Here is a 56,599-nt window from a genome sequence, read left to right as displayed (position 1 = left end):
ACCCTGTCGCACTATGAAACGCCGCTGGCGTTGTACCAGCGCTACGGCGGCTGGCACAACCGTAAACTGGTGGAGTATTTCGTCCGCTATTGCGACACGGTGTTTCGCCGTTACCGGCACAAGGTGAAGTACTGGATGACGTTCAACGAACTGAACAACATGAACCGCATCCCGTTCGCCACCGGCGCGGTGCAGCCGGGGACGGAGGAACGGTTGGCGGTGATTTATCAGGCCAGCCATCACATGTTTGTCGCCAACGCGCTGGCTAACCAGCTGTGTCACCAGCTAATTCCGGACGCCCGCATCGGCTGCATGTTGTCGCTGAGCACCGTTTATCCGCACAGTTGCCGCCCGGATGACGTGTTCGAAACGATGCAGATGCGGCGTCGCTCGCTGTTTTACGCCGATGTGATGATGCGCGGTCGCTACCCGGCTTACAGTCAGCGGATGTGGCGCGAACATGGCATTGAACTGGCGATGGAAGCGGGCGATCTGGCGTTGCTGGCGGCGCATCCGTCCGACTACCTCGGGTTCAGCTATTACCGTAGCGCCACCTATCAGGCCGGTATGCCGGTGCTGGCGGATACCGGCGGGGTGATCGGCAAGGAAAATCCGTATCTGCAAAGCACCGACTGGGGCTGGCCGATTGACGCCAAAGGTTTGCGGCTGGTGTGTAACGAACTGGCGGATCGCTATGAAAAGCCGCTGTTTATTGTCGAAAACGGCTTCGGCGGGGTGGATGTGCCGGACGCCAGCGGCGTCATCAACGATGACGACCGCATTCGCTATGGGCAACAGCATCTGCACGAGGTGGCGCAGGCGATTGCCGATGGCTGCGACATCATGGGGTACACCTGGTGGGGACCGATTGATATCGTCAGCGCCGGCACCGGCGAGATGAAAAAGCGCTACGGTTTTATCTACGTGGATAAAGACAATGACGGCCACGGCACGCTGGCGCGCCGTAAGAAAAAGAGCTTTGACTGGTACCGGCAGGTGATCGCCAGTAACGGCGAAGTGCTGTAACCCCCTTCCCCTGGGCGGGCCGCACCCGCCCGATCTTTCCCCGCCGCAGCCTGATGATTTTCGGCCGTTTTTTTACTCCCTATTGCCGCTGATTCCGGCGGTGTTTTCATCGCTAATGTTGGTGCGGTTTATGGTATGGTGAACCCGTTGATGGGGGGCCGCGCCGCGGTGCGCGCGCTATCCCGACGTCGCGGTTATGCCGGCGGCGAAAGTGAACAATCGATGGGAGCGAGCGACCATGAACCATCGGCGGTATGTGGGTCCAAACCGGACTGGGTTACTGTTTACACATAGGGAGGTGGGATGATTTATACCTTTTTACGCTGGGTGCTGAAGCATCTGTACCGCATTCAGATCACGGGTGATGAAAGCAGTTTCCGGCAGTCAAAGATATTGATTACCCCAAACCACGTTTCATTCCTTGATGGCATGTTGATGGCGCTGTTTCTGCCGGTGCAAAGCAAACCGGTGTTCGCCGTCTATTCCAGCATCACCGACCGCTGGTTCATGCGCTGGCTGAAACCGTATATTGATTTTTTGCCGCTGGACCCGACCAAACCGCTGGCGATTAAACAGTTGATCCGGTTGGTGGAGCTGGGTCGCCCGGTGGTGGTGTTCCCGGAGGGGCGTATCTCCGTCACCGGTTCGCTGATGAAGATTTACAGCGGCGCGGCGTTTGTGGCCGCCCGCGCTGGCGCAACGGTGGTGCCGGTGCGTATCGAAGGACCGGAGTTCACCCATTTCGGCCGTCTGGGCGGCGTGTTGCGTCGCCGTCTGTTTCCACAGATTTCCCTCCATTTTTTACCGCCGGCCCAGCTGCCGATGCCGGTGGCGTCTTCGGCGCGCGAACGCCGCGAGCTGGCGGGAGAAGCGTTGCACCGCATCATGATGGACGCACGCATGGCGGTGCGCCCGCACCATACGTTATATGAAGCCTTTCTGGCTGCCTGCGCCCGTTACGGCTACCACTCGCCGTGCATTGAAGACATCAACCTGAAGGAAGACAGCTACCACGGATTGCTGAAAAAATCGCTCGGGGTGTCGCGCATTCTGCAGCGCTTTACCGGCGAGCGCGAACATGTCGGGTTGCTGCTGCCCAACGCCACCGTCACCGCCGCCGCGATTCTCGGCGCGTCGCTCGGCAGCCGGGTGCCGGCAATGCTCAACTACACTTCCGGGGCGAAAGGGATTCAGAGCGCGATGACCGCGGCGCGGATTAAAACCATCGTCACCTCGCGGCAGTTTCTGGAGAAAGGCAAGTTGACCTACCTGCCGCAGCAGGTGAAAGAGGCTAACTGGGTCTATCTGGAAGATTTGAAGGATACCGTTACGCTGCCGGACAAACTGTGGATCCTGTTCCACCTGCTGTTCCCGACGCGCGCCATGCGCCCGCAACAGTCGGACGACGCGGCGATCATCCTGTTTACCTCCGGCTCGGAAGGCAACCCGAAAGGGGTGGTGCATACCCACAACAGCCTGACGGCCAACGTGGAGCAGATCCGCACCGTGGCCGATTTCACGCCGCGCGACCGTTTTATGTCGGCGCTGCCGCTGTTCCACGCCTTCGGGCTGACGGTGGGGCTGCTGACGCCGCTGATGACCGGCGCGCGGGTGTTCCTCTATCCGAGTCCGTTGCATTACCGCATCGTGCCGGAGCTGGTGTATGACCGCAACTGCACGGTGCTGTTCGGCACCTCCACCTTCCTCGGGCACTATGCGCGCTTCGCCCATCCGTACGATTTCGCCCGCCTGCGCTACGTGGTGGCCGGGGCGGAAAAACTGTCCGAACGGGTGCGGACCGTATGGCAGGACAAATTCGGCATCCGCATTCTGGAAGGCTACGGCGTGACCGAGTGCGCGCCGGTGGTGGCGATCAACGTGCCGATGGCTTGCAAACTGCATTCCGTCGGTCGGCTGTTGCCGGGCATCGAGTCGCGGTTGATTCCGGTGCCGGGCATCCATCATGGCGGCCGTCTGCAACTGCGCGGGCCGAACGTGATGAAAGGCTATCTGCGGGTGGAAAACCCCGGCGAGCTGGAGTTGCCCGCGGCGGAAAACGAGCTGGGGTAGCGTGAATCGAACTGGTACGACACCGGCGACATCGTCGATCTGGATGAACAGGGCTTCTGCACCATCGTCGGCCGCGTTAAGCGCTTTGCCAAGCTGGCCGGGGAAATGGTATCGCTGGAGAGCGTGGAGCAACTGGCGAATCAGGTATCGCCGCAGGCGCAGCACGCCGCCAGCGCCCGTAGCGACAGCAGCAAAGGGGAGGCGCTGGTGCTGTTTACCACCGATGCCGGTCTTACCCGCGACAGCTTGCTGACGCAGGCGCGCCAGAGCGGCATGCCGGAACTGGCGGTGCCGCGCGATATCCGTTACCTGAAAGAGCTGCCGTTGCTGGGCAGCGGCAAACCGGACTTCGTCACGCTGCGCCAACTGGCGGAACAGCCCGCTGGTGAGGCGGCGGAGGAGGCCGGGGAACAACCGGAGCATGATGCATGAGTAATCAGATTTCTCCCTCGTCATCGCTGTTTTCCCGCGGCATGAACGCGGTGATGGTGGCGCAGTTTTTCTCCGCCTTCGGCGATAACGCGCTGCTGTTCGCTACGCTGGCGCTGGTGAAATCGTTGGCTTACCCCGACTGGAGCCAGCCTTTCCTGCAGATGGGGTTTGTCGCCGCCTATATCGTGCTGGCGCCGTTTGTCGGCCAGTTCGCCGACAGTTTCGCCAAAGGGCGGGTGATGATGTTCGCCAACGCCCTGAAGCTGGCCGGCGCGTTGCTGATCTGCCTGGGCGGCAATCCGTTTCTGGGTTACACGCTGGTGGGGCTGGGCGCGGCGGCCTATTCCCCGGCCAAGTACGGCATTTTGGGCGAAATCACCCGCGGCGATCAGCTGGTGAAAGCCAACGGCCTGATGGAAGCGTCCACCATCGCCGCCATTCTCACCGGATCGGTGGTGGGCGGCGTGCTGGCCGACTGGCAGATCTACGGCGCGCTGGCGGTGTGTGCGCTGGCTTATGGCATCGCGCTGGCCGCCAACCTGCTGATTCCGAAACTGGCGGCGGCGCGCCCCGGCGCGTCCTGGCGCCCGGCGCGCATGACCCGCTCGTTCTTTGACGCCTGCCGCGTGCTGTGGCGCAACGGCGAAACCCGTTTTTCGCTGGTCGGCACCGGCATGTTCTGGGGCGCGGGCGTGACGCTGCGTTTCCTGCTGGTGCTGTGGGTGCCGCTGGCGCTGGGCATCAACGACAATTCGACGCCGACGCTGCTCAACGCCATGGTGGCGGTGGGGATTGTGGTCGGCGCGGCGGCGGCCGGTAAGCTGGTCACGCTGAAAACCGTGCGACGCTGCCTGCCCGCCGGGGTATTGATCGGCGTGATGGTGGTGGTGTTCACCCTGCAACACAGCCTGATTAGCGCTTACGCCTGCCTGCTGGTGCTGGGGGCGCTGGGCGGCTTCTTCATCGTACCGCTCAATGCGCTGTTGCAGGAACGCGGCCGGGAAAGCGTGGGGGCGGGCAACGCCATTGCGGTGCAGAACCTGGGCGAAAACGGCGCCATGTTGTTGATGCTGGCGCTCTACTCGCTGGCGGTGAAGGTCGGCGTGCCGGTACTGGCGATCGGCGTCGGCTTCGGCGTGCTGTTTGCGCTGGCCATTGCCGGCTTGTGGGTATGGGTGCAGGTCACCCAGTGGCGGCGTCGGCCTGAACCGGCGGCAACGACCCATTCGGCTGACGGCGAATAAGGAGCGGCGATGAGTCTGATTTGGCATGACTGGGGCGTGAAAGACCTGAACCCTTATGCGCTATACGACATTTTGCGCCTGCGCAGTCAGGTCTTTGTGGTGGAGCAGCAGTGCGCCTATCAGGACCCGGACGGTCTGGATCTGGTGGACGGCAACCGCCATGTGACCGCCTGGCAAAACGGCAGGTTGATCGCCTGCGCGCGATTGCTGGCGCCCCATGACGGGCAGGACGCCGTAACCATCGGCCGGGTGGTCGTCGCGCCCGACGCGCGCGGTCAGCAGTTGGGGCATCAGTTGTTGATGCATTCACAGGCCGCCTGTGCCCGACACTGGCCGGGGCGGGCGCAGTACTTGTCCGCGCAGGCGCACCTGCAGCATTTTTATCAACAGTTTGGTTTTGCCGTCTGTGGCGACGGTTACGACGAGGATGGGATTCCCCACGTGCCGATGCGCACGGCGGGGTAATGACGGTTCTGTAAAGGTGACCCGCCTGCCTGCGCGGCAGGCGGGGCGCCGATCAACTGGCGGTATGGGAAATGGAACTGCCGAGTTTCTGAACGTCCTGACCGAATCCGCGAGCGGTGTTGCAGCCGGTCAATGCGGTCGCCATAAATAGCGTGGCAACCAGTAGGGTGATCGTTTTCATGGTGGTTTACCTTTTATAGCGTATAACGGGGCAAATCCCGCCTTCACTTTGTCATAATCCCGTGCCGGAATTCAACGTGTCGTCAGTCGGTTAAGCCGGATTTTTGTGCTGCGACCGTGTCTCTTAGCTACTCATTCTTCCGCCAGAAACAGCTCCAGCAACGAGTTGAGAAACAGCTTGCCGTGTTCGGTCACCTGCCAGTGCTGCCCGGTTTCGGTCAGGTAGCCTTGCGCCAGCGCCGCGTCGATGTACGGACGGATGGCGTTTTCCGGCAGTCCGGTGTAGGCGGTGAAATCAGCGCGCGGCGCTGGTTCCAGCAACCGGAAACGGTTCATGAAGAACTCGAACGGCCGGTCGGCCATCGCCACCTCGCTGCGTTGCTGCAGGTAATTGCCCTGCATGTAGCCGCGTGGATGGCGGGTTTTCACCGTGCGCACAATACGGCCGTCGGCGAAGGTGATTTTGCCGTGAGCGCCGCAGCCGATGCCCAGATAATCGCCGAAACGCCAGTAATTGAGGTTGTGCTGGCACTGGTAACCCGGTTTGGCGTAGGCCGAGGTTTCATACTGCTGATACCCGGCGTCGCTCAACAAACGGTGACCCTGCTCGAAAATGTCCCACAGCGCATCGTCGTCCGGCAGCACCGGTGGGCGCGAACCGAACAGGGTGTTGGGCTCAATGGTTAACTGATACCAGGACAAGTGCGGCGGATTGAGCGCGATGGCCTGACGCAGATCGTCCAGCGCGTCGTCCAGCGATTGCTCCGGCAGCCCGTGCATCAGGTCGAGATTAAAACTGCGCAGCCCCAGACCGGCGGCCAGCCGGGCGGCGCGTTTGGCCTCTTGTGGACCGTGGATGCGGCCCAGCCGCGTCAGTTTATCCGGGCTGAAACTCTGCACGCCGATGGAAATCCGGTTGATGCCTGCCCGCTGGTAGCCGCTGAAGCGGTCGGCTTCCACCGTGCCGGGATTGGCTTCCATAGTGATTTCCGCCTCGGCCGGCAAGGACAGCCTTGAGCGCACGCCATCCAGCAACTGTTGCATCGCGTCGGCGCTGAGCAGGCTCGGCGTGCCGCCGCCGATAAAGATACTGTGCAGAGGGCGTCCGCCCGCCAGCGGCAGGTCGGCATCCAGATCCGCCAGCAGGTGCGCCACGTAGTCGTCGTGCGGCACCTCGCCTTTCAGCGCGTGGGAGTTGAAGTCGCAATAGGGGCACTTCTGCACGCACCAGGGAATGTGGATGTACAGGCTGAGCGGCGGCAGATTAAGCATGTCGCAGGGCATCCAGCAGCTGACGCAACGCCTGACCGCGGTGGGAGAGGGCGTTTTTCTCTTCGCGGCTCAGCTCGGCGGCGGTTTTGCCGATTGACGGCACAAAAAACACCGGGTCGTAGCCGAAGCCGCCTTCGCCGACCGGCGCGCGGGCGATGACGCCCTGCCAGCTGCCGTGGCACACCAGCGGCGTCGGGTCGTCGGCGTGGCGCAGATACACCAGCACGCAGTGGAAGCTGGCCCGACGCTGCTCGTCCGGTACGTTGTCCAGCGCCGCCAGCAGTTTGTCGAGATTCTGCCGATCGCTGGCGTCTTCCCCGGCGTAGCGGGCGGAGTAAATCCCCGGCGCGCCGCCCAGCGCGTCCACCGCCAGGCCTGAATCGTCGGCGATGGCTGGCAGACCGGTTTCACGCGCGGCGTGGCGCGCTTTCAGAATGGCGTTTTCGATAAAGGTTAAACCGGTTTCCTCGGCGGATTCGACCCCCAGCGTGGTTTGCGCTACCACGTCGAGGCCGAAATCCGCCAGCAGACCGGCGAGTTCACGCACTTTACCGGCGTTGCCGGTGGCTAAAACCACGTTTTGCATCTGTTGTTCCTGCAATCTGTTCAGGGTATTTGTTCAGGGAATCACTTCCGTTCAGGGAATCACTTCTGTTCAGAGAATAACTTCAGGAGATGAGTTCCGCGACATCGGCCGGGATGGCTTGCGGGTTGACGATTCTAATCTGTTTGTGACGCCCAAGCTCGCCCTTTTCGATGGTCACCATGCCTTTGGCGACGCGAAACTGTTTGGCAAGAAATTTGATGAGGTGAGCGTTGGCCTGACCGTCCACCGGCGGCGCGGTGATGGCGACTTTAAGCTCGTCGCCATGCAGCCCGACAATCTGATCCCGGCTGGCTTTCGGCTGAATATACAGCCGAATCACCAGCCCGTCTTCGCAACGACTGACGGCACTCACAACAGGAACCACAGCCCCGGGAAAAAATCCATGCCGAGATAGTTCAACAGGTACAGCACCAGAATCACCACCATCGGCGAGAAATCCAGCCCACCGGCCGACGGCAGAATGCGGCGCACCGGCCCCATCAGCGGTTCAGTCAACTGATGCAGCATGTAGTCCACCGGGCTGCGGCCCTGGCTGATCCAGCTCATCAGCGAACGGATAATCACCACCCAGAACACCAGATAACCCGCAGATTTGACCAGCGCCAGCAGCCCCACCAGCAGGTTGATCGGGCTGAGCGACAGCGAGCCGACCTGAATCAGCAACAGTAACGGATACTTGAGCGTGGTGAGCAGAAACGCCAGCAGCAGCGAGGCGCTGTCGATCGGCCCCAGCGACGGGATGATGCGACGTAGCGGCCCGATGATCGGCTGGGTGAGCTTCACCACGAATTGCGCCAGCGGGTTGTAAAAATCACTGCGCGCCCACTGCATCCAGATGCGCAGCAATAACACCATCACGTACAGGTCAATCAGGGTCTTGACCAGAAAAGTCAGGGTCAGCATGAGACGGTTATTCCTTCATTAAAAATCATGTTTCAGACGGCAATCAGAACAGCGATTCCATTTCCTTCGCACGGTGTACGGCGGCTTGCATAGCATCGGCGACAATCTGGCCCAACTGGCGCTCGTTGAACACGCGCAGCGCTTCAGCGGTGGTGCCGCCTTTGGAGGTCACATTTTCCCGCAGTGTCGACAGCGGGATGTCCGGGCTGGCGTCCACCAGCGCCGCCGCGCCGCTGGCTGCCTGCTGTACCAGCAACCGGGCGGTGTCGGCGTCGAAGCCCTGACGAATCGCTTCCTGCTGCATGGCTTCCATGAACAGGAAGAAATAAGCGGGAGCGCTGCCGGCGGCGGCAATCACGCCGTTAATCTGCGCTTCGTCGGCGACCCAGCACAGCTTACCGACGCTCTTCATCAGGTCGGCGGCAAACGCCCGATCGGCTTCGCCGACGTTCGCCGGCGCGTACAGCCCGCTCATGCCCTGGCCCACCAGCGATGGGGTGTTGGGCATGATGCGTACGATGTTGAGCGAATCGCCCAGTAACTGACGGAAACGGGCGACGCTGACGCCGGCGGCGATCGACAACACCAGTTTGCCGCTGAAATCCACCTGCTGCGCCAGCGTTTGGCAGACGTCCGCCATCAATTGCGGTTTGACCGCCAACACCACAACGTCGGCATCGCGGGCGCTGGCGATATTGTCGCTCAGGCTGGCAACGCCATAACGGGCGGCCAGTACGTCCCGGTTTGTGGCGGACGGCGCGCTGACGCTGACCTGGCTGGCCGGATAGCCGCCCGCCATCAGACCGGCGATGATCGCCTGCGCCATATTGCCCGCGCCGATAAAGGCTATTTTACGGTGTTCCATCAGATTCTCGCTGTTCTCATCTGTCCGTTAAGGTTAACTGGCCGGTGAACGGTAATCACGTGCGCCAAAAATCGCGGTGCCGATCCGCACCAGCGTGCTGCCGGCCTCAATGGCGGCGGCCATGTCGTCGGTCATGCCCATCGACAGGGTATCCAAAGTGCCATAATCCGCTTTTAGTTGCAGAAAAAGTTCGGTCATCTGGCGAAATACCGCCAATTGACGGTCATGATCCGTTTCCGGCGCGGGGATCGCCATCAGCCCGCGCAGCCGCAGGTTCGGCAACTGGGCCACGCTGGCCGCCAGTTCCGGCAGGTCGCCGGCCAGAATGCCGGATTTGCTCTCTTCCTGGCTGATATTGACCTGCAACAGCACGTTGAGCGGCGGCAGATGCGCCGGGCGCTGTTCGCTCAGGCGTTGGGCGATACGCAGCCGATCGATGGTGTGGCACCAGTCGAAGTGCTCCGCTACCGGGCGGCTCTTATTCGACTGCAACGGTCCGATAAAGTGCCATTCCAGCGCCGTATCCGGCTGATGTGTCTGAAAATGGCGAATCTTGTCGACCCCTTCCTGCACATAGTTTTCGCCAAATGCCCGCTGCCCGGCCGCAATGGCTTCTTCGATCGCGCTCACAGGTTTGGTTTTGCTGACGGCAAGCAGCGTAATTTCTTCTGGCGCGCGCCCGCAACGTTCCGCCGCCGCCGAGATTCTCTGCCGGACGTCCTGTAGATTTTGCTGGACTGTCGATGTAGTGACTGTCGATATCGTCATAATGGTTCAGGAGGCCAATCAATGGATGTGAGTGAATGGGTGCGGTCTAGTGTAAAACAGAATGTGTCCGATCTGCACCTGTGCAGCGGTCATCCGCCGGTTTGGCGTATCGACGGGCAACTGGTGGCGGATGTTGCGCAGCCGCCGTTGCACAACGACGAGCTGGAGCAGTGGTGCGGCAGCTGGCTGGAACCAGCCTGCGAGCAGCAACTGCGGCAAAGCGGACAGACCGACTGCGCGCTGACGCTGCCGGAGGGGCAGCGGTTACGGGCCAATCTGTTTATGCAGCGCCACGGCCTGTCGGCGGCGCTGCGCCTGATCCCGTCACATCAGCCGGATCTACAGGCGTTGGGCGCGCCGCCGGTGGTAGCGGAGCTGGCCGATCGCCCCGATGGTCTGATTCTGGTGACCGGCGCGACCGGCAGCGGTAAATCCACCACGCTGGCGGCGATGATCGCCTCGCTCAATCAACGCCGTGCGCGCCACATTATTACGCTGGAAGACCCGATTGAGTTCCTGCATGTCAGCCAACGCTGTCTGATTCAACAGCGGGAGATTGGCCGTCATAGCGATGCGTTCGCCAGTGCGCTGCGGGCGGCGCTGCGCGAAGACCCGGACGTGCTGCTGCTCGGCGAGTTGCGCGACAGCGAGACGATTCGGCTGGCGCTGACGGCGGCGGAAACCGGTCATCTGGTGCTGGCGACGCTGCATACCCGGCGGGCGGTGCAGTCGGTGGACCGGCTGGTGGATGTCTTTCCCGCCGAGGAGAAAGCGTTTGTTCGCACGCAACTGGCCGCCAGTTTGCAGGCGGTGGTGGCGCAGAAACTGTTGCCGGGCGCGCAAGGCGGGCGCGTGGCGCTGTTTGAAGTACTGCTCGCCACCCCGGCGGTCAGCAACCTGATCCGCGAAGGTAAAACCCACCAGTTGCCGAGCCTGCTGCAAACCGGCGGCCAGGTCGGCATGCAGACCTTTGAACAGAGTTACCAGCAGCGATGCCGGGAGGGGAGGCTGCGGCCTGAAATGAATGCCGGTTAATCTGGATGCCAGTGAAGGTCATGGTGTGTTGCCGGGGCGGCAATGTGCCTAAACAGATCGGGAGGGTTTCCTTTTGCTTTCAGCACAGGATTACTTCATGCCAGGTTGCATGTATAATAAACAGACCAACATGGGGAGGACGATATGGCTGTCAACCAAAAGCACCGGAATGAGCAGTATGTTATGCCTTCTCGCGAACAAATCATCCGTACTGTGGCGACATCGACAGCCATTGAAACCGGCCAGTCCTCCAGCATGATTGTCTCTTCACTGGACGAGCAGCGGGATAAGTTCGCTTACCTGAGTTTGGCTGTTCACCCACCCGTCAGTGCTTGATTAACCCAGTATGTCATCGGCTCATAATCCATTCCGACCCCGGCATGGATAGCACCAATATACTGGGTCTTATTCTGCTCCCAGGGTTGGTAGTCCAACGGGGGATAACCACCCTGAACGGCCATCACATCTGCCACCAACCTTGATATGCGCCCGTTTCCTTCGCGAAAAGGGTGAATCAGTATCAATTCTACGTGGACAACAGCAATGGCTTCGGCCAGCCGATCGCGCGCCATGCCAGTGCAAGGCGTGTATCGAGTGAGGCATTTATCATTGAATTGCGTAAGCAGGCTGGGGATTTGTGACGCACTGGCAAACAGGAATCCGCCTTTGCTGATATTGACGGATCTGTTTTGACCAGCCCAGTCATACAGGTTACCGAGCCAAAGCGCGTGCCATGCCCTGATCTGGTCGACACTCAGTTGCTGGTCGGCGGGAAAGTGGTCTTCAAAGACGAAATGATACAGTTTTTCCAGTAGGACTAATTCGGCGCCGTCAATGTCATCAGGGTTGGTAATACCGAGCCTGTTTTTCAACACCAGATCTTCCGAGCCTTGTGCGTACTGTCCTTCGCTGTTGAAAACATTATATCGTCCCATGATATCCTCCGGCCTTCAGTATCACACCGCACTATTATAGCGTTGAATGCATATATAGCGTTGAATGCATGCCCGTATCCTGTGCGGGCGCAGCGAAGAGCCTGTTTCAATAAGCTCTTCGTCACGCTCATTTGGTCACGCTTATTGTGGATGACGTTAATCAGGTTGGCGGTTTGGATACCGAATCAGCTCCGGTTCACGCTGCATGATGACCTTGCCGTGGCGTATCGACAGGCGCGCCTTGGCCTGACGCCGCACCGCTTCGTAGTCGTTTTCCGCATCCAGAATCAGCAGGTTGGCCGGGCGGCCGACGGCGAGGCCGTAGCCGTCGCCCAGATGCAGCGCTTTGGCGCTGTTGTCGGTCACGAAATCGAGACAACGCTGCAGATCCTGATACCCCATCATGTGGCAGATATGCAGCCCGGCGTCGAGAATGCGCAGAATGTTGCCATTGCCGAGCGGGTACCAGGGATCCTTGATCGAATCCTGCCCGAAGCAGACGTTCATGCCGGCACGGTCCAGCTCGGCTACCCGGGTGACGCCGCGACGTTTGGGAAAGGTGTCGAAGCGCCCTTGCAGGTGGATGCTTTCGGTTGGGCAGGAGACGAAGCTGATGCCCGAGCGGCGCAGCAGACGGAACAGTTTTGAGCAGTAGGCGTTGTCATAGGAACCCATCGCCACGGTGTGGCTGGCGGTGACGCGGGCACCCATGTTCCGCACCCGCGTTTCTTCCGCCAGCACTTCCAGAAAACGCGAGTTCGGATCGTCGGTTTCGTCGCAATGCACGTCCACCAGACAACCGGTGCGTTCCGCCAGATCCATCAGGAATTTCACCGAGCTGACGCCCTGTTCACGGGTGTTCTCAAAATGGGGAATACCGCCAACTACGTCGGCGCCCAGTGCGATGGCGCGTTCCATCAACTGGCGGCCTGCCGGGTACGACTCGATGCCTTCCTGCGGGAAGGCGACGATTTGCAGGTCGATCAGCTCCTTCGCTTCTTCTTTAACTTCCAGCATGGCTTCCAGCGCCGCCAGCGACGGGTCGGTGACATCGACGTGGGTACGCACATGCTGGATGCCGTGGTCGCGCAACATGCCGATGGCGGTATGCGCCCGGCGCTTGGTGTCTTCGTGAGTGATGGCGGCCTTGCGCTGGCTCCAGCGTTCAATGCCTTCAAACAGCGTGCCGCTCATGTTCCATTCCGGTTCGCCGGCGGTCAGGACGGCGTCAAGGTGAATATGCGGTTCCACCAGCGGCGGGATCGCCAGTTGCCCGGCGGCGTCGATGGTATCCGGCGTGGCGGGCAGCATGGCGGGCTGGGGGACCATCGCGGCAATCAGGCCGTCCTGCAGTTGCAGCGTGTGAAGCCCGGCCTGATGGCGCAGGGCGGCGTTGATAATCTTCATAATCACTCCTGTGAGGTTGTCTTGAACGACGGTATGGCGGTTCCCTGCGTCTGTGAACCAGACAGGCGCCAGACTAATAGCGCGACGGAAGCGTTGAGGCGAAACAGCGGATCGTTCAACGCGCCGCCCGACAGCTGTTCAATACGTTGCAGACGCTGATGCAGCGTATTGCGATGGATCGTCAGCCGCTCGGCGGCTTTGATCAGATTGCCGTTTTCCTGCAATACCGCATCCAGCGTTTCAATCAGCAAATGGGGCGATTTGCGGTTATTCTCCACCAGATTACCCAGCGCGTCGTGCATAAAGCGGGTAAGCAATGTCGGGTCGCTGACGGAAGTCAGCAATTGCAACACCCCCAGATCAGTGTAGTCGCACAGGCCTTTTTCCGGGCGCATGCTTTCTGCTGCGTTAAGCGCCTGCCGCGCTTCGCTCAGCCCGCGTCGATAGTGCTCGGCCGCACTGACCGGGCCGGAGAGCCCGCCAAACAGCGTCAGCGGCGCGATATCGGCGTTGATTGCCTGACGGAATGCGGTGAACTCCTGGTGTCCGCGGCGTAGCAGCGGGCTGTCGGCCGGCAGCGCCAGCAGGCAGAGGTCGCCCAGCATGACCGGCGGCAGGTATTCCGACATGAGTTCCTGTAGCTGTTGTTGCAACTGCTGGCGCGCCCCGTGCAGTTGCGCTTCCGGGCAGCCGGAATACGACGGGGAAAACAGCGACGGCATACCGGACAGACGCCATGCCGTTACCCGATGAGGCCTGTCCAGCGGCAACTGCAGCCAGGCGGCGCGCTGATGAAGGAGGGGCAGATCCGGATGATCGCTGGTCAGCAACTGGAGCAGAAAGTCGCTTCGCCATCTGTCCTGCTCACTTTCGGTATGATGATGAGGCAGGTTCCTGTGATGAAATACCGGCATGATGGTCCCTCTGGTTTTGCCCCGACATGGGGAACAGCAATCAATGTCCGTGGAATGACGTCCTTGGAGTTACAGCAAGGAGCGTGCCGGTTTTTCGGTTAGCGGCAGCCGGGCGGCGAGGGCGTGGCTCACTGTGCAGGTTGCATGGTTTGGCGCTGAAAACAGGCATACTGCGCCCGTTTGTTGTGCGTCATGCTGTGTTATGCACTGAAAGCGTGAATCTGCCGGGCTGGGAAAGGCTGAGCGTTCGGTTAGACGGGAAAGGCAGTGACCGATGGCCGGTCACTGCCGAAGCGGGGATGAGAATCAGCGCGCCTGCAGCAGCGCGGTGTGGTCTTCGATACGGAACATGGCCATCGCCTGCACCAACTGGCGAGACTGCTCTTCCAGCGATTGGGTGGTGTCGGCGGAAGCCTTGACCAGCGAGGCGTTTTGCTGGGCCACTTTGTCTATCTGGGTGAAGGCGATATTCACCTGTTCGATGCCGCGATGCTGTTCCTGAGAGGCGTAGGAGATCTCTTTCATCAGGCTGGTGATACGGTTGATCTCTTCCGCCACGTCGTCCATGGTGGTACCGGCTTTGGCAGCCAGGTCCAACCCTTCCGACACATGGGACTGAGAATCCAGGATCAGGGTGCGGATCTCTTTGGCCGCCTGAGCGCTGTGCTGCGCCAGACTCCGCACTTCGCCTGCCACCACCGCGAAGCCTTTACCTTGCTCGCCGGCGCGGGCCGCTTCCACCGCCGCGTTCAGGGCCAGAATATTGGTCTGGAAGGCAATGCCGTCGATAACGCCGAGAATATCGCTGATTCGTTTGGCGCTAGCGGCGATTTCACGCATTTTTTCCACCACGTAGTTAACGGATTCGTTGCCGCGATCGGTGGTGTCGGAAACCTGATTGGTCAACTGATGCGCCAGCTCGGCGTTGTCGGCGTTGCGTTTAACCGTCGCGCTCAGTTCTTCCAGGCTGGCGGCGGTCTGTTCCAGCGCCGCGACCGACTCTTCGGTCCGTTCCGCCAGATTGCGGTTGCCGCTGAACAACTCGCGGCTGCCTTGATCGATCTGATGACTGGCGTCACGCACCTGACTGACCGAATCCAGCAGCGCCAGCTGCATGCGCTCGATGGCGTCGCTCAGCCGGCCCAGTTCATTGTTGCCCCCCTGAGTAATGCGGCGGGTCAAATCGCCGGAGGCCACGTGTTCCAGCTGTTCAATGGCGTGATCCAGCGGTTTGAGCAGCATGTGGCGCAGCGCCAGCCAACCCAGCAGTACCAGCAGCAGCGACAGCAGGCAGGCGAACGCGATCAGCATCAGCATTATCCGTTCGTTGTTATTGGCCTGCTGGATATGTTGTTCGGAGAGTTGCTGGGAGTAGCTGCGGAAGTTCTGGATGGATTTATCAAATGCGTCGCTCAGGGGCGTCAGGTTGTTTTCCAGCAAGGTGTAATATTCGTCGGTGTACTGCTTTTTCAGGGAGTCCAACATCGGTTTTAGTCCCTGATTCAGGTAGTCCTGATAACTTTTTAACACCTGCTGCGCCAGTTTCTGCTCCTGTTCGCCATTGGTTCCCACGCTGCTGAACTGGCGAATCTCTTTTTCCGATTGTTGTACATAACCTTCCAGCTTTTCGGTTTCCTTGGCCCCGACGTCCAGCAAACCGATTTCGATTTTGCGCACCGCCAGCGTGGCGGAGGCTCTGGCTCGTAGCGTCAGGTTATAACCATTCATCAACGCGCCCAGTTGTTCTCCCTGAATCTGATTGAGCGCCGTCAGGGAGGCGCGGCTCTTGTTGATGGCCTGAATCCCCATACCGCTGACCAGCAGCAACAACAGGGTGATGACGGCCAGCAATGTCAGCAGACCGGTGCGGATGGAGAGATTTTTCAAACGCATGGTTCATTTCCTAGTGTGTGCAGAGCAAAAAACCACTGACAGAGCCTATTCCGGGCTCGCCGTACGTTAAGGTGTTGTAGGGTTATTTTTGTTCAGAACATAACAGATGAAACAGCATGTTAGGAAGCACGATTCTCTTATCTTTTGTGAATGGAAATGCATGGACTCGGGGAATTCCACTTTGGAAAGGATCGGTTAGCGCTAAATAAATTCGCCCGGCGTTGATCACTGGTTTATCATCTGCTGATAAAAAATGAACATGACGGGCACGAACCAGGGCTAACGAGCGCCATCCCGGTTCCAGCCCGCGTTTTTCGGGGCGGTCGCCTGACTGTCCGGCAAGGTACCCAGAGGTCTCTGTGCAGTTAACAAGTTTTACAGATTATGGTTTGAGGGCGCTGATTTATATGGCGTCATTGCCGGAGGGCAAAATGACCAGCATCTCAGAAGTAACTGAAGTGTATGGCGTTTCACGTAACCATATGGTGAAGATCATTAATCAGCTGAGCCGCGCCGGGCTGGTCATGGCAGTGCGTGGCAAAAACGGCGGCATCCGGCTGGGCCGCGATGCGTCCACGATTCGCATCGGAGATGTGGTGCGAGAGCTGGAACCGTTGTCGCTGGTTAACTGCAGCAAGGAATTTTGTCATATCACCTCCGCCTGCCGCCTGAAGCAGGTGCTGCAGCAGGCTGTACAGAATTTCCTGAAAGAACTGGATAATTACACGCTCGCCGATATGGTGGAAGAAAACCCGCCCCTCTATAAATTACTTCTGGTTGAATAAGCCTGTTCAGCCGCCTGCTGATGACAACGGAGGAACCGCAATGTCACAAGATCCGTTTCTGGAACGTGAAGCAGAAAAATACGAATTCCCCATCCCCAGCCGCGAGTACATTCTTGAGCATCTGGCAAAACGGGACACGCCCATCAGCCGTGAGGAACTGGCCGCCGACCTGCAACTGACCAATGATGAACAACTGGAAGCGTTGCGTCGTCGGCTGCGCGCTATGGAGCGCGACGGTCAACTGGTGTTCACCCGCCGCCAGTGCTACGCGCTGCCGGAAAAACTGGATCTGCTGCGCGGCACGGTGCTCGGCCACCGCGATGGCTACGGCTTCCTGCGGGTGGAAGGGCGCAAAGACGATCTTTACCTCTCCGCCGAACAGATGAAGACGGTGATCCACGGCGATGTGGTGCTGGCCCAGCCGTTGGGCGAAGACCGCAGAGGGCGCCGCGAAGGGCGCATCGTGCGTATTCTGGAGCCCCGCACCAGCCAGATCGTCGGACGTTACTTCACCGAGGCCGGTACCGGCTTCGTGGTGCCGGACGACAGCCGGCTGAGCTTCGACATCCTGATCCCGCCGGAATTTATCGCCGGCGCCCGCATGGGCTCCGTGGTGGTGGTGGAACTGACCCAGCGCGCCACTCGCCGTACCAAGGCTATCGGCAAGATCGTGGAAATCCTCGGCGACAACATGGGCACCGGGCTGGCGGTGGATATCGCGCTGCGTACCCATGAAATTCCGCACAGCTGGCCGCCCAAGGTGGAAGAGCAGGTGGGCGACCTGACGGACGAGGTGCCGGAAAACGCCAAGAAAGGCCGGGTGGATCTGCGTTCCCTGCCGCTGGTGACCATCGACGGCGAAGACGCGCGCGATTTTGACGATGCGGTGTACTGCGAGAAGAAACGCGGCGGCGGCTGGCGGCTGTGGGTGGCGATCGCCGACGTCAGCTACTACGTACGCCCCGGCACGGCGCTGGACCATGAAGCCCGCGCGCGCGGCACTTCGGTTTACTTCCCGTCGCAGGTGGTGCCGATGCTGCCGGAAGTCCTTTCCAATGGACTGTGTTCGCTCAACCCGCAGGTGGACCGCCTGTGTATGGTGTGCGAAATGACGGTTTCCACCCAGGGGAAACTGTCCGGCTATAAATTCTATGAGGCGGTGATGAGTTCTCACGCCCGTCTCACTTATACCAAGGTGTGGAGCATCCTGCAGGGCGACGAGGCATTGCGTGAGCATTACCAGCCGCTGGTGGCGCCGCTGGAAGAGCTGCACCGGATGTACAAGGTGCTGGAGCATGCCCGCGAGGTGCGCGGCGGCATCGCTTTCGAAACCGAAGAAGCCAAATTCATTTTTAACGCCGAACGCCGCATTGAGCGGGTGGAAGCGGTGGTGCGCAACGACGCGCACAAGCTGATTGAAGAGTGCATGATTCTGGCCAACATCTCGGCGGCGAAGTTTGTCGAGAAGAGCGAAGAGCCGGCGCTGTTCCGCGTGCATGACCAACCCAGCGAGGATCACGTGCTGGCGCTGCGCAGCGTGCTTGGCGAACTGGGGCTGACGCTGAAAGGCGGCATGAAGCCGCAGCCGAAAGATTACGCCGAACTGATGGATTCCATCGCCGACAGGCCGGACCACGAAATGCTGCAAACCATGCTGCTGCGTTCGATGAAACAGGCGGTGTATGACCCGGAAAACCGCGGTCATTTTGGCCTGGCGCTGACTTCGTACGCGCATTTCACCTCGCCGATTCGGCGTTACCCGGATCTGTCGCTGCATCGCGCCATCAAGTACCTGCTCAGCGACCGTAAGGCGCGCTGGACTCACAGCGGCGGCTGGCACTCGGATTTCAACGAGATGCTGCAACTGGGCGAACACTGTTCGATGACCGAACGCCGGGCCGATGAAGCCACGCGCGACGTGGCTGACTGGCTGAAGTGCGACTTCATGCAGGATCATGTCGGTGAAGCCTTTACCGGCATTATCTCCAGCGTCACCGGTTTCGGTTTCTTTGTGCGCCTCAACGACCTGTTTATCGACGGTCTGGTTCACGTTTCCACGCTGGATAACGACTACTATCGTTATGACAATGTCGGCCAGCGCTTGATCGGCGAATCCCGTGGTCAGACGTACCGACTGGGGGATGAAGTGCAGATCCGCGTTGAAGCCGTGCATATGGATGAACGCAAGATCGATTTCGCACTGGTGTCTTCCACCCGTAAGGTGCGCGGCGAAGGCAAAACCGCGCGCGATCGGGCGAAGAAAGGCGGCGAAGCGGACGCAAAACCGCCGCGTCGTCGTCGTACCGGGCAGCGCGCCAACTTTGAGCCGGATAGCGCATTCCGCAGCGACGGCGACGGCAAGCGTCAGCCTGCCGGCAAGGGCAAGGATAAAGATAAAGCGAAAACCGGCGGCAGGAAGAAGACGGCTAAATCGCAAAAGAACGCTGAAAAAACGCGTAAAATTGCTGCCGCCACTCGCGCCAAACGCGCCAGCAAAAAGAAGGCGCCGGCGGAATAACGGAAGTCGGCTGACCATCGCACCTGTATCATGGGCAGCCGGGCCGGCTGCCCCGTTAACCTGTTTGAAGCGTACTATTGAAGAGTTGTAATGAGCGAAATTATTTACGGCATCCATGCGGTGAAAGCGCTGCTGGAGCAAGACCCCCAACGTTTTCTGGAAGTGTTCACCCTTAAAGGGCGTGAGGATCGCCGCCTGCAGCCGTTGATCGCCGAGCTGGAAGCCAGCGGCATCGCGGTGCAGGTTGCTAACCGCCAGTGGCTGGACGACAAAGTGGAAGGCGCGGTGCATCAGGGCATTGTCGCCCGGGTGAAAGAGGGGCGACAGTATCAGGAAAACGATCTGCCGGGACTGCTGGCATCGCTGGATACCCCGTTCCTGCTGGTATTGGATGGCGTAACCGACCCGCACAACCTGGGAGCCTGCCTGCGCAGCGCCGATGCGGCGGGCGTTCACGCGGTGATTGTGCCGCGCGATCGGTCTGCCCAACTCAACGCTACCGCGAAAAAGGTCGCCTGCGGCGCGGCGGAAACCGTACCGCTGATTCGTGTGACCAATCTGGCGCGCACGCTGCGTTTCCTGCAGGAGCAGAACGTCTGGATCGTTGGTACGGCGGGCGAAGCGGATCACACCCTGTATCAGAGCAAACTTACCGGCCCGCTGGCGCTGGTGATGGGAGCGGAAGGGGAAGGGATGCGTCGCCTGACCCGAGAACACTGCGATGAACTGATCAGCATTCCAATGGCGGGCAGCGTGTCGTCGCTGAACGTGTCGGTCGCCACCGGAATCTGCCTGTTTGAGGCGGTACGTCAGCGCTCGGCGTAATCATGGCGCAGGCGCGCTAAAAGAGAACGGGCGTCAGACAAGATTCCCGACAGGCAGGGCAACCGCGATAGGTTGCCCTGTTGCTATCCACTTCAGGATGGGCGTTATTTTTTCAGGCTGGCGAGTTTCTGTTCTACGGCCGCGCACCACAGCACGGAATTGCGCGATGGCCAGGAGGTCGCAGGCAGTCGGCTTTCTACCGCCTGCTGCCACACCAGCGAACCGACTTCCACATCGCCCAACTGTCCGCGGGTATTCACCTGCATTTCAACCCAGACATTCCATTCCGGGCTGCGGCACGGGTATTCCGAGGCCGCAGCCACGCCGCTAACGCCGGTTGTCAGCAGTAACAGGGCGATGGCGGCAATCTTTGTTTTCATCCTTATCCTCTCAATCTTTCTGGGGCGCTGATTGGCCTGGTTGGTTCAGGGGCGGGCGGCGGCAGGCGGGCGGTAGAAGATTGCATAGCCGTGCCAGCTATCCCGTCGCACATGTTCGTTTTCCGTCAGGCTGACCACCCGGTAGTAAGGCATGCCGCGAGCGTTGGCCTGACGCTGTATTTCCCGTACCGCATCATCCAGACTGCCGCGTACATCGACCGAAACTGAACCGGTTTTTTCCAGCAGATAGCTCTGTTCTCTGGATATTTCGGCCGCCTGTTCCGCGGGCGGCGGCGGCGGGACCGGCTTACCGGCCAGCAACGTGCAACCGCTGATCAGCATCGACAACAGGGTGCTCAGCAACACTCGGTTCAACGGCGTAATGCTTAAGAGCCATGATGGGCGTGTCATTGGTGGTGTTCCGGTCAGTCCGGTACTGGGTGGATATAGTGTAACCCCTTGAGGCAGACAGGGATACCGCCGGCGTGTAACGGAGGATAACCCGCCTAAGCGGACCTCTGCCGGTAGCCGGCAGAGGTAATGAAGCGATCAGGAGTGGATGCGGAACACGCTGACCACATCGCTCAGATGATGGCCTTTTTCGCGTAGTCCCTGCGCGGTGCTTTCCGAATTCTGCACCAGCGAAGCGTTCTGGTTGATGGCCTGCCCAATCTGGTTGATGGCCACGTTAACCTGTTCAATGCCCAGCGACTGCTCGCGCGAGGCGATATCAATGTCGTTGACGATAGTGCTGACCTGCTGGATGCGATGCAGCAGATCGTCCATCACCGAACGGGTTTTTTCCGAGAAACGGTAGCCGGTTTCGATTTGATGCAGCGATTCGGCAATCAGCGCTTCGATTTCCTTCACCGCTGAAGAGCTGCGTTGGGCCAGCGAACGCACTTCGGCGGCAACCACGGCGAAGCCCTTGCCGTGCTCGCCGGCGCGTGAGGCTTCCACCGCCGCGTTGAGCGCCAGAATATTGGTCTGGAAGGCGATCGACTGGATGGTGGTGGTAATGTCGGCGATCTTCTGCGACGAGCGTTTGATTTCGCTCATGGTTTCCACCGAGTCCGTCACCGTGATGCTGCCGTTCTGCGCGGCGCTGGCGCTTTCCGCCGCCAGCCCTTTAGCGGCGGAGACGTTGTCGGCATTCTGTTTCACCGTCGAGGACAACTGTTCCATCGTGGCCGAGGTTTCTTCCACGCTGCTGGCCTGACGGGAAATCTGCTCGCTGATGTTGCCGCTGTCTTCGGCCAGCGCGTCAGTACCGGCGGCGATCTCTTCCGCGGCGTCGCGCACCTGAGACACCAGGCGGGTCAGGCCGTGGCCCATACCGTTGATGGCGTCCACCAGACGGCCGACTTCATCCTGGCTGTCGGTGGTCAGCGTCGCCTGCAGGTTACCGGCCGCGAACTGCTCCGCCACTTTAACCACTTCCTCCAGCGGCCGGCTCAGCCAGCGACGGGTAAGGTAGACAAAGAACACGGCGAACAGCACCACCAGCGCGATGCCGCCGCCCAGAAACAGATTGCGGATCGTGTTGATTTCCGCCAGCAGGCTGGCCTTGCTGATGGTGCCGATGACGACCCATTTCCACTGCGGCACGCTGCGATATACCATCACCTGGGTACGGTCATCGCCGCTCAGGCTGTTATCAGCGTATTCCAGCCTGCCGCCGTCGTTTTTCAGCACCTGCTGCAGAGCATCGCCAGACCAGTCCGGTTTTTGCCCGGCCAGCGACGGGTGCACCAGATAGGTGCCGGCCGTCGCGCCTGCCTTGCTGAGCACGATAAAGTGGCCGGTATCGCCGATACGCTTATCCAGAATGCGTTTTTGCATCTGGGCAAATTCTTTGCTGATATCAATCCCCACGAACAAAATGGCGATCACGCTGCCGCTGGCGTCGGTGACCGGTTTGTACTGGGTGATATATTGCTTGCCGAACAGTACCGCCAGGCCGCTGAAGGACTTGTTGCCGGAGACGGGCGCAAATGCCGGGCTGGCGCGATCCAGTTTGGTGCCGATGGCGCGCGAGCCGTCTTCCTTTTTCAGCGAGGTGGTGATACGCACGAAGTCGTCGCCGTCGCGCACGAAAATGGTGGAAATAGCGCCGGTACGGCTGAGAAAGTCGTCGGTGACGGCGGTGTTCATGTTGAGGACGGTATCGCCGGATTTCAGGGTCGGCGCGGTCGTGCCGCTGATGGGCAGACGCGCCTGATTGTCCACGGTAAAACGAGAAGGAAGAAAGCTGGCAAACAGATTGGTATAGCTGTCGACGCTGGCCTGCAGGCTGGTGTCGTACATGGCTATCATATCTGTAATACCCGTAACCTGACTTTCCATGTCATGCATTGTCAATGATTCCAGTTTTTCACCGGCCGAACGTGTCAGGCTGAGGCTGAATGCGATAAACAGCACGGCCACACTCAGGGAGGCGATAACTGAAAGTTTGACACCGAGGCTCCAGCGTCTAAAAGCAAGCTGCATGATAATTCTCTTTATTGTGAGACGTTATTAGGGGTGGTTAATGCCGTTAACGGCAAAAAAGTGCGAAATTTTACACTAACTGGTGCTTTTGTAACTAATTTGATCAAGATCATTGCGATCTATTTTTCTATGTGTCGATTGTTGTTGATGGTTAAATGATATACAGAATAATTGTAGGCGTTTTTTACGGTTTTACCTGTCAATCAACGAAGGAATGGAGGCAAGGATGGTAGAAATGGGAAGTGAGAATGTTTCAGGGATAGAGGTGTTGCATGCCTTTCCATCCGGCAGCCGAATGCGGCCGTTGCCAACCATTTTCTTCTTTCATGGCTATACCTCGTCGAAGGAAGTCTACGCGTATTTTGCCTACGCGCTGGCGAAGGCCGGGTTCCGCGTCATCGCGCCGGATGCGTTGATGCATGGCGCGCGGTTTGACGGCGATGAAGCGCGTCGCTGGCGCTGTTTCTGGGATATTTTCCTGAATAATGTCAGTGAATTGCCGCTCCATCTGGACTGGTGTCGGGAGCAGGGGCTGATTGACGGGGATCGGGTCGGGATTTGCGGCGCATCAATGGGGGGAATGACCGCGCTGGCTGCGATGACGCAATATCCCTGGCTGCGGGCTGTGGCCTGTTTTATGGGCTCCGGATACTTTTCATCGCTGTCGCAGACGCTGTTTCCGCCGGTCGCGCCGGAAGAGCCGGGCGCGCAGGCGCAGTTGCAGGCGCTGGCTGATCGCGTCGCGCCCTTTGATGTGCGTCATCAACTGGACAAGGTTTCCGACCGGCCGCTGCTGCTCTGGCACGGTCTGGCGGATGAGCTGGTGCCGGCGCAGGAGAGCGAACGACTGTACCGGGAGTTAACCGCTCGCCAGTCCCACCAGCATCTGACTTACCTGACCGAGGCCGGCATCGGCCACAAGATCACCCCGACCGCCCTGCAGGCCGGCGCGGATTTCTTCTCGCGCTCGCTTTGATTTACCCGCCTATGGCCCGCCAGCGGCGGGCTATTTCTCCTGACCCAGCCCCCTCATGATGGAAATCAGCGATATGGCTTGTTTTCCCGCGTGGCAGTCAGTACAATTGCGCGTCATTTTTTCAGCCGTACACACAACACGTTCCTTGCTTCCATGGGCCGCGGCTGACCCTGACAGGAGGCTGAATAATCCGTAAGGAGCAATTCGATGCGTCATTACGAAATCGTTTTTATGGTTCATCCTGACCAGAGCGAACAGGTTCCGGGCATGATCGAGCGTTACACCGGTGCTATCACAGCAGCGGAAGGCAAGATCCACCGTCTGGAAGACTGGGGCCGTCGTCAGCTGGCTTACCCGATCAACAAACTGCACAAAGCTCACTACGTTCTGCTGAACGTTGAAGCCCCGCAGGAAGTGATCGATGAGCTGGAAACTAACTTCCGCTTCAACGACGCCGTTATCCGCAGCATGGTTATGCGCGTTAAGCACGCGGTAACTGAAGCATCTCCGATGGTTAAAGCGAAAGACGAACGCCGTGAGCGTCGTGACGAATACGCTGAAGCCGATGATGATGCTGAAGTTGGGGATTCTGAAGAGTAATTGTTGTGGTGACGGTGAATCGACTGGAGCTGTCGGGCACGGTGTGCAAGACGCCCATTCGAAAAGTCAGTCCGTCGGGTATTCCTCACTGTCAGTTTGTGCTTGAGCACCGCTCAGTGCAGGAAGAAGCCGGACTCAGCCGACAAGCATGGTGCCGTATGCCCGTGATTGTCAGCGGACACCCGTCACAGGCATTTACCCACAGTATAACGGTCGGTATGCAACTCAGGGTTCAGGGGTTCATTAGTTGCCATCAAGGGCGCAATGGCCTGAGCAAAGTGGTGCTGCATGCCGAGCAGATTGAATTGATTGATTCTGGAGACTAGCCAAATGGCACGTTATTTCCGTCGTCGCAAGTTCTGCCGTTTCACCGCGGAAGGCGTTCAAGAGATTGACTATAAAGACATCGCAACGCTGAAAAACTACATCACTGAAAGTGGTAAAATTGTACCGAGCCGCATCACCGGCACCCGTGCAAAATACCAGCGTCAACTGGCCCGCGCTATCAAGCGTGCGCGCTACCTGTCTTTGTTGCCGTACACTGATCGTCATCAGTAATCGGCCACTGTCCATTAACGAGACTTTGAGAGGATAAGGTAATGCAAGTTATTCTGCTGGATAAAGTAGCAAACCTGGGCAGCCTGGGTGATCAGGTTAACGTTAAAGCGGGCTACGCTCGTAACTTCCTGGTTCCGCAGGGCAAAGCTGTGCCGGCAACCAAGAAAAACGTTGAGTTTTTCGAAGCCCGCCGCGCTGAACTGGAAGCCAAACTGGCTGACGTTCTGGCTGCTGCTGAAGCCCGCGCTGAGAAAGTCAACGCGCTGGCTTCCGTGACCATCGCATCTAAAGCGGGTGACGAAGGCAAACTGTTCGGTTCCATCGGTACTCGCGACATCGCTGACGCGGTCACCGCTGCTGGTGTTGATGTTGCCAAGAGCGAAGTTCGCCTGCCGAACGGCGTTCTGCGCACGCTGGGTGAGCACGAAGTAAGCTTCCAGCTGCACAGCGACGTATTCGCCAAGCTGAACGTCGTGGTTGTTGCCGAGTAATTTTTACTTCGGTTGACCACAACAGGTAAAACGCTGGCCTTGTGCCAGCGTTTTGCATTGGTAAGTCGGTCAAAGCGGCCTATCATCAACGTGTGTATCACTGAACGACATACGAGATGAGCGAGCTGGTCCAATTGATGCGTGTCTATGATGCGCAGCCTCCTTTTTCTTCCCCCACGTTTCTGGTCGATCGGCTGTGGCCGCGCGGCATCGCCAAAATCCGTCTACCCGACGTCGTCTGGCTTAAAGACGTCGCACCCAGTCATGAATTGCGCCGCTGGTATCATGCTAACCCAGTAGAGTGGGAAACATTCGTCGGGATGTACCGCGCGGAGCTGAGTCAGCACACTGCGTGGCAGCCGCTGGCGGCGTTACTGCGTCAGTCGCAGCCGATAACCCTGCTGTATGGCAGCCGGGATACGGAACGGAATCATGCGGTGGTGTTGCGTGATTTTTTGATAGAACAGGCTGCGCTTAGCGAACGCGAATGAAGGAACCGTCCTGCTGGCGAACGAACTGCACCTGCTGACCGTCCGGGGTGTCGATCTCAAGCTGGCTCACCATACCTTGCGTATTGAGCTGCAGCTGGACTTTCTGCCCGGTCCGCAGATTGCTGAGCGGCTTGCTTTGCCCCTCCACCTGCGCCATGGCGAAGACATCGTTGACGGGAAGGTTGTTGTCGCGAAACAGCTGGGCCAGCGTCTGGCCGGACGCGATCTGATAGGATTGCCAGGTGGCGCCAGACGTCGCCGGGCGCGGCGTCTGGCTGGCGGTGGCTGCAGGAGCCACCAATTGCGCCTGTATCGGCGCGGTCTGCGAGCTGAGCGGCACGTCCACCTGACGGGAAGGCGCGGGGGCTGGGGGGGATACCGGCCACAGCAGCACCAGCAACAGCAAACACAGCAAAATCAAAATACAACGACGGTGAAAATAGGGCAGCGGTTCCATCCAGCTGAAATCATCCGGCAGATGCCAAAGCGTTCGCAGCCAGGGTTGCTGTCTGCGATGTCTGCGGCGTGGAGCGGGGTCCGGGGTAACCGTCTCCGTCTCGTCTGCGCTTTCTTCCGGTTCACCGGGAATTTCCTTGCGTCGACGCCATTGGGCCAGCCAATTCTGGCAGGATTGCCATAGCGTCAGGTGATTCCAGGTGGATTGCTTTCTCCTGGGCGCGATTCTGCCCATGGTGACCTCTCTTAGAACCGTATAAAGGTGAAACAGCTTAATTATATCGGTAATCAAGGACAGATAACCAGTTAAGGTCATCGTCATTGGGTTCCGACGCCGCAAACATGAGCGGTTTGACGCTGTGCCGGCCGGCAACACGGCGAGATCGCGACAGAACGTTTTACCCTCAACCGACTCGCTGCTATGCTGCGCTTTCGTATTTTACAGATTAAAGGAACATTCATGACAACGCCTTCTTATGACAGCGTCGAAGCGCAGGCAAGCTACGGCATTGGCCTGCAGATTGGTCAACAACTGCAGGAATCTGGTCTGGAGGGGTTGATCCCCGATGCGCTGGTAGCGGGTCTGTGCGATGCGCTGGAAGGAAAAGCGCCTGTGGTGCCGGTTGATGTGGTACATCGCGCGTTGCGTGAAGTGCATGAGCGGGCGGATGCGGTGCGTCGTGAGCGTCAGCGTGAGCAGGCGGCGGAAGGCCAGCGCTTTCTGGAAGCCAACGCTAGTAAAGACGGCGTCAGCAGCACCGAGACCGGCCTGCAGTTCCGTGTACTGACGCAGGGCGAAGGCGCTATCCCGGCGCGTCAGGATCGGGTGCGGGTTCACTACACCGGCCGCCTGATTGACGGCACCGTGTTCGACAGCTCGGTGCAGCGCGGCCAGCCGGCGGAATTCCCGGTTAGCGGCGTGATTCCTGGCTGGATCGAAGCGTTGACGCTGATGCCGGTCGGTTCGAAGTGGGAACTCTATATTCCTCAGAATCTGGCGTATGGCGAACGTGGCGCGGGTGCGTCCATCCCGCCGTTCAGCACGCTGATTTTTGAAGTGGAACTGCTGGAAATCCTGTAAGTTTCCCTGCCGGGGACGTCGTGACCCGGCATACTTTTCTCTGACCTATCATGGTGTTAGCCGCATCGGCCTCATTGCTTTCATCCCTGCTGATTCCGTGTCGTGTAACCCGTCGATACACCTCGTAAAGGCGGTCTGACGATTGCCTCGTTATGCTGACGTCGATAAGCGTCGCCAAACCTGAATTGCTTTCCTGAAGGTATTAATATTTAGCCATTTTCTGATAGCGGCTCATGGCGGCGCGCCGTATAAGTGAGTCATCCGCCGCATCGCGGTGAAGCAGAGGTTAGCATTATGATTAAGCCACTTTTATTAGGTGCCATTATGACGGGTGTACTGTTGTCGGCGATGCCCGCCGCACAGGCCGACAGCCTGAGTCTGGCGCTGCCGGGTGTGTATCTTCACATCGGCGATCGTGACGATCGTGGCTATTACTGGGACGGCAATCGTTGGTGCGATCCCGACAGCTGGTATGAGCGTCGGCACCATCATGCCCGCCAGGTTTATTACTACGCACCGCCACCCCCGCCACGCGTTGTGGTGATTGAACGCCCGCAACCGGTTTACGTTGTCCCTGCCGGACCACGCGGTCCGGGGCCTGGCCCGGGGTGGGGCGGCTGGGGCCATCATGGCGGCGGCCCGCGCTGGTAAGCCGGGCGGCCGATAACGAAAAGACAAAAACCGCGCTAAAACGGCGCGGTTTTTTTATGGCGGCGGGCGCGGTGTGATGGATAGGCGCTGACGGATAACGCCAATTACTCGCCCCGCAGTGCCCGTGGGAACAGCTGGTTATTTTCCAGATGAATGTGCTCCATCAGGTCGTCGATAAACTCGTTGATGCCGGTATACAGCGCCCGCCAGGTGGTGCAGGCATTAGCGGGCGGCGTAACGTTGTTGGTGATCGTTTTGACCACTTCCAGTTGCTGACCGGCGTCATCATGTTCGTGTTCCATCATCGAAATCGGTCCGCCGGCTTGCGCGCCCATACCGGACTGAATCATCGGGAACAGGATCCGTTCTTCTTTCATCATGTGCTGCGCCAGATCGTCGTGAATCAGCATCAGTTGATTGGTCAGTCCGTGCGGGCAGGCTGGTTTATCGTGGTGCACGCGTTCCACTTTTTCGGCCATGCGGATCAGTTCCGGCAACTGCTCACGGTGACGATCGTGGAAACGGCTGATGATGTGTTGGATCATCTCGCTCAGCGAGGCCTGCTGCCAGTCTTTCTCCGTTGACGGCTGCGCCGCCAGATCGGCCAGGCGTGATTCCAGTATCTCGATATCCAGCGCCTGTTTGCTGGCGGCGCGCAGCAGCGTCTGTTTGCCGCCACAGCAGAAATCGAGGTTGAATTCACGAAACAGCGCGGTGGCGCGAGGGATGGTGATGGCCAGTTCGCCTAATGATTGGTCGCGGTAATGCATGATGGGTACCCCTGAACGGTGTAATTTATAAAATGTATTTTAAATGCATCTTTTAAAATTAGCTATCCCTAAAAAGGATTACGATGGCGAATGCGGGGGAGACGAAAAAAAACCGCGCCGTGGGAGCGCGGTTTGATAGGGTTACTGTTTTTGCAGGTCCAGACGGTAGACGGCAAAGCCGATGTCATCGTTACCTACCAGCGTTAGCGGGTACTGCGATTTTTCCTTGATGAAGGCAGCCGCTTTCGGCGACGGCGATGTTTCCACCCGGATATCCAGCGGGGTATCGCTGACAATTTTTGCCAGACGCCAGTTGTTGTCCGCGGCTGGTTTTACCTCGCCGGCTTTTTTCGTTTCGGCGCTGATATAGGCGGCCAGCACCGCGCGGTTTTCATCCGGCGAGGCGAACGCGACCTGTTTTTCGCCAGTGCCGGCGAATTTCTCGCCGTAGGCGCGGTAGTTGTTGGTGGCGATCAGGAACGTGGCCTGCGGATCGATGGGTTTGCCTTTGAAGGTCAGATCCTTGATGCGATGCGCATTGCCGTTGATCAACTGGCACTCGCCGTCGTAGCGGGCGGGCTGGGTGACGTCGATCTGATAATTCACGCCGTCAATAACGTCAAAGTTGTAGGTGCGAAAGCCTTCCCAGTTGATGAGCGACTGCGGCTCGCGTTTGTGCGCGTCAATCTGGTTGAACTGACCGGCGGAGCATTCCAGCCATTCCCGTACCTGCTCGCCTTTAACTTTTACCACTACCAGCGTGTTGGGGTAGAGATAGAGGTCGGCGGCGTTACGGAAGGTCAACTGGCCTTTTTCCACTTCCACGTAGCTGGCCGGGTCGTTCTTGCGGCCGCCCGCTTTGAACGGCGCCGCCGCCGACAGCACCGGCAGTTCGGCTAAATCCGGGTCGCCCTGAATAAAGTGCTCGACGTACGCGGTCTGCGCGTTGTTGACAATCTGCACCGTCGGGTCGTCCTGAATCAGCGACAGGTAGCTGTACATATTGTCGGAAGCTTTGCCGATCGGCTTACTGACGAACTCGCGGGTTTTCTGATGGGCGTCCGACAGCACGTTGACCAGTTGCGGGTCTTCCGCCGCCAGCGATTTCTTCTGCGCTTTGTCGTAGATCGGGCGGGCTTCCGCCTTACCTTCGGTCACTTTCCACTGGCCGCTGTCGTTGTTCAGTACCAGATCCACCACGCCGAGATGGTCGCCCCACTGGCCGGGCATCACGGCGGGAACGCCGTTCAGCGTGCCTTTTGCGATATCGGCGCCTTTGATGCTGGCGAAATCCTTGCTCGGGAATACCGCGTGGGCGTGGCCGAACATAATGGCGTCAATACCGGGGATTTGGCTTAAGTAGTAGACCGAGTTTTCCGCCATCGTTTTGTACGGCTCCGCCGACAGGCCGGAATGCGGTATGGCAACCACCACGTCCGCCCCCTGTTTGCGCAGTTCCGGCACCCATTTTTTCGCGGTTTCGGTAATGTCCGCTACCGTAACTTTGCCGCTTAGGTTAGCTTTGTCCCATACCATGATTTGCGGCGGCACGAAGCCGATATAACCAATGCGCAGCTCGTGGGATTTGCCGTCGCGGTCTTTCACCGTTTTCTTTTCGATCAGGTAAGGGGTAAACAGCGGTTTGCCGGTTTTCGCGTCCAGCACGTTGGCGTTGATATACGGGAAATGGGCGCCGGCCAGCGCGTTGTGCAGGTAGTCCAGCCCGTAGTTGAATTCGTGGTTACCGATATTGCCGACCGCATAATCCAGCGTGTTCATCGCCAGATAGACCGGGTGCACGTCGCCTTTCTGCAACCCTTTGGCGGCGGCGTAGTCGCCCAGCGGGCTGCCCTGAATAATGTCGCCGTTGTCCACCAGCACGCTGTTGACGGCTTGCTGACGGGCGGCCTGAATCAGGCTGGCGGTACGGACCAGTCCGAATTTATCCGTTGGACTGTCTTTATAGTAGTCATAGTCCATCATATTGCTGTGAAGATCGGTGGTTTCCAGCACCCGTAAATCGACGGTGGCTGCCTGAGTGGCGTTAGCGATGGCTATCGCGAGCAGGCTCAGCACCAGCTTATGCTTCATAAAGGTCGCTCCTGTGACGAGGTATTAACATGGCGGCGCCTGCGCAGTCGGGCGGTTGTCCGGCAATGGCGGCGCGGCCAAAATGTGTATCGCAGATTTTGATGAATATCGTGTTAAATATCAGCTGGAAGTGTGAAGCATGGCATATACCCGTCATACTTCAAGCTGCAGGTGCGTTGGCTTTCCTCTCTCACCCCAGTCACTTACTTGAGTAAGCTCCTGGGGATTCGTTGCGTCGCCGCCTTCCTGCAACTTGAATTATTTTGGGTATAGAATTCCGGGGCAGACATAAAAATGGCCCGGTGCGTGCGCTGTCGCGGCACCTGACACATGGCCTGTACGTATAATGAGGTGAAACGATGTTAGAACAGATCTGCCAACTGGCGCGTGAGGCGGGAGACGCCATCATGCAGGTTTATAACGGTCAGCAGCCGCTGAACGTGGCGCTAAAGAAAGACGACTCGCCGGTGACGGCCGCCGACCTGGCGGCGCATCAGGTGATTGCGCGTGGATTGGCCGAACACTACCCCGAGACTCCGATGCTGTCGGAGGAGGACCCGCAGGCGTGGTCCGAACGTCAGCACTGGCAGCGTTACTGGCTGGTGGATCCGCTGGACGGCACCAAAGAATTTCTCAATCGCAACGGCGAGTTCACCGTCAATATCGCGCTGATCGATAACGGCAAACCGGTGCTGGGCGTCGTATACGTGCCGGTGACCGGGGTGATGTACGCCGCGGCGGACGGCAAGGCCTGGAAGGAAGAAGGCGGGAAACGCCGCGCCATTCAGGTAAAAGACGCCAGACCGCCGCTGGTCGTGGTGAGCCGCTCTCACGCCGATGCGGAGCTGGACGATTATCTGCGACAGTTGGGCGAACACCAGACCGTGTCCATTGGCTCGTCGCTGAAGTTCTGTCTGGTGGCGGAGGGCAAGGCCCAGCTTTATCCGCGTTTTGGGCCGACCAATATCTGGGATACCGCCGCCGGGCACGCGGTGGCGCTGGCCGCCGGCGCGCAGGTGCATGACTGGCAAGGGCGCTCGCTCTCTTATCTGCCGCGCGAATCCTTCCTGAATCCGGGCTTTCGCGTTTCACTGTTCTGATGCCTTTTCCGGTCGCTCCGGCCGGATTTTTCCTGATGATAGCCACGGCAGGCGATAGGCCTGCCGTGCTCTTCCCGCCTTCCCGTTTTTATCTTTATGCCGCTGGCGGCGCACTGTCGTTTTTTGGTCATATTTTCACGGTAGATTGGCGGCCGTTGATGCGGTTACCGTCGCGTATGTGAGTTTGCGGCATATCGCACATACGGCAATAACTTGAAGGTTTATACTGATTTAAAAAGTATGGCATTAGTCTATTCGGTAAAAATATGTAAACGCCGTAAATAATTCTGTCATTGCGGGAACTAACCGCAGGATAAGGACACTAACCAGTTGTACGTGATTGCCGTGCTGAACATCATCCGACCCTAATTGGGAACGGGTAGCGCAGTGGAAAAAAAACGGGAGGAGAGGAAGACGATGAGGATCTTCGAACGTTACAACCCCCTGAAGGTCGCCAAGTATGTGAAAATCCTGTTTCGTGGAAGACTCTACATTAAAGGGATTGGCGCTTTTGAATTTGATCAGGGCCGCATTCTGTTGCCCAAAACGCAGGATAAACAGCATCTGGTGGTGATGTCCGAAGTCAACCGTCAGGTACTGAAGTTGCAGGCTGAATTGGGTTGAAGGAACTCGCCCCCTGCGACAGGAAAACGGCCCGTTAACGGGCCGTTGTTATTTGTTGGGGTTGTACTCTTTGTTGAAGTTAGTGCGCGAAGCGGCTTATGCCGGATGCGTTTCAGCGTTGAGCGCCGTTTTTTCTTCCAGCCGTGTGACCAGCAGCTGGTCGATCTTGTAGCTGTCGATATCCACCACTTCGAACTTATACCCGGCGTAGCGAACAAAATCGGTGCGTTTGGGGATTTTACGCAGCGTGTACATCATGAACCCGCCGATGGTTTCGTAATTGTCGGAGTGGGGGAACTCATCGATGCTGAGTGCACGCATGACATCTTCTATCGGCGTACCGCCATCGACAAGCCAGGAGTTCTCGTCACGGGCGACGATCTGCTCTTCCAGCCCCTGCCCAACCAGGTCGCCCATCAGCGTGGTCATTACGTCGTTAAGGGTGATAATTCCCACCACCAGCGCGTACTCGTTGAGGATCACCGCGAAGTCTTCGCCGGCGGTTTTGAAACTTTCCAGCGCTTCCGACAGCGTCAGCGTGTCCGGCACGATCAGCGCCGGGCGAATCTGTACGCCGCTGGTCAGTTCCAGACTCTGATTGCCCAGCACCCGGTTCAGCAGATCCTTGGAATCCACATAGCCGACAATCTGATCGATGGTGCCGTTGCACACCAGAAACTTGGAATGCGGCTGGTGCGCGATTTTCTCTTTGATCTGCGTTTCATCTTCATGCAGGTCGAAATAGACCACGCTTTCGCGCGAGGTCATTGAAGAGGGCACGGTGCGCGACTCCAGTTCGAACACGTTTTCGATCAGCTCATGTTCCTGTTTACGCAGTACGCCGGCCAGCGCGCCGGCTTCCACCACCGCATAGATATCGTCGGGAGTGATGTCTTCTTTACGCACCATCGGCAGCTTGAACAGCCGGAAAATCAGGTTAGCCAGACCGTTGAACAGCCAGACCAGCGGGCGGAACACCAGCAGACAGAAGCGCATGGGGTTGATGATCCGAATGGCTATCGCTTCCGGGGCAATCATACCAATGCGTTTCGGCGTCAGGTCGCCAAACAGGATGAACAGGCTGGTAACCAGCACAAACGAGCAGATAAAACTGGCGCGGGCGACCATGTCCTGCGGCAGAAAGCTGGCAAACAGCATTTCGAAATAGGGCGAGAAGGCGGCGTCGCCGATGATACCGGCCAGGATGGCGACCGCGTTGAGGCCGATCTGAATCACGGTGAAGAAAATGCCCGGCGTTTCCTGAAATTTCAGTACCAGAGCAGCGTTCAGGTCTCCTTCGTCGGCCATCAGCTTCAGTTTGATCTTGCGTGAAGCGGCCAGCGATATTTCAGACAAAGAGAAAAACGCACTGATGGCGATAAGACATAAAATAATTAACAGACTGTTTAACATAGTTTTTTCGCACAGTCGTCACGGACGGCGAACCTCTGAAAGGGAATAACATTATGGGTGCGGCATCGCCGCAACAGGGGCCGGAAGCCGGCCCGTGGTCGCCCAGTATAGCAGGCGAGGTTAAATCGCCGCCAGTTTCACCCCTGCGGGGGCAGGCAAACCCCGATGCCGCCCAGCCCACAATAGCCGTTCGGGTTCTTGTGCAGGTATTGCTGGTGCTCGTCTTCGGCGTAGTAAAACGGCCCGGCGGGCTGGATTTCCGTGGTGATGTCGCGGTTCTCGCCCGCATCGCGCATGGCCTGCTGGAAGCGCTGGTAGCTCTCTTTCGCCGCGGTTTCCTGCTCCGGGGTTAACGTATAGAGAGCGGAACGATACTGCGTACCGATGTCGTTGCCCTGTCGCATGCCTTGCGCCGGGTTATGATTTTCCCAAAACAGTTGCAGTAACTGCGGGTAACTCACCACCGCAGGATCAAACACTACCCGCACGGCTTCCGCGTGGCCGGTTTTGCCGGTGCACACTTCCCGGTAAGTGGGGTTGGGGGTATAGCCGCCGCAATACCCGGACGCAGTGCTGTACACCCCGGACTGTTGCCAGAACAGCCGTTCCACGCCCCAGAAGCAGCCCATGGCGAAGATCGCCACCTCCATGTGATCCGGCACATGGGTCATGGAATGCTGATTCACCACATGCAGACGGGCGACCGGCATCGGTGTGGTGCGGCCCGGCAGGGCGTCCGACTGGCCGATCAGCTGTGTCTTATCAAAATTCGCTATCACGTTTGGCTCCTGATTATCACCCTGTGTTTCATACTTTCAGAGCATAACCGAGTTAATGCGCTCTGTCTTTATGGCGAAATAGCACGGCAATATGACAGCGATGCTGGCGTCGGGCGGCGCGTTGCAACGATAGGCGCACGTATGGTCAGCATCCGGAGACCGTCAGACCTGCCCGTCGACTGGCGATGTCCGACATCAGCGATGGGGGTTTTCAGGGCGATAGCGTTGTCTGCATGGCGACGACTATCTATAGTTAACAACACCGTTACAGGCATACTTGTCTGTGGTTAATCAGAAAATACGTCGATTCTGCTGACACTGCCGGGAAGTTAAGTGACAATTTTTATCAGGACAAAAAACAAATTTTGCCGTCGCGGCGTCATGTTCTGCCGCATGTTGGGACTCGGAAGTCTGCTGCTGATGGCGGCGCCGGCGCTTGCCGCATCGAACGTGCGCCTGCAGCTCACCGGGCTGGAGGGCGAACTGCAGAAAAATGTACGTGCCCGTCTTTCCACCATCACGCCAGATGAAGTCAACGCCGATGGCCGTTTCCGCGCCCGGGTCGATGAAGCGATCCGCAAAGGGTTGCGCGCGCTGGGTTACTACGACCCGGAGGTCCGCTTTGAGTTTATCCCGGCGCAGGGGCGCGGCCGTCCGGTGCTGAAGGTGACCGTCAAGCCGGGGGAACCGGTGAAAATCGCCGGCTCCAGCATTGCCATTCGCGGCGGCGCGCAGAGTGATGAAGACTATCAAAAACTGGTGAGACAGCATCGCCCCGCCGAAGGCAGTATCCTCAATCACGGCGCTTACGATGATTTCAAAAGCGAACTCGGCACCCTGTCGATGCGAAAGGGGTACTTTGACGGCCGCTTCAATAAAAGCCAACTGGGCGTGATGCCGTCCACCCATCAGGCCTGGTGGGATATTGACTACGACAGCGGCACGCGTTATCGCTTCGGCAAGGTCAACTTTCGCGGTTCCCAGATCCAGTCGGCTTATCTGTACAATCTGGTGCCGTTTCAGGAGGGCGATGTTTACTCTGCGGAACAGTTGGGGGAGTTTAACCGACGTCTGTCCGCTACCGGCTGGTTCAATTCGGTGGTGGTGGCGCCCGATTTCGAACAGGGCCGCCAGAGTAAAGTGCTGCCGCTGGATGCGGTGCTGACGCCGCGCACCCGCAACAGCGTGGAAACCGGTGTCGGCTACGCCACCGATGTCGGGCCGCGGCTGAAAACCACCTGGAAAAGACCCTGGGTCAATTCTTACGGCCACAGCCTGGAAAGCAGCCTGAGTTTGTCCGCGCCGGAGCAGCAACTGGATCTGAGCTACAAGATTCCGCTGCTGAAAAGTCCGCTGGAGCAATACTATCTGGTGCAGGGCGGTTTCAAGCGCGAAGATCTCAATGACACCCAGTCCGACTCGACGTCGCTCAACCTGGCGCGTTACTGGGAGCTGTCCAGCGGCTGGCAGCGGGCGGTCAACCTGCGCTGGACGCTGGATCACTTTACCCAGGCCAACGTCACCAATACCACCATGCTGATATACCCCGGTCTCAGCTTTAACCGTACCCGGCAGAGGGGCGGGCTGATGCCCGACTGGGGCGATACCCAGCGCTATTCGGTGGATGTCTCCAATACCCTGTGGGGCTCGGATATCGATTTTGCGGTGTTTCAGGCCCAGAACGTCTGGATCCGATCGCTGGCGGAAAAACACCGCTTCGTGGCGCGCGCCAATCTGGGCTGGATTGAAACCGGCAGCTTCTCCCGCGTACCGCCGTCGCTGCGTTTCTTCGCCGGCGGCGATCGCAGTATTCGCGGCTATAAATACAAGTCCGTTTCTCCGCGCGACAGCGACGGCAAACTCACCGGGGCCTCAAAACTGGCAACCGGTTCGCTGGAATACCAGTACAACGTCACCGGGAAATGGTGGGGCGCGGTCTTTGTGGACAGCGGCGAGGCCGTCAACGATCTGGCGCGCACCAACCTCAAGACCGGTGCCGGCATCGGCGTGCGTTGGGCGTCGCCGGTGGGGCCGATCAAATTCGATATCGCCCGGCCGATTGGGGATGACGACAAACACGGATTGCAGTTTTATATCGGGCTGGGGCCGGAGTTATGAGCAGGATGAAAAAAGCCGGAATTGGCCTAATGGCTGGCGTACTGGCGTTGTTGCTGGCGGTGGTGTTGCTGGTGACCACGACGCCGGGGTTGCATCTGTTACTCAGCGCCGCCGTGCGCTGGGTGCCGGGGCTGGAGATAGGGCAGGTCGAGGGCGGCTGGCGCGATTTGACGCTGAAAGCGGTACGCTATCAAATGCCCGGCGTGACCGTGCAGACGGACAATTTGCATCTGGCGCTGGCGCCGGATTGCCTGTGGCGCAGCCAACTGTGTCTGGACGACCTGTCGTTGCAAAATCTGACGGTGGCGATCAATACCAGCGATATGCCGCCTGCTGAACCCGAGCCGGTGACGCAGGCGGCGCCGGTGACCGAAATCAGCGCGCCGGTGGCAGTGCTGCTGCGCCGTGTAAACCTGAGCAACAGCCGTATTATTGTCGATGGCGCCGATGTGTCGCTGTCGTTGCTGCAAACCGGCCTAAACTGGCAGGGGCGGTCGCTGACGCTGCTGCCGACGCAGGTATCGGGCCTCACCGTGGCGCTGCCTGCCGCCCCGAAAACGCCGTCCACGCCGCCGGCGACTGCGGGTAAACCGCAACCGCTGGGCGAGACGCTGCGCACCCTGTTTGCCGCACCGCTGTTGCCGGCGATGCCTGAATTTACGCTGCCGCTGGATATCACCATCGCCGATTTGCGCGGCGAGTCGTGGCAGATTCTGGGCGGCCAGCCGGTGACCCTTTCCCGTTTTCAGTTGCAGGCCGCTACCCGGCAGCAAACACTGACGTTGCAACAGCTGACGGTGCAGTCGCCGCAAGGCGCGCTGTACGCCCACGGCGAGGCCCGGCTGGCCGGCGACTGGCCGGTAACGCTCAACGTTAACGGCATTCTGAACCGCGACCCGCTCAAAGGCGAACGGCTGCGACTGACGGCCGAAGGCAGTCTGCGTCAGCAGTTGCGGCTGGCGATGAACCTGTCCGGCCCGCAGCGGGCGCAACTGGATATCCAAACCGCGCTGGCCGAGCCGGGACTGCCTTTGAATATCAGCCTGCACAGCCCGCAACTGCGCTGGCCGCTGACCGGCGACGCCCAATATCAGTTCAACGACGTACAACTGAACATCGGCGGCAAAGCCACCGATTACTCGCTGGCCCTGCGGGGCGATATTCGCGGCCGCGAGTTACCGCCCGGCACGTTGACGCTGGAGGGCAACGGCAGTGAGCAGCAGTTCGCGCTGACGCGATTGCGGCTGGCCGCGTTGCAGGGCACGGCGGATATCACAGGCCAGTTGGACTGGCGCGATGCAATCAGTTGGAACAGCAAACTGACCCTGAAAGGCATCAATACCGCACAGCAATGGCCGGAGTGGCCGGCGCGGCTGGAAGGATCGTTGACCACCCGCGGCAGTCTGGCGGGCGAGACGTGGCAACTGGACGTGCCGCAGCTGGCGCTGGACGGGCAGGTACGGCAGAACAAGGTGATGGTCAAAGGGGCGCTGAGCGGCAACGCCGGCGGCCAGTGGTCGATTCCAGGCGTGACGCTGGCATTGGGGCGTAACCAACTGACGCTGCAGGGTGAGCTAAGCGACCAGTGGCGGCTGAACGGCGATATCAACGCGCCGTCGCTCAACGGGATTCTGCCGGGTCTGGGCGGGCAGGTGATGGGGAAATTGCGACTGAGCGGCAAACGCGACGCGCCGCAGTTGCAGACGGAAATCAATGCCACGGCGCTGCGCTGGCAGGAACTAAGCCTTGGCAAACTGACACTCAATGGCGATGTGCAGTCGGATAAACAGGTGCACGGCACGCTGACATTGCAGCTACAGCAACTGGCGCAGGGCGACCTGCGTCTGGCGTCCCTGAATGTGCGCGCTACCGGCGACGAAAACCAACACCAGTTGCGGTTGACCATGAACGGTGAGCCGATAGGCGGTCAGTTGTTGTTGAGCGGTCATTTCGACCGTGCGCAGCAGCGCTGGCAGGGGGAACTCAGCGATACGCGCTTTGAAACCCCGGTCGGCGAGTGGCGGCTGGCGCCGGCGATGTCGCTGGTTTATCAGGCGGCGGCGCAGAAAGTCACGGTGGGCGCGCATTGCTGGCGTAACCCGGATGCCGAGCTGTGCGTGCCGCAGCCGATCGAGGCGGGCGCCAGCGGCAAGGCGAGCGTCAATCTGAACCGGTTTAATCTGGCGATGCTGAAACCCTTTATCGGCCAGCAGACGGCGGTCAACGGCACGATTACCGGCAACGCTCAGGTTAGCTGGCAGGCAAACGGCGGTCTGCCGGAAGCCCACGTCGCGCTGGCCGGCAATGGCGTAACCGTGCGTCAGCAGGTACAGGGCGGTACGCTGCCGGTGGTCTTTGATACGCTGACGCTGGAGGCCGGGTTGCAGCGAGGGCAGGCGCGGCTGGCATGGCTGATGGGGATTCAGGGCAATGGCCGTTTTCGGGGCGATGTACAGATTGCCGACCCGCAGCGACGCCGTAGCCTGAGCGGTACGGTGACGTTAAACGCGTTGTCGCTCGATCTGCTGCGGCCGATTCTGCGCCAGAACGAGAAGGCGGCCGGGGTCGTTAATGCCGATCTGCGGCTGGGGGGCGACCTGCAACGCCCGCAGGTGTTCGGGCAGATGACGCTGGATAATCTTGACGTGGACGGCAGTTGGATGCCGGTGGATTTGACCAGCGGGCGGCTGGCGCTGTTGTTCAACGGCATGTCGTCGACGTTGCAGGGCGTATTTCGCACCACGCAAGGGCAGATTAATTTGGCGGGGAACGCCGACTGGTCGGTGCCTGAAGCCTGGCGGGCGCGCATCGCCGTCAACGGCGACCGCATGCGGGTGACGGTGCCGCCGATGGCGCGACTGGATGTGTCGCCGGATATTGTGTTCGAGGCGACGCCGCAGTTGCTGACGCTCAACGGCACGGTGACGATCCCCTGGGCGCGAATCGTAGTGCATGACATGCCGGCCAGCGCGGTGGATGTGTCGTCGGATGAGGTTATTCTGGATGAACGGCGACGCCCGATGCCGACCGCCGCCAGTTCGATTCCGATTGCCAGCAACCTGATCGTGCGGGTGGGCGATGATGTCTGGCTCGACGCCTATGGCCTGCGCGCCCGGCTGAGCGGCGATTTGAAAGTCACGCAGGACACGCAGGGGCTGGGCCTGAACGGCCAGATTTCGATGCCGGAAGGGCGTTTCAAGGCGTATGGTCAGGATCTGCAGGTGCGCAAGGGACAGTTGCTGTTCTCCGGCCCGCCGACGCTGCCGGTGCTGAATATCGAGGCGATCCGCAATCCGGACAATACCGCAGACAGCGTGACGGTCGGCGTGCGGGTAACTGGCACGGCCACCGCGCCTAAGCTGGAAGTGTTCTCCGACCCGACCTTATCTCAGGAAGAGGCCTTGTCCTACCTGTTGCGCGGCCAGGGACTGAACAGCAGCGGAACGGATAGTTCGATGATGACATCGGCCCTGATCGGTTTGGGGGTTGCACAAAGTGGTCAAGTTGTGGGTAAAATCGGCGAGGCCTTTGGCGTAAGCAATTTAGCTCTGGATACACAGGGGGTTGGCGACAAATCGCAGGTGGTTGTCAGCGGTTACGTCCTTCCGGGCCTACAGGTCAAGTATGGTGTCGGCCTGTTCGATTCATTGGCAACGTTAACCTTACGTTACCGTTTAATGCCAAAACTATATCTGGAAGCGGTGTCTGGTGTGAATCAGGCGCTTGATGTGCTCTATCAGTTCGAGTTTTAGCAATGCGAATTATTGTCTACGGCAGTTTACGGCGCAAACAGGGAAACAGTCATTGGATGACCAACGCTCAGTGGTTAGGGGATCATCAGCTTGAAGGGTATGAGCTGTACGATCTGGGACACTACCCGGCGGCGGTTGCAGGCAAAGGAGAGATTTACTGCGAAGTGTACCGCATCAGTTCGTCTATTCTGACCGAATTGGATGAACTGAAGCGGGGAGACGGCGTTTACCAGCGTGAGCTTATCGCCACGCCTTTCGGCAGCGCCTGGATCTACCTGTATCAGCGCCCGGTTACCGGTCTGCGCCGCATCGCCAGCGGCGACTGGTTGAAGCGTAACGAAGAGCAGTAAAAAAAACACCGCCTCGGCGGTGTTTTTGTTTCTGGCATTGCCGGTTCGCGCGTGCTGCAACCGGTAGAATAGCCTTATTTATTTTTGGCGCGTTCGAAAGACGTCAGGATTTCAGCTTTCGCGGCGGCGGCGTCGGCCCAGCCGTCCACTTTCACCCATTTGCCTTTTTCCAGGTCTTTATAGTGCTCGAAGAAATGGCCGATCTGGGCGCGCAGCAGCTCCGGCAGGTCGTTCACGTCTTTGATGTGATCGTACTCTTTGCTCAGTTTGGTGTGCGGTACCGCCACCACTTTAGCGTCTTCGCCGGATTCGTCGGTCATTTTCAGTACGCCAACCGGACGGCAGCGGATCACTGAACCCGGCTGCAGCGGATACGGGGTCGGCACCAGAACGTCAACCGGGTCGCCGTCCAGAGACAGCGTGTTGTTGACGTAGCCGTAGTTGCACGGATAGAACATGGCGGTAGACATAAAGCGGTCTACGAACAGGGCGCCGGTTTCCTTGTCCACTTCGTACTTGATCGGATCAGAGTTGGCAGGGATTTCGATCACTACATAGATATCTTCCGGAAGGTCTTTGCCCGCCGGTACCGTATTCAAACTCATGTCGGTTTCCTTCTTCTTCAAACCAGAATGGAGTGGCGCTCATTATAGCCAACTGATGGCGAAAGTCGTGATTTTTTAGGCCGGGCGCATTGCGTCTGTTTGCCGGTTGCCGTACCGGATTCCCATAAGCCTAATCAATGGAAATTAAATAATTAATCTAATTAAAGAACAACGGCAGGATTCCGATAAACGTGGATCCTGAATCGTGTCACCCGGCGTGTTCCGCGATGCACCGGCATGGTGCGTCGTACTGGACTACGCCATCTTATTTATTTGCTGCTTTTTATTATTTTGAATCACAAGGGAGAGTACGGATGCTAAAGAACATTACGGTCAAGCATGGCCTGCTGGCGCTGGTGGGCATCATGCTGGTGCTGCTGGCGATTGTCGTTGGAATCGGCACCAGCGCGATCAGCCAGGGGAACCGCTCGCTACTGTCTATCGATAAAATTCAGGGGAAAGAACTGAGCGCGCTGTCGTCAAGCTATACCGCCACGTTGCGTGCCCGCACCGCTGCGGCTCAGGCAGTCAGGCTGTATGAAATCGGTTTGATCGACAAGGCGAAGGAAACCGTGGGGCGCGTGGAAAATTATGCCGAGGCGTCGCGCCGGGAGATGGCGCGGTTTCTGGCGTATGGCACCGTGACCAAACGCGGCGCCGAAATGGCCGAGCATGTCAAAGTCGCTTATGAAGCCTACGATCGTCAGGGCATGACGCCGATGATCGCCGCGCTGAAGAAAGACAATCTGGATGACTATTATTCTCTGATGCAGGATACCCTGCCGGCGCTCAGCATCGGCATGGATACTTCTATTGCCGATTTCCGCGATTTTGCGCTGCAGGTGGGAGAAACTATGTTGCAGCAGGCGGACGAACTGGCTTATGGCCGCCTGTGGTCGATGGGGGTGGTATTTGCGGTGGCGCTGTTGCTGGCGGTGCTGGCATGGTGGGCGATCCGTCAGGTGGTTTTGCGCCCGCTGGACGGCGCGGTACGGCAGCTTGAAGTGATTGCGCAAGGCGATTTGTCGCGCACCATTGAAGACGGCGGCAACAACGAAATCGGCCGGCTGATCCGGGCGATGAAATCCATGCAGCACTCCCTCGCCGTGGCGGTGGGGCGCGTGCGCGACGCCGGCAGTCAGATTGATATCGGCACCAGCGAGCTGGCGTCCGGCAACAGTCATCTGGCGGAGCGTACCGAAGAGTCCGCCGCGTCGCTGGAACAAACCGCCGCCAGCATGGAACAGCTGGCTTCCACCGTGAAGCTGAACGCCGATAGCGCCGATCAGGCTTATCTGCTGGCGCAGCGGGTATCCGATACCGCCACGAAAGGCAGCCAGGCCGTTGATCAGATGCTGGACAAAATGCAGCTGATCTCCGCTACGGCGGCACGGGTGGCCGACATTCTGACGATGATCGACGGCATCGCTTTCCAGACCAATATTCTGGCGCTGAATGCGGCGGTGGAAGCGGCGCGCGCCGGCGAGCAGGGCCGCGGTTTCGCCGTGGTGGCGGGCGAGGTGCGTAGTCTGGCGCAGCGCAGCGCTCAGTCGGCCAGAGAGATCAAGGTGCTGATGCAGGATTCGCAAACGCAGGTCAACGAAGGCGCCGAAATCGCCCGCGTCGCCGGCGAAACCATGAGTGACGTGGCGTCGTCGGTGTCGCAGGTGACCACCCTGATGCGTGAAATTTCCACCGCGACCCGTGAACAGAGCAATGGCATTGAGCAGGTAAACCTGGCGGTGTCGCAGATGGATTCGGTGGCGCAGCAGAACGCATCGCTGGTAGAAGAGTCGGCGGCGGCGACCCGCTCGCTGGAAGAGCAGGCGCGCGAACTGGCGGCCAGCATGGCTCAGTTCCGGCTGGAACAGCAAGCTCTGGCAGCATTAGGACGTTACTGATTAAAACCGGGAAGACCACCTCTAACCTGATGAAAAACGAAGCGGCCAATTAAGGCCGCTTTTTTTACGCTCAGGATACGTCGTGTTTATCTGGCGTATCGTCCGCCGAATGGTGTTTGCGACGCAGCTTTTTCCAGATCTTGCTTTCCTGACCGCGCCACAGCCGCTGGATGTTATCGTGATGCCGCATCAGGATCAGGCAGGAGAGCATGGCTACCGGAAAGGTGAACTGGGGCTTGAACCACCAGACGTAGAACGGCGCGATCAGCGCACTGATAATCGCCCCCAGCGAGGAATAGCCGCTCAGCAGCACGGTCAGGAGCCAGGTGCCGGTCATCAGGCCGGTCAGATCCCAACCGATAGGCGCGATGGCGCCAAACGCGGTAGCGACCCCTTTGCCGCCGTGGAAGCGAAAAAAAATCGGGTAAATATGGCCCAGACAGGCGGCGATGGCCGTCAGGCCGAGATACAGCGGCGAACTGCCCAGCGCGTAAGCGCCCCACACCGGCAGCATGCCTTTAAGAACGTCAAAAACCAGTACGGCGGCGGCAGCGGTTTTACCGCCGATGCGTAGCACATTGGTGGCGCCAGGGTTGCCGGAACCGTGTTCGCGCGGATCGGGCAAACCGGCGATGCGACAAATCAGAATCGCACTGGAGATCGAGCCACACAGATACGCGACGATAATCATTCCGGGCGCGATAACACTCATAAACGGCTTCCGTCCAATAAAGGTCGTTTTAAGTTCAGCATCTGTGGATAATACGCACTTTCTGCCGGAAGTGGTATCCGGCGGCGGCAAAAACAGGGGATGACGTGATGGATATCGTGTTTATTGAAGAACTGAGCGTAATCACCACCATCGGTGTTTATGACTGGGAACAGACCATCCAGCAGAAGTTGATGTTCGATATCGAAATGGCCTGGGATAACCGCCCGGCCGCCGCCAGCGACGACGTAGCCGATTGCCTGAGCTATGCCGATGTCAGCGAGGCGGTAATTGAACTGGTCGCCGGCGGGCGATTTGCGCTGGTGGAGCGGGTGGCTGAAGAGGTGGCGGCCACACTGATGCAGCGCTTCGGCATTCCCTGGCTGCGGCTGAAGGTCAGCAAGCCCGGCGCGGTAGCGCAGGCGCGCAGCGTGGGCGTGGTGATTGAACGCGGCGTCCGCCCGTCGGCATGAATCGGTTGGCGATCATTTCGGCGCAAACACAGACCCTTCTTAAGGTAATCAAAAGATAATATCTCTATTTTAAGTTGGTCCCCAAAGCGCGGGACATCTTCGATGTGCTTTATACGTTGCGGCTTGCTGACGGCAAGGCCGCTTTTTTATGTGGCAGGTAGGGAGTTAACGGTCGATGGCGGATCTGCATTCGTTGCTGGTGGCGTTCATTCTTGGGGTGGTGGAAGGGCTCACCGAATTTCTGCCGGTGTCATCCACCGGGCATATGATCATTGTCGGTCACTGGCTGGGGTTCGAGGGCGACACCGCCAAGACCTTTGAAGTCATCATCCAGTTGGGGTCGATCCTGGCGGTGGTAGTGGTGTTCTGGCGGAGAATGTTCGGTTTGATCGGCATTCATTTCGGGCAACCGCCGCAGCATGAAGGGCGCGGCAAAGGCCATCTGACGCTGGCGCACATCGTGCTGGCGATGATCCCCGCCGTGGTATTGGGGCTGGTGTTGCATGACTTCATCAAGTCGCTGTTCAATCCGGTTACCGTGACTTACGCGCTGGTGGTCGGGGGCGTGCTGTTGCTGCTGGCGGAGTGGTTTAAACCGAAAAAAGCGAAGGCGGAAGGGCTGGATGACATCAGCTATCTTCAGGCGTTCCTGATTGGCTGTTTTCAGTGTCTGGCGCTGTGGCCGGGGTTCTCGCGTTCCGGCGCGACCATTTCCGGCGGGATGTTGGTCGGGGTCAATCGCTACGCGGCGTCCGAATTCTCCTTTATTCTTGCGGTGCCGATTATGCTGGGCGCGAGCGGGCTGGATTTGTATAAAAGCTGGCATTTCCTGTCGCTGTCCGACCTGCCGATGTTCGCTACCGGTTTCTTGACCGCGTTTGTGGTGGCGATGATCGCCATTAAGACTTTCCTGCAGTTGATTAAGCGCATCTCTTTCGTGCCGTTCGCCATTTATCGCTTCATCGTGGCGGCCGTGGTGTGGCTGGTGCTGATGTGATGCCGCCGGGATGCGCCGATGCATCCCGACGATGACGATAATGGTTATGTGCTTATGATGACGGCCCGGCAGCTTCGGCGCGCCGGGCTTTCCATTGTTCCAACGCGGCGCAGCGACGGCGCTGCAACTCTTCCCTGATCGCGGCATGCTGGAATCCGGCCGCCACCACTTCCGCGCTGGTTATACTGCTGGCGGCAGCAAAGGCTTCACGCAGATAGTCTCCCTGCGGATAGGGCTGTTGCTCCAGTCCGGCCCGCCCGCGTGCGTCCGCCTCGCTGGCGAGGAGCAACTGTTCCAGACGCTGAGGCTTGCGCCAGACATCGATGGCGTCAAACAGCTTCAGCAGGGTTTTGGGCTGCAGTATCTGCACGGTGTGGACCACATCATGGTATTCGGCCACCAGACAGGCCAGATCGCGCAGCGCGTTAGGCACCCGCAATCGCTGGCACAAGGCCTCCACCAGCGGCACGCCGGCCGGGCCGTGACCATGATGGCGCGGCCACAGTTCCGGCGGCGTCAATCCTTTACCGAGATCGTGACACAGGGTGGCGAAGCGGATATCAAGCGCCGGGCTGAGGCGGGCGGCCATCGCCAGACTCATCATCACGTGGATGCCGGTGTCGATTTCCGGATGCCATTGGGCGGGAGCCGGCACGCCGTAAAGACTGTCGACTTCGGGGAACAGCACCGCCAGCGCGCCGCAGTCGCGCAGCACCTGAAAATAGACTTGCGGATCCTGAGTGGCGAGGGCTTTCTCCGTTTCTTTCCACACCCGTTCCGGCGTCAGGAAATCCAGCTCGCCGTTGCGGGTCATCGTCTGCATCAGGTTCAGGGTTTCTTCGGCAATCAGAAAACCGAGGTGGGCATAACGGGCGGCGAAGCGCGCGACCCGCAGCACCCGCAGCGGATCTTCGCTGAAGGCGCCGGATACATGGCGCAGGAGCCGATTTTGCAAATCACGCTGACCGTCGTAAGGGTCAATCAACCGCCCGTCTTCATCCTGCGCGATGGCGTTGATGGTCAGATCGCGCCGTTGCAGATCCTCTTCCAGCGTGATGTCCGGCGTGGCCTGGCAGGTAAACCCGGTATACCCATTGCCGGATTTGCGCTCGGTACGCGCCAGCGCATACTCCTCTTTGCTCTCCGGGTGCAGGAAAACCGGAAAATCCCGCCCGACCTGCTGGTAGCCTTGCTGCAACAGCATTTCCGGCGTAGCGCCGACCACTACCCAATCGCGTTCGGTGACCGGCCTGCCCAACAGGCCATCGCGCACTGCGCCCCCTACAAGGTAAATCTTCAAACCCGGCTCCCGATGTTAGGCTGTGTCGATAATTGAAATAATAACCAACCGTAACCGAAATGATAGTTAACGATAATTTCGGTTATTGTTGATTAACATCCTCTCGAACACAACGGGGCGTCCGTGCGGCTGGCGAGCCGGTGTTCAGGTGTTACCCCATCCAACGGTCGTTCTTTTTGCGTCTGGGCAACAGGTGCGGCAACAGCAGCCCCAACACCAAACCACCGCCCGCCACGCCTCCGCCGTACATAAACCACTGCATGATCAGCGTGCGCTGCTTGTCGTCCAATTGCAGGTTGGCTACCTCAAGTTTTTTCTGCGCCACTTCCAACTGGGTTTTCAGCGCCTGATTTTCTTTTTGCAAAGAGGAAAGGGTACCGTCACTGGCGGCGACTTTCTGGCGCAGGTCGACGGTGCGCTGGTTCCAGTCCTGATCGACGCTGTTAAGTCTGTCCGTCAGGGTTTTGACCTGATTTTCCAGTTCTGGCACCCGGGTTTTCAGGCTGGGCGTCTGGCTGAGCTGGTCAAGTTGAATCCAACTGGTGCGGCCTTTTTCGTCACGAATCTGTGCGTAACCGGCACCGTCGTTGGCGCTGATGAGCGTCACGGCTTCACCGGCATTCAACGTGCCGACGATACGATACTGGTTGCCCGGACCGCTGCGGGTGTAGGTGACAAGTTCATCGGAGATGTAGCGTTTTTCTTCCGCATGCAGGCCCAATGTGGTGGACAGGCCCAGGATCGCGGCAAGGAACAAGGGTAATTTATTCATCATATTCAATATATTAAGTTCATTGAGATTCTGCGGTTAGCGCGCCCAGTCTGACGATGCCGCCGGCAAACCTGAATGGGAACAGTCTTACTCTTGGTTTTGTAAACTTGGTTTTGTAAATCAGTGCGTTGGTTAATTCGTGATGAGGACTCAAGCATAGCCAAAATTCGGCGATGGCGAAAACCGGTTGCATACGCCTTGTGAGAACGCTCGCAGGGTGTTTGCGACGCCATGCCGCAAAAGTGGCAACCTGAGATAAAATGTTATTTACTGGCGACATTTCCGCAATATCCGGTAGTGCAAGACTATGAGCGAAGAGATCGAGTTAAAATTTATCATTCACCCCGATGCGGTGGAGACGGTCAAACAGGGCCTGAAAAACTGGCAGAGCGACGTGGGGCACAGCAACCATCTGCATACCCGTCAACTGGCGAATATTTATTACGAAACCGCCGACGCTTATCTGCGCCGGCATGGCATTGGGCTGCGTATCCGCGGTGAAAACGGCCGTTATGAGATGACGGTGAAGACCGCGGGGAAAGTGGTGGGCGGATTACATCAACATCCGGAATACAACGTGGATCTGCCCGGGCCGCAACTGGATATTCGTCTGCTGCCTGCGGAGATTTGGCCGGAGGATTGCGATATCGATGCGCTGGCTCTGGCGTTGCAGCCGCTGTTCAGCACCGATTTTCAGCGGGAAGCCTGGGTGGTGTCCCACCATCAGAGCCTGATTGAGATCGCCATTGATCAGGGCGAGGTCAGCGCCGGCGAATTCGTCGAACCGCTGTGCGAACTGGAACTGGAGCTGAAAAACGGTCGCACCGCGGATTTGCTGGCGTTCGCCAGCGAACTGGCCGACATCGGCGGCTTACGGCAAGGGAGCCTGAGCAAAGCCGCCCGCGGCTATCATCTGGCGAAAGGCAATCCGGCCCGGCCGCGCAGCGAGCTGGGTTTTCTGCCGGTGGAGCCGAAAATGACGCTCGATCAGGGCATTGCCGCCGGACTGGAATATGCGTTCAGTCACTGGCAATACCATGAGGAACTGTGGGCGCGCGGCGATAATGCGGCACGCCAGGCGTTGCTGGAAGCCGGCGCGATGATGCGGGAACTGCTGGTGCTGGTCGGGGGCGTGGTGCCGCGTAAGATAACCTCGGAATTCCGTGCGGCGTTGACCCATCTTGAAGAGGGGATTGAGCGTACGGAAACGGCGGGTACGCTCTGCTACAGCGCCGATTACCTGAAGGGCAAACTGATTCTGACCTCGTGGTTGGTAAAACACGGCTGGCGCGGCTACATGGACAACCGTGAGCTGATGCGGTTGCAGAGTTCCTGGAAGCGCTTTGCCGATATCATGATGAGCCGCGGGCTGGCTGAACTGAAAGCCGTATTCAGCCATGCGCTGGATGCGTTGCATTACGCCCAGCAATTGCCGCGCTTGCAGCGAGGCGTGTACGCCTTTTTGCTGCTGGGCGGCTCTTATCCGCCGGAGGAGGCCCACCGCTATCTGCAGCCGTGGCGTGAGCTGATGCAACTGATTGAAGCGCTGTCCGCCGGCCAGAGTATACCCAGCGAACTGGAGCACTGCCGCAAGCAGGCGCTCGAACAGCCGCCGTTCTGGCTGCACAGCGGCCAGTAATCCGCCTGTCGCGCTTCGGGGTTATCGCTTTTCCTGCACCGGCAAGGCGGATAACCCCGGTTCAACATTTTATTGAAGCTGCCTGACGGGGCAGCTGTGCAAGGATATCGCCATGACCTGTCATCCCGCATCGTTGTTTCCGCTGTCTGAACCACTGACCGAACAGGCGCGCCATGAGGCGGAACGTCTGTTGACTTCCGATCCGACGCCGCTGGCCGATGAGGCGATGGCGGTACTGATTTGCAGCGAGTTCGTTAGCGACGCGCTGGCGCGCTATCCGGAGTGGCGGCAGGAGATGGTGCGGCAGCCGCCCCAGCCGGAAGAGTGGCGGCAGTATGCGGACTGGCTATCGCAGACGTTGAGCGGCGTCAGCGATGAAGCGGCGTTAATGCAGGCGCTGCGCCTGTTCCGCCGCCGCATCCTGACGCGCATCGCCTGGGGGCAATGGCTGCAGCTCAGCACCACCGTGCAGACATTGCAGCAACTGAGCGTCCTGGCGGAAGCGCTGATCGTCGCCGCCCGCCAGTGGTTGTATGACGCCTGCTGCCGCGAGTGGGGCACGCCGTGCAATGCGGCGGGCGAGCCTCAGCCATTGCTGATTCTGGGCATGGGCAAACTCGGCGGCGGCGAGCTGAATTTTTCCTCGGATATCGACCTGATTTTCGCCTATCCGGAAAACGGCCAGACCCGCGGCGGACGCCGGGAGCTGGATAACGCCCAGTTCTTTACCCGCCTCGGCCAGCGGCTGATCAAAGCGTTGGACCAGCCGACCGTGGACGGCTTCGTTTACCGGGTGGACATGCGCCTGCGGCCGTTTGGCGACAGCGGCCCGCTGGTGATGAGCTTCGCCGCGCTGGAAGATTACTATCAGGAACAGGGGCGCGACTGGGAGCGGTATGCGATGGTCAAAGCCCGATTGATGGGCGGCGATGACGACCATTACAGCCTGGAGTTGATCCGCATGTTGCGGCCGTTCGTGTTCCGCCGCTATATCGATTTCAGCGTGATTCAATCGCTACGCAACATGAAGAGCATGATCGCCCGCGAAGTGCGGCGACGAGACCTGCGCAATAACATCAAGCTGGGAGCGGGCGGCATCCGCGAAGTGGAGTTCATCACCCAGGTGTTTCAACTGATTCGCGGCGGCCGCGAGCCCACGTTGCAGGGGCGCTCTCTGCTGCCGACGCTGACGCAGGTCGGCGAGCTGGGGCTGTTGACCCCGGCGCAGGCGGCTCAACTGCGCGAGGCTTATCTGTTTTTGCGTCGGCTGGAAAACCTGTTGCAATCAATCGCCGACGAACAAACGCAGACCCTGCCGGAAGACCCGCTTAATCAGGCGCGGCTGGCGTGGGGGATGCGCTGCGACGACTGGTTGCAACTGAGTGAACGCTTACATCAGCAGATGCATGCGGTGCGTGCGGTGTTCCATGAGCTGATTGGCGATGACGCGCCCGACGGCAGCGAAACCCCGGAACACAGCCATTACAGCAGCCTGTGGCAGGATGGCCTGGATAGTACCGACCTGGCGACGTTGGCGCCTGACCTGACCCCGGAGGTGTGCGAACGGCTGTTGGCGCGGGTGACGGATTTTCGCGCTGATTTATCCCGCCGTACCATCGGGCCGCGCGGGCGCGATGTGCTTGACCAACTGATGCCGGCGTTGCTGGCGCAGGCCTGCGGTCACGCCAACGCCGACGTCATCGTGGCGCGCCTGACGCCGCTGTTGCTGGGTATCGTCACCCGTACCACCTATCTGGAACTGCTGCTGGAGTCGCGCCCGGCGCTGACGCAGCTGATTCGTCTGTGCGCCGTGTCGCCGATGATAGCCAGCCAGCTGGCGCGTTATCCGTTGCTGCTGGATGAACTGCTGGACCCGGCTAGCTTGTACCAACCGACCGCGCTGAATGCGTACGCCGACGAATTGCGTCAATACCTGATGCGCGTGCCGGAAGAGGACGAAGAGCAGCAACTGGAAGCGTTGCGTCAGTTCAAGCAGGCGCAGCATTTGCGTATCGCGGCGGCGGATATTGTCGGCGCGCTGCCGGTCATGAAAGTGAGCGATCACTTAACTTATCTGGCGGAGGCGATCATCGCCGCCGTGGTACAGCAGGCGTGGAACCAGATGGTGGCGCGTTACGGCCAGCCTGCCCACCTGCATTCTCATTCCGGGCGCGGGTTCGCCGTGGTGGGGTACGGCAAGCTGGGCGGCTGGGAACTGGGATACAGTTCCGACCTTGATCTGGTGTTTCTGATCGATTGCCCGGATAACGTGGCGACCGATGGCGAACGCAGCATCGACGGCCGTCAGTTCTATTTGCGGCTGGCCCAGCGCGTGATGCACCTGTTCAGCACCCGTACCTCGTCCGGCATCTTGTATGAGGTCGACGCCCGTTTAAGACCATCGGGAGCGGCGGGGATGCTGGTGAGCACCGTGGCGGCGTTCGAGGATTATCAGCGCAATGAAGCCTGGACCTGGGAACATCAGGCGCTGGTGCGCGCCCGGGTGGTGTATGGCGAACCCGCTATTCAGCAGCAGTTTGAGCAGATTCGCCAGCGGATTCTGTGCCGTGAGCGCGATGGCGATGCGCTGCGTACCGAAGTGCGGGAAATGCGGGAAAAAATGCGTCAGCACCATGCCAGCAAAGACCCGGGGTTTGATATCAAGGCCGACGCCGGCGGCATCACCGATATTGAGTTCATCGCCCAGTATCTGGTGCTGCGTTACGCGGCGCAGGAGCCGCGGCTGACGCGCTGGTCCGATAACGTGCGCATTCTGGAACTGCTGGCCCGCCACGGCGTGATGGCGGAAGAAGAGGCTGACGCTTTACGGCTGGCTTACATCACCCTGCGCGATGAAATCCATCATCTGGCGTTGCAGGAACTGCCCGGCCGCGTTGGTCAGGATCGTTTCAGCGCCGAGCGGCGGCAGGTGCAACAGAGCTGGCAAAAGTGGCTGGAGTGAGACGCGCCGCGCAAAATGGCCCACCAGGGGGCTGTGGCTACCCGGTGAGTGTGGTAGTTGAGTGTGATGGTGTGGTAGTTGAATGTGATAGTATAGCGCGCGTTAAAAATGAACCTGTTTTTGGAGCCAGGGAATGAAAGTAACGCTACCTGATTTTCGCCACGCCGGTGTTCTGGTTGTGGGTGACGTAATGCTGGACCGCTACTGGTACGGCCCGACCAGCCGTATTTCGCCGGAAGCGCCGGTGCCGGTGGTCAAGGTGGATACCATCGAAGAACGTCCCGGCGGCGCGGCCAACGTGGCGATGAACATCGCCGCGCTGGGAGCGGGTTCGCGTCTGGTGGGGTTGACCGGCATCGATGATGCCGCCCGCGCCCTGAGCGCCAAACTGAACGAAGTCAACGTCAAATGCGACTTCGTTTCCGTTCCCACCCATCCGACCATCACCAAGCTGCGTGTGCTGTCGCGCAACCAGCAACTGATCCGCCTCGACTTTGAGGAAGGGTTCGACAGCGTCGATCCGCAGCCGATGATTGAACGCATCCAGCAGGCATTGCCGAAAATCGGCGCGCTGGTGCTGTCCGACTACGCCAAAGGGGCGCTGGTGCATGTACAGAGCATGATCCAGACCGCCAGAGCCGCCGGCGTGCCGGTGCTGATCGACCCGAAAGGCACCGATTTCAACCGTTATCGCGGTGCGACTCTGCTGACGCCGAACCTGTCTGAGTTCGAAGCGGTGGCCGGGCGCTGCAAAGATGAAAACGATCTGGTGGAACGCGGCGTGAAGCTGCTGGCGGAGCTGGATCTGTCTGCGCTGCTGGTCACCCGTTCCGAGCAGGGCATGACGTTGCTGCAACCGGGCAAAGCGCCGTTGCATCTGCCGACGCAGGCGCAGGAAGTGTATGACGTCACCGGCGCCGGCGATACCGTAATTGGCGTGCTGGCGGCGGCGCTGGCGGCGGGCAAACCGCTGGAGGAAGCCTGCTTCCTGGCCAACGCGGCGGCCGGCGTGGTGGTCGGCAAACTCGGCACCTCCACGGTAACGCCGATCGAGCTGGAAAACGCCATTCGCGGCCGTGCCGACACCGGCTTTGGCGTCATGACCGAAGCACAGTTGAAAGACGCGGTGGCGCTGGCGCGTCAGCGCGGCGAAACGGTGGTCATGACCAACGGGTGTTTCGATATTCTGCACGCCGGACACGTCTCCTATCTGGCTAATGCGCGCCGTCTGGGCGATCGCCTGATTGTGGCGGTGAACAGCGATGACTCCACCAAACGCCTGAAAGGGCCGAGCCGTCCGGTCAATCCGCTGACGCAGCGTATGATCGTGCTGGGCGCGCTGGAAGCCGTGGACTGGGTGGTGCCGTTCGAGGAAGACACGCCGCAACGCCTGATTAGCGAAGTCCTGCCGGATATTCTGGTGAAGGGCGGCGACTACAAGCCGGAAGACATCGCCGGCAGCAAGGAAGTATGGGCCAATGGCGGCGAGGTGCGGGTGCTGAACTTTGAAGACGGCTGCTCGACCACCAATATCATCAACACCATCAAAGCCAGAGACTGACGGGCGCGCTTATGTTGGAAAAAGAGTCGAAGCCTGCCGACGATATCTCCACCGTGTCGGTGCAGATTGAAGCGCTGCGCGCTCAACTGCGCTATCACGAGTACAAATATCATGTCGAGGATGCGCCGGAAATTCCCGACGCGGAATACGACAAGCTGATGAATGCGCTGAAAACGCTGGAGCAGGTGCATCCTGAACTGGTGACGCCCGATTCGCCGACCCAGCGGGTCGGCGCCGCGCCGCTGGATGCGTTTGACACGATAGCGCATGAAGTGCCGATGCTGTCGCTGGATAACGTCTTCGACGAGACCAGTTTTCTGGCGTTCAGCAAACGTATCAACGACCGTCTGAAAAATGATGGCGAGTTGGCATTTTGCTGTGAACTGAAGCTCGACGGTCTGGCGGTCAGCCTGCTGTATGAAAACGGTCTGTTGGTGCGCGCGGCGACGCGCGGCGATGGCACCACCGGCGAGAATATTACCGCCAATATTCGCACCGTCGGCGCGATTCCGTTGCGTCTGCGCGGCGACAACATCCCGGAACGGCTGGAAGTGCGCGGCGAAGTGTTCATGAAACACAAGGGATTCGAAGCCCTGAATGAGGAAGCGCGCCGCACCGGCGGCAAGGTGTTCGCCAACCCGCGGAATGCCGCGGCCGGTTCGTTGCGTCAACTGGACCCGCGCATCACCGCTACCCGCCCGTTGACCTTTTTGTGCTATGGCGTTGGGATGGTGGAAGGCGGAACCCTGCCGGACACCCACTGGCAGCGGCTGATGCAGTTCCGGGACTGGGGGCTGCCGGTCAGCGACCGCATCCGCCTGTGTACCGGCAGCGATGCGGTGCTGGATTTCTACCGTCAGGTGGAACAGGAACGCGAGACGCTGGGGTTCGATATCGACGGCGTGGTGATTAAGGTCAACGAGCTGACGCTGCAGGAACGGCTGGGGTTTGTCGCTCGTGCGCCGCGCTGGGCGGTGGCGTTCAAGTTCCCGGCGCAGGAGCAGTTGACCTGGCTGCGCGACGTTGAATTTCAGGTCGGCCGTACCGGCGCGATTACGCCGGTGGCGCGGCTGGAGCCGGTCGCCGTCGCCGGGGTGGTGGTCAGCAACGCCACGCTGCACAATGCCGATGAAATCGAGCGTCTGGGGATTCAGATTGGCGACCGGGTTGCAGTAAGACGCGCCGGCGATGTGATCCCGCAGATTGTCAGCGTGGTGCTGTCCGAGCGCCCGGTGGATGCCCGCCCGGTGGTGTTTCCTGAGCAGTGCCCGGTGTGCGGTTCAGAATTGGAGCGGGTAGACGGCGAAGTGGTGACCCGTTGCACCGGCGGCCTGTTCTGCGGCGCGCAGCGTAAAGAAGCGTTGAAGCACTTCGTTTCCCGTCGCGCGCTGGATGTGGAAGGGATGGGCGATAAGATTATCGACCAACTGGTGGAGAAAGAGTACGTCAAGACGCCGGCGGACCTGTTTCGCCTGAGCGCTGGTATTCTTACCGGACTTGACCGTATGGGGCCGAAATCGGCGCAGAATCTGGTGAATGCGCTGAATAAAGCCAAATCCACCACCTTTGCCCGTTTCCTGTATGCGTTGGGGATCCGCGATGTCGGTGAGGCGACCGCCGCCAGTCTGGCGTCGCATTTCGGTACGCTGGAGGCATTGCAGTCCGCCGATCTGGAGGCGCTACAGCAGGTGCAGGACGTCGGCATCGTGGTGGCGACCCATGTGCGCAATTTTCTTGATGAAGCGCACAACCAACAGGTGATTCAGGACTTGATCAGCGAGAGTATTGGCATTCACTGGCCGGCCCCGGTAGTGGTGGATGTTGAGGCTTCGGATAGCCCGTTCGCCGGAAAAACCGTGGTATTGACCGGCTCGCTGACGCTATTATCCCGTGACGAAGCCAAAGATCGCCTCACGGCGTTGGGGGCGAAGGTCAGCGGCAGCGTGTCGAAGAAAACCGATCTGGTGATCGCGGGCGAAGCGGCCGGTTCCAAGCTGACCAAAGCGCTGGAGCTGGGCATTGAGGTCATCGATGAAGCGGAAATGATGCGCTTGCTGGGGTGAGGGGAACATGGAAAAAGCGGATCTGCTGGCGATAGCCAATACGCCGATGCCTTTTGGCAAATACAAAGGCCGGATGCTGATCGACTTGCCGGAAGAGTATCTCCTCTGGTTCGCCCGCAAGGGCGAATTCCCGGCCGGGCGGTTAGGGGAGTTGATGCAGATTACGCTGGCGATCAAGATGGAAGGGTTGCAGGGGCTGGTTAAGCCGCTGCGCCGTCCCCAGCCCTGATACATTGTGGTTCGAATGGGTTGTGCTCTGGAACGTTATCATCTGGGCAGGTTGTTATCAGATTGAGGTTGTC

The 56,599-nt window shown here is 59.3% G+C and carries 52 protein-coding genes and 1 pseudogene (1 of these 53 only partly in view); 30 read left to right on the top strand and 23 right to left on the bottom strand.

The genetic code is table 11. The features are described 5' to 3' along the window. The 4 genes and pseudogenes from DXXMK7_RS17135 to DXXMK7_RS17120 form a co-directional block, all read left to right on the top strand. A protein-coding gene (locus tag DXXMK7_RS17135; protein ID WP_038920119.1) for a glycoside hydrolase family 1 protein crosses the window boundary here: on the top strand, window positions 1–1,026 show its 3' portion. Its footprint begins 372 nt before the window's first position; only the last 1,026 of its 1,398 coding nucleotides appear in the window; its start codon lies off the left edge, out of view; the stop codon is at window positions 1,024–1,026. Window positions 1,027–1,329: 303 nt separating this feature from the next. After that, window positions 1,330–3,528, top strand: a pseudogene (aas, locus tag DXXMK7_RS17130) (bifunctional acyl-ACP--phospholipid O-acyltransferase/long-chain-fatty-acid--ACP ligase). Continuing rightward, window positions 3,525–4,772 carry a lysophospholipid transporter LplT gene (lplT, locus tag DXXMK7_RS17125; RefSeq protein ID WP_038920118.1) on the top strand — a complete coding sequence of 416 codons (1,248 nt, stop codon included), beginning with the start codon at window positions 3,525–3,527 and terminating at the stop codon, window positions 4,770–4,772. Before aas ends, lplT begins: the two are co-directional and overlap by 4 nt. A gap of 9 nt (window positions 4,773–4,781) precedes the next feature. Continuing rightward, window positions 4,782–5,237, top strand: coding sequence for a GNAT family N-acetyltransferase (locus DXXMK7_RS17120; protein WP_038666075.1), 456 nt, complete (start codon window positions 4,782–4,784; stop codon window positions 5,235–5,237). 52 nt (window positions 5,238–5,289) lie between these two features. Here DXXMK7_RS17120 and DXXMK7_RS17115 read toward each other — a convergent pair whose 3' ends face one another. The 7 genes from DXXMK7_RS17115 to DXXMK7_RS17085 form a co-directional block, all read right to left on the bottom strand. After that, window positions 5,290–5,418 (bottom strand): entericidin A/B family lipoprotein, encoded by a 129-nt coding sequence (locus tag DXXMK7_RS17115; RefSeq protein WP_038666077.1) that lies wholly within the window; start codon window positions 5,416–5,418, stop codon window positions 5,290–5,292. 131 nt (window positions 5,419–5,549) lie between these two features. Further along, window positions 5,550–6,689, bottom strand: coding sequence for a radical SAM family heme chaperone HemW (gene hemW, locus DXXMK7_RS17110; protein ID WP_038920117.1), 1,140 nt, complete (start codon window positions 6,687–6,689; stop codon window positions 5,550–5,552). Then, complete coding sequence (locus DXXMK7_RS17105) at window positions 6,682–7,275, bottom strand: XTP/dITP diphosphatase (protein ID WP_038920116.1); 594 nt, start codon at window positions 7,273–7,275, stop codon at window positions 6,682–6,684. The genes hemW and DXXMK7_RS17105 overlap by 8 nt, the downstream gene beginning before the upstream one ends. An 82-nt stretch (window positions 7,276–7,357) precedes the next feature. Then, window positions 7,358–7,648 (bottom strand): DUF167 family protein YggU, encoded by a 291-nt coding sequence (yggU, locus tag DXXMK7_RS17100; protein WP_038920115.1) that lies wholly within the window; start codon window positions 7,646–7,648, stop codon window positions 7,358–7,360. Beyond that, window positions 7,645–8,199: a YggT family protein gene (locus DXXMK7_RS17095; protein WP_038920114.1), complete on the bottom strand. Its 555-nt coding sequence runs from the start codon at window positions 8,197–8,199 to the stop codon at window positions 7,645–7,647. The genes yggU and DXXMK7_RS17095 overlap by 4 nt, the downstream gene beginning before the upstream one ends. A 43-nt stretch (window positions 8,200–8,242) precedes the next feature. Then, on the bottom strand, window positions 8,243–9,064 hold the full coding sequence (gene proC, locus DXXMK7_RS17090) for a pyrroline-5-carboxylate reductase (RefSeq protein ID WP_038920112.1): 822 nt from the start codon (window positions 9,062–9,064) through the stop codon (window positions 8,243–8,245). A gap of 33 nt (window positions 9,065–9,097) precedes the next feature. Continuing rightward, complete coding sequence (locus DXXMK7_RS17085; RefSeq protein ID WP_038920111.1) at window positions 9,098–9,832, bottom strand: YggS family pyridoxal phosphate-dependent enzyme; 735 nt, start codon at window positions 9,830–9,832, stop codon at window positions 9,098–9,100. A 21-nt stretch (window positions 9,833–9,853) separates the two neighbouring features. Between DXXMK7_RS17085 and DXXMK7_RS17080 the strand changes: the two genes are divergently transcribed. Both DXXMK7_RS17080 and DXXMK7_RS22090 read left to right on the top strand, forming a co-directional pair. Further along, entirely contained in the window at window positions 9,854–10,867 is a 1,014-nt protein-coding gene (locus DXXMK7_RS17080) for a type IV pilus twitching motility protein PilT (protein ID WP_038920110.1), read from the top strand. Window positions 10,868–11,011: 144 nt separating this feature from the next. Next, window positions 11,012–11,203: a hypothetical protein gene (locus tag DXXMK7_RS22090; protein WP_071605231.1), complete on the top strand. Its 192-nt coding sequence runs from the start codon at window positions 11,012–11,014 to the stop codon at window positions 11,201–11,203. On the opposite strand, the gene DXXMK7_RS17075 is transcribed toward DXXMK7_RS22090, so the two are convergent. The 4 genes from DXXMK7_RS17075 to DXXMK7_RS17060 form a co-directional block, all read right to left on the bottom strand. Beyond that, window positions 11,182–11,802 carry a Fic family protein gene (locus DXXMK7_RS17075; RefSeq protein ID WP_038920109.1) on the bottom strand — a complete coding sequence of 207 codons (621 nt, stop codon included), beginning with the start codon at window positions 11,800–11,802 and terminating at the stop codon, window positions 11,182–11,184. The genes DXXMK7_RS22090 and DXXMK7_RS17075 overlap by 22 nt on opposite strands. A 156-nt stretch (window positions 11,803–11,958) precedes the next feature. Continuing rightward, window positions 11,959–13,209, bottom strand: coding sequence for a cytosine deaminase (gene codA / locus DXXMK7_RS17070; RefSeq protein WP_038920108.1), 1,251 nt, complete (start codon window positions 13,207–13,209; stop codon window positions 11,959–11,961). Between the two features lie 2 nt (window positions 13,210–13,211). Beyond that, entirely contained in the window at window positions 13,212–14,123 is a 912-nt protein-coding gene (locus DXXMK7_RS17065; protein WP_038920107.1) for a CdaR family transcriptional regulator, read from the bottom strand. A gap of 306 nt (window positions 14,124–14,429) precedes the next feature. Then, window positions 14,430–16,016: a methyl-accepting chemotaxis protein gene (locus tag DXXMK7_RS17060; protein ID WP_038920105.1), complete on the bottom strand. Its 1,587-nt coding sequence runs from the start codon at window positions 16,014–16,016 to the stop codon at window positions 14,430–14,432. Window positions 16,017–16,375: 359 nt separating this feature from the next. On the opposite strand from DXXMK7_RS17060, the gene nsrR reads away from it, so the two are divergent. From nsrR to rlmB, 3 genes are all read left to right on the top strand, one after another. Beyond that, the gene (gene nsrR, locus DXXMK7_RS17055; RefSeq protein ID WP_038666099.1) at window positions 16,376–16,801 is read left to right on the top strand and encodes a nitric oxide-sensing transcriptional repressor NsrR; all 426 of its coding nucleotides are present in this window, start codon (window positions 16,376–16,378) and stop codon (window positions 16,799–16,801) included. Between the two features lie 40 nt (window positions 16,802–16,841). Further along, the gene (rnr, locus tag DXXMK7_RS17050) at window positions 16,842–19,319 is read left to right on the top strand and encodes a ribonuclease R (protein WP_038920104.1); all 2,478 of its coding nucleotides are present in this window, start codon (window positions 16,842–16,844) and stop codon (window positions 19,317–19,319) included. A gap of 90 nt (window positions 19,320–19,409) precedes the next feature. After that, window positions 19,410–20,144, top strand: a complete 735-nt coding sequence (gene rlmB / locus DXXMK7_RS17045) for a 23S rRNA (guanosine(2251)-2'-O)-methyltransferase RlmB (RefSeq protein WP_038920103.1) — start codon at window positions 19,410–19,412, stop codon at window positions 20,142–20,144. A gap of 104 nt (window positions 20,145–20,248) precedes the next feature. Here rlmB and DXXMK7_RS17040 read toward each other — a convergent pair whose 3' ends face one another. From DXXMK7_RS17040 to DXXMK7_RS17030, 3 genes are all read right to left on the bottom strand, one after another. Next, window positions 20,249–20,524 carry a hypothetical protein gene (locus DXXMK7_RS17040; protein WP_038920102.1) on the bottom strand — a complete coding sequence of 92 codons (276 nt, stop codon included), beginning with the start codon at window positions 20,522–20,524 and terminating at the stop codon, window positions 20,249–20,251. Between the two features lie 45 nt (window positions 20,525–20,569). Beyond that, window positions 20,570–20,935, bottom strand: coding sequence for a biofilm peroxide resistance protein BsmA (gene bsmA, locus DXXMK7_RS17035; protein ID WP_038920101.1), 366 nt, complete (start codon window positions 20,933–20,935; stop codon window positions 20,570–20,572). 138 nt (window positions 20,936–21,073) lie between these two features. Further along, on the bottom strand, window positions 21,074–23,014 hold the full coding sequence (locus DXXMK7_RS17030) for a methyl-accepting chemotaxis protein (RefSeq protein ID WP_038920100.1): 1,941 nt from the start codon (window positions 23,012–23,014) through the stop codon (window positions 21,074–21,076). Between the two features lie 226 nt (window positions 23,015–23,240). Between DXXMK7_RS17030 and yjfP the strand changes: the two genes are divergently transcribed. From yjfP to DXXMK7_RS17000, 6 genes are all read left to right on the top strand, one after another. Continuing rightward, window positions 23,241–23,990, top strand: a complete 750-nt coding sequence (yjfP, locus tag DXXMK7_RS17025) for an esterase (protein WP_038920099.1) — start codon at window positions 23,241–23,243, stop codon at window positions 23,988–23,990. 207 nt (window positions 23,991–24,197) lie between these two features. Beyond that, the gene (gene rpsF, locus DXXMK7_RS17020) at window positions 24,198–24,590 is read left to right on the top strand and encodes a 30S ribosomal protein S6 (protein ID WP_012768533.1); all 393 of its coding nucleotides are present in this window, start codon (window positions 24,198–24,200) and stop codon (window positions 24,588–24,590) included. 5 nt (window positions 24,591–24,595) lie between these two features. Beyond that, window positions 24,596–24,916: a primosomal replication protein N gene (gene priB, locus DXXMK7_RS17015; RefSeq protein WP_038920098.1), complete on the top strand. Its 321-nt coding sequence runs from the start codon at window positions 24,596–24,598 to the stop codon at window positions 24,914–24,916. A gap of 4 nt (window positions 24,917–24,920) precedes the next feature. Further along, a complete protein-coding gene (gene rpsR / locus DXXMK7_RS17010) occupies window positions 24,921–25,148 on the top strand; it encodes a 30S ribosomal protein S18 (RefSeq protein WP_000135199.1) in 228 nt (75 codons plus the stop codon). A gap of 41 nt (window positions 25,149–25,189) precedes the next feature. Then, entirely contained in the window at window positions 25,190–25,639 is a 450-nt protein-coding gene (gene rplI, locus DXXMK7_RS17005; protein WP_033569210.1) for a 50S ribosomal protein L9, read from the top strand. A 116-nt stretch (window positions 25,640–25,755) separates the two neighbouring features. Next, window positions 25,756–26,130 (top strand): DUF488 domain-containing protein, encoded by a 375-nt coding sequence (locus tag DXXMK7_RS17000; RefSeq protein WP_038920097.1) that lies wholly within the window; start codon window positions 25,756–25,758, stop codon window positions 26,128–26,130. Here the strand turns inward: DXXMK7_RS17000 and DXXMK7_RS16995 are convergent. Continuing rightward, the gene (locus DXXMK7_RS16995) at window positions 26,114–26,821 is read right to left on the bottom strand and encodes a LysM-like peptidoglycan-binding domain-containing protein (RefSeq protein WP_038920096.1); all 708 of its coding nucleotides are present in this window, start codon (window positions 26,819–26,821) and stop codon (window positions 26,114–26,116) included. The genes DXXMK7_RS17000 and DXXMK7_RS16995 overlap by 17 nt on opposite strands. 225 nt (window positions 26,822–27,046) lie before the next feature. On the opposite strand from DXXMK7_RS16995, the gene fklB reads away from it, so the two are divergent. Together fklB and DXXMK7_RS16985 are read left to right on the top strand one after the other, a co-directional pair. After that, window positions 27,047–27,667, top strand: a complete 621-nt coding sequence (gene fklB / locus DXXMK7_RS16990; protein WP_038666118.1) for an FKBP-type peptidyl-prolyl cis-trans isomerase — start codon at window positions 27,047–27,049, stop codon at window positions 27,665–27,667. Between the two features lie 294 nt (window positions 27,668–27,961). Beyond that, window positions 27,962–28,318: a DUF2502 domain-containing protein gene (locus tag DXXMK7_RS16985; RefSeq protein ID WP_038920095.1), complete on the top strand. Its 357-nt coding sequence runs from the start codon at window positions 27,962–27,964 to the stop codon at window positions 28,316–28,318. A 104-nt stretch (window positions 28,319–28,422) separates the two neighbouring features. Here DXXMK7_RS16985 and ytfE read toward each other — a convergent pair whose 3' ends face one another. Continuing rightward, entirely contained in the window at window positions 28,423–29,088 is a 666-nt protein-coding gene (ytfE, locus tag DXXMK7_RS16980; protein ID WP_038666120.1) for an iron-sulfur cluster repair protein YtfE, read from the bottom strand. A 141-nt stretch (window positions 29,089–29,229) separates the two neighbouring features. Then, window positions 29,230–31,179, bottom strand: a complete 1,950-nt coding sequence (locus DXXMK7_RS16975) for a bifunctional 2',3'-cyclic-nucleotide 2'-phosphodiesterase/3'-nucleotidase (RefSeq protein ID WP_038920094.1) — start codon at window positions 31,177–31,179, stop codon at window positions 29,230–29,232. A gap of 359 nt (window positions 31,180–31,538) precedes the next feature. Here DXXMK7_RS16975 and cysQ point away from each other — a divergent pair, with 359 nt between their 5' ends. Together cysQ and DXXMK7_RS16965 are read left to right on the top strand one after the other, a co-directional pair. Beyond that, window positions 31,539–32,279, top strand: coding sequence for a 3'(2'),5'-bisphosphate nucleotidase CysQ (cysQ, locus tag DXXMK7_RS16970; protein WP_038920093.1), 741 nt, complete (start codon window positions 31,539–31,541; stop codon window positions 32,277–32,279). A 417-nt stretch (window positions 32,280–32,696) separates the two neighbouring features. Beyond that, window positions 32,697–32,903 (top strand): DUF1107 domain-containing protein, encoded by a 207-nt coding sequence (locus DXXMK7_RS16965; protein WP_012768543.1) that lies wholly within the window; start codon window positions 32,697–32,699, stop codon window positions 32,901–32,903. Window positions 32,904–32,999: 96 nt separating this feature from the next. On the opposite strand, the gene DXXMK7_RS16960 is transcribed toward DXXMK7_RS16965, so the two are convergent. Both DXXMK7_RS16960 and msrA read right to left on the bottom strand, forming a co-directional pair. Further along, window positions 33,000–34,316 (bottom strand): hemolysin family protein, encoded by a 1,317-nt coding sequence (locus DXXMK7_RS16960; RefSeq protein ID WP_038920092.1) that lies wholly within the window; start codon window positions 34,314–34,316, stop codon window positions 33,000–33,002. A gap of 137 nt (window positions 34,317–34,453) precedes the next feature. Next, window positions 34,454–35,092, bottom strand: coding sequence for a peptide-methionine (S)-S-oxide reductase MsrA (gene msrA / locus DXXMK7_RS16955; protein WP_038921109.1), 639 nt, complete (start codon window positions 35,090–35,092; stop codon window positions 34,454–34,456). Between the two features lie 384 nt (window positions 35,093–35,476). On the opposite strand from msrA, the gene DXXMK7_RS16950 reads away from it, so the two are divergent. Genes DXXMK7_RS16950 through DXXMK7_RS16940 form a run of 3 tightly spaced genes read left to right on the top strand, consistent with a single transcriptional unit; the run spans window position 35,477 to window position 41,315 of the window. Next, window positions 35,477–37,213 carry an autotransporter assembly complex family protein gene (locus DXXMK7_RS16950; RefSeq protein ID WP_123130523.1) on the top strand — a complete coding sequence of 579 codons (1,737 nt, stop codon included), beginning with the start codon at window positions 35,477–35,479 and terminating at the stop codon, window positions 37,211–37,213. Next, entirely contained in the window at window positions 37,210–40,965 is a 3,756-nt protein-coding gene (locus DXXMK7_RS16945) for a translocation/assembly module TamB domain-containing protein (RefSeq protein WP_038920090.1), read from the top strand. Before DXXMK7_RS16950 ends, DXXMK7_RS16945 begins: the two co-directional genes overlap by 4 nt. Window positions 40,966–40,967: 2 nt before the next feature. Beyond that, window positions 40,968–41,315: a gamma-glutamylcyclotransferase gene (locus DXXMK7_RS16940; protein ID WP_038920089.1), complete on the top strand. Its 348-nt coding sequence runs from the start codon at window positions 40,968–40,970 to the stop codon at window positions 41,313–41,315. A 74-nt stretch (window positions 41,316–41,389) separates the two neighbouring features. Here DXXMK7_RS16940 and ppa read toward each other — a convergent pair whose 3' ends face one another. Continuing rightward, a complete protein-coding gene (gene ppa / locus DXXMK7_RS16935; protein ID WP_038666134.1) occupies window positions 41,390–41,920 on the bottom strand; it encodes an inorganic diphosphatase in 531 nt (176 codons plus the stop codon). Between the two features lie 314 nt (window positions 41,921–42,234). Between ppa and DXXMK7_RS16930 the strand changes: the two genes are divergently transcribed. Further along, entirely contained in the window at window positions 42,235–43,821 is a 1,587-nt protein-coding gene (locus DXXMK7_RS16930; RefSeq protein ID WP_038920087.1) for a methyl-accepting chemotaxis protein, read from the top strand. Window positions 43,822–43,891: 70 nt separating this feature from the next. Here DXXMK7_RS16930 and plsY read toward each other — a convergent pair whose 3' ends face one another. Then, window positions 43,892–44,533: a glycerol-3-phosphate 1-O-acyltransferase PlsY gene (plsY, locus tag DXXMK7_RS16925; RefSeq protein WP_038666138.1), complete on the bottom strand. Its 642-nt coding sequence runs from the start codon at window positions 44,531–44,533 to the stop codon at window positions 43,892–43,894. A 107-nt stretch (window positions 44,534–44,640) separates the two neighbouring features. On the opposite strand from plsY, the gene folB reads away from it, so the two are divergent. Together folB and bacA are read left to right on the top strand one after the other, a co-directional pair. Beyond that, a complete protein-coding gene (gene folB, locus DXXMK7_RS16920) occupies window positions 44,641–45,003 on the top strand; it encodes a bifunctional dihydroneopterin aldolase/7,8-dihydroneopterin epimerase (protein ID WP_038666140.1) in 363 nt (120 codons plus the stop codon). Between the two features lie 175 nt (window positions 45,004–45,178). Beyond that, complete coding sequence (bacA, locus tag DXXMK7_RS16915; RefSeq protein WP_038666142.1) at window positions 45,179–46,000, top strand: undecaprenyl-diphosphate phosphatase; 822 nt, start codon at window positions 45,179–45,181, stop codon at window positions 45,998–46,000. A 52-nt stretch (window positions 46,001–46,052) separates the two neighbouring features. Here the strand turns inward: bacA and DXXMK7_RS16910 are convergent, their stop codons facing one another. Continuing rightward, complete coding sequence (locus DXXMK7_RS16910; protein WP_038920086.1) at window positions 46,053–47,300, bottom strand: multifunctional CCA addition/repair protein; 1,248 nt, start codon at window positions 47,298–47,300, stop codon at window positions 46,053–46,055. 151 nt (window positions 47,301–47,451) lie between these two features. Continuing rightward, window positions 47,452–48,072 carry a TIGR04211 family SH3 domain-containing protein gene (locus DXXMK7_RS16905; RefSeq protein ID WP_038921108.1) on the bottom strand — a complete coding sequence of 207 codons (621 nt, stop codon included), beginning with the start codon at window positions 48,070–48,072 and terminating at the stop codon, window positions 47,452–47,454. A gap of 307 nt (window positions 48,073–48,379) precedes the next feature. Between DXXMK7_RS16905 and DXXMK7_RS16900 the strand changes: the two genes are divergently transcribed. From DXXMK7_RS16900 to DXXMK7_RS16880, 5 genes are all read left to right on the top strand, one after another. Then, a complete protein-coding gene (locus DXXMK7_RS16900) occupies window positions 48,380–49,711 on the top strand; it encodes an inorganic triphosphatase (RefSeq protein ID WP_038920085.1) in 1,332 nt (443 codons plus the stop codon). A 112-nt stretch (window positions 49,712–49,823) separates the two neighbouring features. Beyond that, the gene (gene glnE, locus DXXMK7_RS16895) at window positions 49,824–52,673 is read left to right on the top strand and encodes a bifunctional [glutamate--ammonia ligase]-adenylyl-L-tyrosine phosphorylase/[glutamate--ammonia-ligase] adenylyltransferase (protein WP_038920084.1); all 2,850 of its coding nucleotides are present in this window, start codon (window positions 49,824–49,826) and stop codon (window positions 52,671–52,673) included. Window positions 52,674–52,806: 133 nt separating this feature from the next. Beyond that, a complete protein-coding gene (gene hldE / locus DXXMK7_RS16890) occupies window positions 52,807–54,234 on the top strand; it encodes a bifunctional D-glycero-beta-D-manno-heptose-7-phosphate kinase/D-glycero-beta-D-manno-heptose 1-phosphate adenylyltransferase HldE (RefSeq protein ID WP_038920083.1) in 1,428 nt (475 codons plus the stop codon). Between the two features lie 11 nt (window positions 54,235–54,245). Next, window positions 54,246–56,297 (top strand): NAD-dependent DNA ligase LigA, encoded by a 2,052-nt coding sequence (gene ligA, locus DXXMK7_RS16885; protein WP_038920082.1) that lies wholly within the window; start codon window positions 54,246–54,248, stop codon window positions 56,295–56,297. 7 nt (window positions 56,298–56,304) lie between these two features. Then, window positions 56,305–56,526 (top strand): DUF3820 family protein, encoded by a 222-nt coding sequence (locus tag DXXMK7_RS16880; RefSeq protein ID WP_013319269.1) that lies wholly within the window; start codon window positions 56,305–56,307, stop codon window positions 56,524–56,526. The last annotated feature ends 73 nt before the right edge of the window (window positions 56,527–56,599 follow it).

It is taken from the genome of Dickeya sp. MK7, from assembly GCF_000406305.1.
Classification (GTDB): Bacteria; Pseudomonadota; Gammaproteobacteria; order Enterobacterales; family Enterobacteriaceae; genus Dickeya; species Dickeya fangzhongdai.
This window is presented reverse-complemented; position numbering and strand designations above follow the sequence as displayed.

Bases quoted from the DNA above. Each gene is read 5' to 3' on its own strand.
- ligA (WP_038920082.1), top strand. From the start codon at position 54,246: ATGTTGGAAAAAGAGTCGAAGCCTGCCGACGATATCTCCACCGTGTCG.
- hldE (WP_038920083.1), top strand. From the start codon at position 52,807: ATGAAAGTAACGCTACCTGATTTTCGCCACGCCGGTGTTCTGGTTGTG.
- DXXMK7_RS16880 (WP_013319269.1), top strand. From the start codon at position 56,305: ATGGAAAAAGCGGATCTGCTGGCGATAGCCAATACGCCGATGCCTTTT.
- bacA (WP_038666142.1), top strand. From the start codon at position 45,179: ATGGCGGATCTGCATTCGTTGCTGGTGGCGTTCATTCTTGGGGTGGTG.
- ppa (WP_038666134.1), bottom strand. From the start codon at position 41,920: ATGAGTTTGAATACGGTACCGGCGGGCAAAGACCTTCCGGAAGATATC.
- DXXMK7_RS16975 (WP_038920094.1), bottom strand. From the start codon at position 31,179: ATGAAGCATAAGCTGGTGCTGAGCCTGCTCGCGATAGCCATCGCTAAC.
- hemW (WP_038920117.1), bottom strand. From the start codon at position 6,689: ATGCTTAATCTGCCGCCGCTCAGCCTGTACATCCACATTCCCTGGTGC.
- DXXMK7_RS16985 (WP_038920095.1), top strand. From the start codon at position 27,962: ATGATTAAGCCACTTTTATTAGGTGCCATTATGACGGGTGTACTGTTG.
- DXXMK7_RS17000 (WP_038920097.1), top strand. From the start codon at position 25,756: ATGAGCGAGCTGGTCCAATTGATGCGTGTCTATGATGCGCAGCCTCCT.
- DXXMK7_RS16995 (WP_038920096.1), bottom strand. From the start codon at position 26,821: ATGGGCAGAATCGCGCCCAGGAGAAAGCAATCCACCTGGAATCACCTG.
- DXXMK7_RS17115 (WP_038666077.1), bottom strand. From the start codon at position 5,418: ATGAAAACGATCACCCTACTGGTTGCCACGCTATTTATGGCGACCGCA.
- DXXMK7_RS17040 (WP_038920102.1), bottom strand. From the start codon at position 20,524: ATGAAAACAAAGATTGCCGCCATCGCCCTGTTACTGCTGACAACCGGC.
- DXXMK7_RS17085 (WP_038920111.1), bottom strand. From the start codon at position 9,832: ATGACGATATCGACAGTCACTACATCGACAGTCCAGCAAAATCTACAG.
- rpsF (WP_012768533.1), top strand. From the start codon at position 24,198: ATGCGTCATTACGAAATCGTTTTTATGGTTCATCCTGACCAGAGCGAA.
- lplT (WP_038920118.1), top strand. From the start codon at position 3,525: ATGAGTAATCAGATTTCTCCCTCGTCATCGCTGTTTTCCCGCGGCATG.
- DXXMK7_RS16950 (WP_123130523.1), top strand. From the start codon at position 35,477: ATGTTCTGCCGCATGTTGGGACTCGGAAGTCTGCTGCTGATGGCGGCG.
- DXXMK7_RS16960 (WP_038920092.1), bottom strand. From the start codon at position 34,316: ATGTTAAACAGTCTGTTAATTATTTTATGTCTTATCGCCATCAGTGCG.
- DXXMK7_RS22090 (WP_071605231.1), top strand. From the start codon at position 11,012: ATGGCTGTCAACCAAAAGCACCGGAATGAGCAGTATGTTATGCCTTCT.
- fklB (WP_038666118.1), top strand. From the start codon at position 27,047: ATGACAACGCCTTCTTATGACAGCGTCGAAGCGCAGGCAAGCTACGGC.
- DXXMK7_RS16945 (WP_038920090.1), top strand. From the start codon at position 37,210: ATGAGCAGGATGAAAAAAGCCGGAATTGGCCTAATGGCTGGCGTACTG.
- yjfP (WP_038920099.1), top strand. From the start codon at position 23,241: ATGGTAGAAATGGGAAGTGAGAATGTTTCAGGGATAGAGGTGTTGCAT.
- codA (WP_038920108.1), bottom strand. From the start codon at position 13,209: ATGAAGATTATCAACGCCGCCCTGCGCCATCAGGCCGGGCTTCACACG.
- DXXMK7_RS17095 (WP_038920114.1), bottom strand. From the start codon at position 8,199: ATGCTGACCCTGACTTTTCTGGTCAAGACCCTGATTGACCTGTACGTG.
- folB (WP_038666140.1), top strand. From the start codon at position 44,641: ATGGATATCGTGTTTATTGAAGAACTGAGCGTAATCACCACCATCGGT.
- DXXMK7_RS17060 (WP_038920105.1), bottom strand. From the start codon at position 16,016: ATGCGTTTGAAAAATCTCTCCATCCGCACCGGTCTGCTGACATTGCTG.
- DXXMK7_RS16940 (WP_038920089.1), top strand. From the start codon at position 40,968: ATGCGAATTATTGTCTACGGCAGTTTACGGCGCAAACAGGGAAACAGT.
- rplI (WP_033569210.1), top strand. From the start codon at position 25,190: ATGCAAGTTATTCTGCTGGATAAAGTAGCAAACCTGGGCAGCCTGGGT.
- DXXMK7_RS16905 (WP_038921108.1), bottom strand. From the start codon at position 48,072: ATGAATAAATTACCCTTGTTCCTTGCCGCGATCCTGGGCCTGTCCACC.
- DXXMK7_RS17105 (WP_038920116.1), bottom strand. From the start codon at position 7,275: ATGCAAAACGTGGTTTTAGCCACCGGCAACGCCGGTAAAGTGCGTGAA.
- cysQ (WP_038920093.1), top strand. From the start codon at position 31,539: ATGTTAGAACAGATCTGCCAACTGGCGCGTGAGGCGGGAGACGCCATC.
- ytfE (WP_038666120.1), bottom strand. From the start codon at position 29,088: ATGCATTACCGCGACCAATCATTAGGCGAACTGGCCATCACCATCCCT.
- proC (WP_038920112.1), bottom strand. From the start codon at position 9,064: ATGGAACACCGTAAAATAGCCTTTATCGGCGCGGGCAATATGGCGCAG.
- DXXMK7_RS16965 (WP_012768543.1), top strand. From the start codon at position 32,697: ATGAGGATCTTCGAACGTTACAACCCCCTGAAGGTCGCCAAGTATGTG.
- DXXMK7_RS16930 (WP_038920087.1), top strand. From the start codon at position 42,235: ATGCTAAAGAACATTACGGTCAAGCATGGCCTGCTGGCGCTGGTGGGC.
- rpsR (WP_000135199.1), top strand. From the start codon at position 24,921: ATGGCACGTTATTTCCGTCGTCGCAAGTTCTGCCGTTTCACCGCGGAA.
- DXXMK7_RS16900 (WP_038920085.1), top strand. From the start codon at position 48,380: ATGAGCGAAGAGATCGAGTTAAAATTTATCATTCACCCCGATGCGGTG.
- DXXMK7_RS17080 (WP_038920110.1), top strand. From the start codon at position 9,854: ATGGATGTGAGTGAATGGGTGCGGTCTAGTGTAAAACAGAATGTGTCC.
- rlmB (WP_038920103.1), top strand. From the start codon at position 19,410: ATGAGCGAAATTATTTACGGCATCCATGCGGTGAAAGCGCTGCTGGAG.
- rnr (WP_038920104.1), top strand. From the start codon at position 16,842: ATGTCACAAGATCCGTTTCTGGAACGTGAAGCAGAAAAATACGAATTC.
- DXXMK7_RS17030 (WP_038920100.1), bottom strand. From the start codon at position 23,014: ATGCAGCTTGCTTTTAGACGCTGGAGCCTCGGTGTCAAACTTTCAGTT.
- DXXMK7_RS17075 (WP_038920109.1), bottom strand. From the start codon at position 11,802: ATGGGACGATATAATGTTTTCAACAGCGAAGGACAGTACGCACAAGGC.
- DXXMK7_RS17065 (WP_038920107.1), bottom strand. From the start codon at position 14,123: ATGCCGGTATTTCATCACAGGAACCTGCCTCATCATCATACCGAAAGT.
- bsmA (WP_038920101.1), bottom strand. From the start codon at position 20,935: ATGACACGCCCATCATGGCTCTTAAGCATTACGCCGTTGAACCGAGTG.
- glnE (WP_038920084.1), top strand. From the start codon at position 49,824: ATGACCTGTCATCCCGCATCGTTGTTTCCGCTGTCTGAACCACTGACC.
- DXXMK7_RS17120 (WP_038666075.1), top strand. From the start codon at position 4,782: ATGAGTCTGATTTGGCATGACTGGGGCGTGAAAGACCTGAACCCTTAT.
- plsY (WP_038666138.1), bottom strand. From the start codon at position 44,533: ATGAGTGTTATCGCGCCCGGAATGATTATCGTCGCGTATCTGTGTGGC.